The sequence below is a fragment of the Streptomyces sp. NPDC050619 genome (assembly GCF_040654815.1).
GTDB lineage: Bacteria > Actinomycetota > Actinomycetes > Streptomycetales > Streptomycetaceae > Streptomyces.
On record NZ_JBFAIR010000002.1, the window covers coordinates 172700 to 230370 of the forward strand.

General features: G+C 69.2%; 43 protein-coding genes (1 of these 43 cut by a window edge). 26 read left to right on the plus strand and 17 right to left on the minus strand.

Annotation, left to right across the window (positions count from 1 at the left end; genetic code table 11):
• The 7 genes in view from AB0I77_RS03890 to AB0I77_RS03920 are tightly spaced (at most 59 nt apart) and all read left to right on the plus strand, a layout consistent with a single transcriptional unit that may run on beyond the window.
• Positions 1–260 carry the end of an ABC transporter permease subunit gene (locus AB0I77_RS03890; RefSeq protein ID WP_363280719.1) on the plus strand. It extends 736 nt beyond the left edge of the window, so only the last 260 of its 996 coding nucleotides appear in the window; the start codon falls outside the window, past its left edge; its stop codon occupies positions 258–260.
• Positions 254–1135, plus strand: a complete 882-nt coding sequence (locus AB0I77_RS03895) for a carbohydrate ABC transporter permease (protein WP_363280720.1) — start codon at positions 254–256, stop codon at positions 1133–1135. The genes AB0I77_RS03890 and AB0I77_RS03895 overlap by 7 nt, the downstream gene beginning before the upstream one ends.
• 36 nt (positions 1136–1171) lie before the next feature.
• On the plus strand, positions 1172–2842 hold the full coding sequence (locus AB0I77_RS03900) for an extracellular solute-binding protein (RefSeq protein WP_363280721.1): 1671 nt from the start codon (positions 1172–1174) through the stop codon (positions 2840–2842).
• A complete protein-coding gene (locus AB0I77_RS03905) occupies positions 2839–4347 on the plus strand; it encodes a xylan 1,4-beta-xylosidase (protein ID WP_363280722.1) in 1509 nt (502 codons plus the stop codon). Before AB0I77_RS03900 ends, AB0I77_RS03905 begins: the two co-directional genes overlap by 4 nt.
• A 52-nt stretch (positions 4348–4399) precedes the next feature.
• Complete coding sequence (locus AB0I77_RS03910) at positions 4400–5083, plus strand: hypothetical protein (protein ID WP_363280723.1); 684 nt, start codon at positions 4400–4402, stop codon at positions 5081–5083.
• Positions 5080–7137 (plus strand): beta-galactosidase, encoded by a 2058-nt coding sequence (locus tag AB0I77_RS03915; RefSeq protein WP_363280724.1) that lies wholly within the window; start codon positions 5080–5082, stop codon positions 7135–7137. Before AB0I77_RS03910 ends, AB0I77_RS03915 begins: the two co-directional genes overlap by 4 nt.
• A gap of 59 nt (positions 7138–7196) precedes the next feature.
• Positions 7197–7838: an intradiol ring-cleavage dioxygenase gene (locus tag AB0I77_RS03920; protein ID WP_363280725.1), complete on the plus strand. Its 642-nt coding sequence runs from the start codon at positions 7197–7199 to the stop codon at positions 7836–7838.
• Between the two features lie 43 nt (positions 7839–7881).
• On the opposite strand, the gene AB0I77_RS03925 is transcribed toward AB0I77_RS03920, so the two are convergent.
• Together AB0I77_RS03925 and AB0I77_RS03930 are read right to left on the minus strand one after the other, a co-directional pair.
• A complete protein-coding gene (locus AB0I77_RS03925) occupies positions 7882–9873 on the minus strand; it encodes an alpha-glucuronidase (protein ID WP_363280726.1) in 1992 nt (663 codons plus the stop codon).
• Between the two features lie 20 nt (positions 9874–9893).
• Positions 9894–13706, minus strand: coding sequence for a GH92 family glycosyl hydrolase (locus AB0I77_RS03930; RefSeq protein WP_363280727.1), 3813 nt, complete (start codon positions 13704–13706; stop codon positions 9894–9896).
• A gap of 431 nt (positions 13707–14137) precedes the next feature.
• Here AB0I77_RS03930 and ngcE point away from each other — a divergent pair, with 431 nt between their 5' ends.
• From ngcE to AB0I77_RS03975, 9 genes are all read left to right on the plus strand, one after another.
• Positions 14138–15592, plus strand: a complete 1455-nt coding sequence (ngcE, locus tag AB0I77_RS03935) for an N-acetylglucosamine/diacetylchitobiose ABC transporter substrate-binding protein (protein ID WP_363280728.1) — start codon at positions 14138–14140, stop codon at positions 15590–15592.
• A gap of 16 nt (positions 15593–15608) precedes the next feature.
• On the plus strand, positions 15609–16535 hold the full coding sequence (locus AB0I77_RS03940) for a sugar ABC transporter permease (protein ID WP_363280729.1): 927 nt from the start codon (positions 15609–15611) through the stop codon (positions 16533–16535).
• Positions 16536–16539: 4 nt separating this feature from the next.
• Positions 16540–17463, plus strand: a complete 924-nt coding sequence (locus tag AB0I77_RS03945) for a carbohydrate ABC transporter permease (protein WP_363280730.1) — start codon at positions 16540–16542, stop codon at positions 17461–17463.
• Positions 17464–17646: 183 nt separating this feature from the next.
• Positions 17647–18846, plus strand: coding sequence for an ROK family transcriptional regulator (locus AB0I77_RS03950; protein WP_363280731.1), 1200 nt, complete (start codon positions 17647–17649; stop codon positions 18844–18846).
• 121 nt (positions 18847–18967) lie between these two features.
• Positions 18968–20059: a substrate-binding domain-containing protein gene (locus AB0I77_RS03955; RefSeq protein WP_363280732.1), complete on the plus strand. Its 1092-nt coding sequence runs from the start codon at positions 18968–18970 to the stop codon at positions 20057–20059.
• Positions 20060–20276: 217 nt separating this feature from the next.
• On the plus strand, positions 20277–21068 hold the full coding sequence (locus tag AB0I77_RS03960) for an ATP-binding cassette domain-containing protein (protein ID WP_363281135.1): 792 nt from the start codon (positions 20277–20279) through the stop codon (positions 21066–21068).
• Positions 21065–22384 (plus strand): sugar ABC transporter permease, encoded by a 1320-nt coding sequence (locus AB0I77_RS03965; RefSeq protein WP_363280733.1) that lies wholly within the window; start codon positions 21065–21067, stop codon positions 22382–22384. Before AB0I77_RS03960 ends, AB0I77_RS03965 begins: the two co-directional genes overlap by 4 nt.
• Positions 22385–22650: 266 nt before the next feature.
• Positions 22651–24579 (plus strand): 1-deoxy-D-xylulose-5-phosphate synthase, encoded by a 1929-nt coding sequence (gene dxs, locus AB0I77_RS03970; protein ID WP_363280734.1) that lies wholly within the window; start codon positions 22651–22653, stop codon positions 24577–24579.
• 138 nt (positions 24580–24717) lie between these two features.
• Positions 24718–26241 carry an amino acid permease gene (locus tag AB0I77_RS03975; protein ID WP_363280735.1) on the plus strand — a complete coding sequence of 508 codons (1524 nt, stop codon included), beginning with the start codon at positions 24718–24720 and terminating at the stop codon, positions 26239–26241.
• 72 nt (positions 26242–26313) lie between these two features.
• Here AB0I77_RS03975 and AB0I77_RS03980 read toward each other — a convergent pair whose 3' ends face one another.
• Positions 26314–27318, minus strand: coding sequence for an Lrp/AsnC family transcriptional regulator (locus AB0I77_RS03980; RefSeq protein ID WP_363280736.1), 1005 nt, complete (start codon positions 27316–27318; stop codon positions 26314–26316).
• Between the two features lie 138 nt (positions 27319–27456).
• Between AB0I77_RS03980 and AB0I77_RS03985 the strand changes: the two genes are divergently transcribed.
• Together AB0I77_RS03985 and AB0I77_RS03990 are read left to right on the plus strand one after the other, a co-directional pair.
• Entirely contained in the window at positions 27457–28755 is a 1299-nt protein-coding gene (locus tag AB0I77_RS03985) for an Nramp family divalent metal transporter (RefSeq protein ID WP_363280737.1), read from the plus strand.
• A 16-nt stretch (positions 28756–28771) separates the two neighbouring features.
• Entirely contained in the window at positions 28772–30238 is a 1467-nt protein-coding gene (locus AB0I77_RS03990; RefSeq protein ID WP_363280738.1) for an amidase, read from the plus strand.
• On the opposite strand, the gene AB0I77_RS03995 is transcribed toward AB0I77_RS03990, so the two are convergent.
• Positions 30222–30599 carry an NTP pyrophosphohydrolase gene (locus AB0I77_RS03995; RefSeq protein ID WP_363280739.1) on the minus strand — a complete coding sequence of 126 codons (378 nt, stop codon included), beginning with the start codon at positions 30597–30599 and terminating at the stop codon, positions 30222–30224. The genes AB0I77_RS03990 and AB0I77_RS03995 overlap by 17 nt on opposite strands.
• A gap of 67 nt (positions 30600–30666) precedes the next feature.
• Positions 30667–31626: an NAD(P)-dependent oxidoreductase gene (locus AB0I77_RS04000; RefSeq protein ID WP_363281136.1), complete on the minus strand. Its 960-nt coding sequence runs from the start codon at positions 31624–31626 to the stop codon at positions 30667–30669.
• A 102-nt stretch (positions 31627–31728) separates the two neighbouring features.
• Between AB0I77_RS04000 and AB0I77_RS04005 the strand changes: the two genes are divergently transcribed.
• The 3 genes from AB0I77_RS04005 to AB0I77_RS04015 all read left to right on the plus strand — a co-directional run bounded on the left by AB0I77_RS04005 (position 31729) and on the right by AB0I77_RS04015 (position 35922).
• Positions 31729–32745, plus strand: coding sequence for a hypothetical protein (locus AB0I77_RS04005; RefSeq protein ID WP_363280740.1), 1017 nt, complete (start codon positions 31729–31731; stop codon positions 32743–32745).
• A 205-nt stretch (positions 32746–32950) separates the two neighbouring features.
• Positions 32951–34222, plus strand: a complete 1272-nt coding sequence (locus AB0I77_RS04010; protein ID WP_363280741.1) for a nucleotide sugar dehydrogenase — start codon at positions 32951–32953, stop codon at positions 34220–34222.
• Positions 34219–35922, plus strand: a complete 1704-nt coding sequence (locus AB0I77_RS04015; RefSeq protein ID WP_363280742.1) for a glycosyltransferase — start codon at positions 34219–34221, stop codon at positions 35920–35922. Before AB0I77_RS04010 ends, AB0I77_RS04015 begins: the two co-directional genes overlap by 4 nt.
• 61 nt (positions 35923–35983) lie before the next feature.
• Here the strand turns inward: AB0I77_RS04015 and AB0I77_RS04020 are convergent, their stop codons facing one another.
• The 6 genes from AB0I77_RS04020 to AB0I77_RS04045 form a co-directional block, all read right to left on the minus strand.
• On the minus strand, positions 35984–37447 hold the full coding sequence (locus AB0I77_RS04020; protein WP_363280743.1) for a polysaccharide deacetylase family protein: 1464 nt from the start codon (positions 37445–37447) through the stop codon (positions 35984–35986).
• Positions 37444–38877: a cellulose binding domain-containing protein gene (locus tag AB0I77_RS04025; RefSeq protein ID WP_363280744.1), complete on the minus strand. Its 1434-nt coding sequence runs from the start codon at positions 38875–38877 to the stop codon at positions 37444–37446. The genes AB0I77_RS04020 and AB0I77_RS04025 overlap by 4 nt, the downstream gene beginning before the upstream one ends.
• 165 nt (positions 38878–39042) lie before the next feature.
• On the minus strand, positions 39043–41172 hold the full coding sequence (locus AB0I77_RS04030; RefSeq protein ID WP_363280745.1) for a 3-hydroxyacyl-CoA dehydrogenase NAD-binding domain-containing protein: 2130 nt from the start codon (positions 41170–41172) through the stop codon (positions 39043–39045).
• Positions 41169–42389, minus strand: a complete 1221-nt coding sequence (locus tag AB0I77_RS04035) for an acetyl-CoA C-acyltransferase (RefSeq protein ID WP_363280746.1) — start codon at positions 42387–42389, stop codon at positions 41169–41171. Before AB0I77_RS04035 ends, AB0I77_RS04030 begins: the two co-directional genes overlap by 4 nt.
• A 134-nt stretch (positions 42390–42523) precedes the next feature.
• Positions 42524–43561: a LacI family DNA-binding transcriptional regulator gene (locus AB0I77_RS04040; RefSeq protein ID WP_363280747.1), complete on the minus strand. Its 1038-nt coding sequence runs from the start codon at positions 43559–43561 to the stop codon at positions 42524–42526.
• Positions 43558–45930, minus strand: a complete 2373-nt coding sequence (locus tag AB0I77_RS04045; protein ID WP_363280748.1) for a glycoside hydrolase family 2 protein — start codon at positions 45928–45930, stop codon at positions 43558–43560. The genes AB0I77_RS04040 and AB0I77_RS04045 overlap by 4 nt, the downstream gene beginning before the upstream one ends.
• 171 nt (positions 45931–46101) lie before the next feature.
• Here AB0I77_RS04045 and AB0I77_RS04050 point away from each other — a divergent pair, with 171 nt between their 5' ends.
• The 3 genes from AB0I77_RS04050 to AB0I77_RS04060 are packed head-to-tail and all read left to right on the plus strand — an operon-like array spanning position 46102 to position 49213.
• Complete coding sequence (locus AB0I77_RS04050) at positions 46102–47415, plus strand: ABC transporter substrate-binding protein (RefSeq protein WP_363280749.1); 1314 nt, start codon at positions 46102–46104, stop codon at positions 47413–47415.
• Entirely contained in the window at positions 47415–48368 is a 954-nt protein-coding gene (locus AB0I77_RS04055) for a sugar ABC transporter permease (protein WP_363280750.1), read from the plus strand. Before AB0I77_RS04050 ends, AB0I77_RS04055 begins: the two co-directional genes overlap by 1 nt.
• On the plus strand, positions 48365–49213 hold the full coding sequence (locus AB0I77_RS04060; RefSeq protein WP_363280751.1) for a carbohydrate ABC transporter permease: 849 nt from the start codon (positions 48365–48367) through the stop codon (positions 49211–49213). Before AB0I77_RS04055 ends, AB0I77_RS04060 begins: the two co-directional genes overlap by 4 nt.
• A gap of 88 nt (positions 49214–49301) precedes the next feature.
• Here the strand turns inward: AB0I77_RS04060 and AB0I77_RS04065 are convergent, their stop codons facing one another.
• From AB0I77_RS04065 to AB0I77_RS04075, 3 genes are all read right to left on the minus strand, one after another.
• Positions 49302–50663, minus strand: a complete 1362-nt coding sequence (locus AB0I77_RS04065; RefSeq protein ID WP_363280752.1) for an HRDC domain-containing protein — start codon at positions 50661–50663, stop codon at positions 49302–49304.
• 179 nt (positions 50664–50842) lie between these two features.
• Entirely contained in the window at positions 50843–51505 is a 663-nt protein-coding gene (locus AB0I77_RS04070; protein WP_053751649.1) for a response regulator transcription factor, read from the minus strand.
• 306 nt (positions 51506–51811) lie between these two features.
• Positions 51812–52489: a DUF3000 domain-containing protein gene (locus AB0I77_RS04075; RefSeq protein WP_363280753.1), complete on the minus strand. Its 678-nt coding sequence runs from the start codon at positions 52487–52489 to the stop codon at positions 51812–51814.
• A gap of 182 nt (positions 52490–52671) precedes the next feature.
• On the opposite strand from AB0I77_RS04075, the gene hemE reads away from it, so the two are divergent.
• Positions 52672–53739 (plus strand): uroporphyrinogen decarboxylase, encoded by a 1068-nt coding sequence (gene hemE, locus AB0I77_RS04080; protein WP_363280754.1) that lies wholly within the window; start codon positions 52672–52674, stop codon positions 53737–53739.
• 10 nt (positions 53740–53749) lie between these two features.
• Here the strand turns inward: hemE and AB0I77_RS04085 are convergent, their stop codons facing one another.
• Entirely contained in the window at positions 53750–54574 is an 825-nt protein-coding gene (locus AB0I77_RS04085) for a rhomboid family intramembrane serine protease (protein WP_363280755.1), read from the minus strand.
• A 125-nt stretch (positions 54575–54699) separates the two neighbouring features.
• On the opposite strand from AB0I77_RS04085, the gene AB0I77_RS04090 reads away from it, so the two are divergent.
• Complete coding sequence (locus AB0I77_RS04090; RefSeq protein ID WP_363280756.1) at positions 54700–55050, plus strand: hypothetical protein; 351 nt, start codon at positions 54700–54702, stop codon at positions 55048–55050.
• A 5-nt stretch (positions 55051–55055) separates the two neighbouring features.
• Here the strand turns inward: AB0I77_RS04090 and AB0I77_RS04095 are convergent, their stop codons facing one another.
• Both AB0I77_RS04095 and AB0I77_RS04100 read right to left on the minus strand, forming a co-directional pair.
• Complete coding sequence (locus AB0I77_RS04095) at positions 55056–56453, minus strand: FAD-dependent oxidoreductase (protein ID WP_363280757.1); 1398 nt, start codon at positions 56451–56453, stop codon at positions 55056–55058.
• Between the two features lie 62 nt (positions 56454–56515).
• The gene (locus tag AB0I77_RS04100) at positions 56516–57523 is read right to left on the minus strand and encodes a DUF4349 domain-containing protein (RefSeq protein ID WP_363280758.1); all 1008 of its coding nucleotides are present in this window, start codon (positions 57521–57523) and stop codon (positions 56516–56518) included.
• Positions 57524–57671: the final 148 nt, after the last annotated feature.

A 57671-nucleotide genomic window follows, 5' to 3' on the forward strand; every position in this document is an offset into this window, starting at 1 on the left:
GGCCCACCATGATCACGCTGCTGATCCTCAACATCGGCACGTTCCTGGCGGTCGGCTTCGAGAAGGTCCTGCTGCTGTACAACCCGCTGACGTACCAGACCGGCGACGTCATCTCGACGTACCTCTACCGGGCCGGTGTCGAGTCCAACAGCTTCAGCTACGCCGCCGCCATCGGTCTGTTCGAGGCGGTCATCGGCCTGATCCTGATCGTGACCGCCAACCAGCTCTCGCGCCGCACAGTGGGGACGAGCCTGTGGTGAGCGTCAACCGGCCCACGCGTGGTTACCGCGTCTTCCAGGGCGTCAACGGGGTGATCCTCACCCTGGTCGTGGTGGTGACCCTCTACCCGTTCGTCAACATCATCGCGCGGTCCTTCAGCGGGGAGCGCCAGATCCGCGCCGGTGAAGTGACGCTGTGGCCCGAGGGGTTCAACCTCACCACCTACAAAATCGTCTTCCAGGACGCGATGTTCTGGCGCAACTACGGCAACACCGTGTTCTACACGGTCGTATCCACCGTCGTCGCCATGGTTCTGACGACCTGTTACGCCTACGTCCTGTCGAAGAGGCACCTCAAGGGGCGCACCGCGCTCGTCGGCGTCGCCGTGTTCACCATGTTCTTCACCGGCGGGCTGATCCCCAACTACGTCCTGATCACCACCCTCGGCCTGAAGAACTCCGTGTGGGCCCTGGCCCTCCCGAACGCGATCAGCGTCTTCAACCTGCTGGTGATGAAGGCCTTCTTCGAGAGCCTGCCGACCGAGCTGGAGGAGGCCGCGCAGATCGACGGACTGTCCACGTACGGCACCCTCTTCCGGATCGTGCTGCCCCTGTCCAAGGCGGTCGTGGCGACGATGGTGCTGTTCTACTCGGTGGCCTTCTGGAACTCCTGGTTCGGGGCCTTCCTGTACATGGACAAGACCGATCTGATGCCGGTCACCATCTATCTGCGCAACCTCATCGCGGGTGCCACCACCGGCGGCAACGCCGGCGCGGGCACCGAGCAGCTCAGCCAGGCCGCGGCGAACATCCAGGCGGTCACCATCGTGCTGACCTCGCTGCCGATCCTGTGCGTGTACCCGTTCGTCCAGCGCTACTTCGTCTCGGGCGTGATGCTCGGCGCGGTCAAGGGCTGACGGCCTTCCATTCGCTTACGGAACAAAGGAGTCTCCGTGAAGAACGCAAGACGGACGAACGCGGGCCAGCTGTCGAGACGTCAGATCCTCTCCGCCGCAGGCTTCATAGGCCTCGCCACCCTCACCGGCTGCGGCAGCGGCGACGACGGCGGGGACAGCAAGGACCTGTCGAAGAAGCAGAACGGCGCGATGAAGGAGTACCGCGCCGGACAGCAGTTCAAGGCGGCCAAGGCGCTGTCCTTCTCGGTGCTGCACAACAACAACCCGGTCTATCCGACGAAGGACGGCTGGCTGTTCTGGAAGGAGCTGGCCAAGCGCACCGGAGTCACCCTGAAGCCGGTCGACGTCCCTCTCGTGGACTACGAGAAGAAGCGCAGCGTCCTGATCGGCTCCGGCGACGCCCCGTTCCTGATCCCCAAGACGTACCACCCCGCCGAGGTCGCGTTCGTGTCGTCCGGCGCGATCCTAGCGGTCAGCGACTACGTGCACCTCATGCCCAACTTCCAGGCCAAGGTGAAGAAGTGGCGTCTGGAGCCCGAGCTCGACTCCATCCGGCAGTCCGACGGCAAGTACTACCTGCTGCCCGGCCTGCACGAGAAGGTCAGGTCCGGCTACTCGCTGTCGCTGCGCACAGATGTCCTCGACCGGCTCGGCCTGAGTCTGCCCACCAGCTGGGACGAGGTGTACGACGTCTTCAAGGCGATCAAGGAGGAGTACCCCGACCGCTACCCCTTGTCCGACCGCTGGAGCATCAACACCCCCTATCCGGCAGCCGCGTTGTTCAGCTACCTCGGCCAGGCGTACGGGGTCAGGGCCGGCTGGACGTACGACAACATCAGCTTCGACTCGAAGGCGGACGAGTTCGTCTTCACCGGAGCGACGGACGGCTTCCGGCAGATGATCGACTACGTGCGGAAACTGGTCGCCGAGAAGCTGGTGGACCCCGAGAGCTTCACCCAGACCGACGAAACCGCGTTGCAGAAGCTGCTGGGCGAGAAGTCCTTCGCGATCAGCGCCAACCCGCAGGAGCTGGTGCAGAACTACCGCTACAACCTGGAGAAGCAGGTCGACGGCGCGAAGATCGAGATGGTGCCGGTGCCGCTGGGGCCTGCGGGCCCGGTGGTGCTGGGCGGCGCCCGGCTGGAGAACGGCGTCATGATCTCCAGCAAGGCCCTCAAGAGCGACACCTTCGTCGCGATGATGCAGTTCGTGGACTGGCTGTGGTACTCGGACGAGGGCCAGAAGTTCTGCAAGTGGGGCGTCAAGGGCGTCACTTACACCGAGTCCGGCGGGCGGTACAAGCTGGAGCCCGGCATCAGCCTCATGGGCTCCGACTCGGACGCTCCCAAGGACCTCCAGAAGGACTTCGGCTTCTTCAACGGCGTCTTCACCTACGGCGGCAGCTGGGCCCTGGTCTCCTCCTCGTTCAGCCCGGACGAGAAGAAGTTCCAGGACGCCATGGCCCAGCGCAAGGAGCTGCCCGTCGCCCCGGCCCACCCGCTCCAGTCCTTCGAGCAGGAGCAGGCGACGCTGTGGGACACGCCGCTGCGGGACCACGTCACGCAGAACACGCTCAAGTTCGCCCTCGGCAAGCGCCCGTTGTCCGAATGGGACGACTATGTCACCGAGTTGAAGGCCAAGAACATGGACCAGCTCGTCGACATGCACAACAAGGCGTACGACCGCTTCAAGAAGGAGAACGGGTGATCCGTGTCCCCGCCGAGCCGAGCGGCCGGCTCCCCGAGGCCTGGCGTCACTGCGTCGGCACCGGCCGCATCGACCTCGCCCTGCGCCGCGACTACCAGGACTCCCTCGCCCTGCTCCAGCGCGAGATCGGGTTCCGGCACATCCGCGGGCACGGGCTGCTCAGCGACGGCATGGGCGTCCACCGGCCCTACGACTGGGAGGGCACCCGCCGCGTCCGGCACTCCTTCACGTACGTCGACCAGGTCGTCGACGCCTATCTGGAGCTCGGCATCCGCCCCTTCCTCGAACTGGGCTTCATGCCGGGCGAGTTGGCGTCGGGGGAGCAGACGGTGTTCTGGTGGCGCGGCAATGTCACCCCGCCCGCCTCGCACCAGGAGTGGGCCGAACTGGTCCGCGCCACCCTCGCCCACCTCATCGACCGCTACGGCCTCGACGAGGTGCGGACCTGGCCGATCGAGGTGTGGAACGAACCCAACCTGGCCGACTTCTGGCAGGACGCGGACGAGCAGGCCTACCACCAGCTCTACGAGGTGACCGCGCACGCCGTGAAGGAGGTCGACGCCTCGCTCCAGGTCGGCGGCCCGGCCATCTCACCCGCCTCGGACGACTGGCTGGAGCGGTTCGCCGAGTTCGCAGAACGCCACGACGTCCCCGTCGACTTCGTGTCGAAGCACGCCTACACCTCCGGGCCCGCCCAGCACGTGCCGTTCGGCGTGCACCAGACCCTGGAGCCGGCGCGGAGCCTCCTGAACCAGTTCGCCGCGACCCGCGAGCGGCTCAAGGGCACCCGGCTCGCCGAACTCCCCGTCCACATCACCGAGTTCAACTCCTCCTACCGACCCGACAACCCGGTCCACGACACCGCCTTCCACGCCGCGTACCTGGCACCGGTCCTCGCGTCCGGCGGCGACCACGTCGACTCCTTCTCGTACTGGACCTTCAGCGACATGTTCGAGGAGACCGGCATACCGACCGCGCTCTTCCACGGGGGCTTCGGCCTGCTCACCCACCGCCAGGTGAAGAAGCCGACCTATCACCTCTACGCCTTCATGGCGCGGATGGGGGAGGAACTGCTCGCGCGCGGCGACGACCACCTGGTGACCCGGCACGCGGACGGCCGGGTGACCGTACTGGCCTGGGCGCCGGTCGACGCGAGCGGCGAGACGCCGGGGCCCGAACGGCATGCCGTGCGCCTGTCGGTCCCCACGAGGCCCGGGGAGGCGTTCGTACGACGCTCCACCGTGGACGAGGAGCACGGCAACGCCCGTACCGCCTGGCAGCGGATGGGCAGCCCGCGCTCGCCCCGGCCGCACCAACTCGACGTACTGCACGAGGCCGCCGAGCCCGCCCGCCGCCACCTGCGGCTGCCCGTCGAGGACGGCCGAGCGGTCCTGGACCTCACCCTGAGCCGCCATGAGATCACCCTCGTCGAAGTCAGCCCTGTCGAGGAGCAGACCCCGCCGTGGTCGGACGAGCGACGGCTGCTCGGAAGGGAGCCGCAATGAGCGCTGTCGCGTCGGGTTCGGCGGGGCTGGTGCTGTTCGGAGGGGAGCCGCTGTGAGCGCGCCTCAGGCCGCCGCGTTCGGAGTCGGCCCCCTTTCCCGGGCGGCCGCCCTGATCCACACCCTGGTCACCGTCGAGGCGCTGCTGCTGGCCGCCGCCGCACCAGGCCTGGCCGGGCTGTTGCTGTTGGGCCCGGACGCCTCCAACCTCCCCCTGGCCGCTGTATGCCTGCTGCCCCTCGGCCCGGCGCTCTCCGCCGCCGTCTACGCCCTCCACCACCGCGACCGCGACCTCGCCGACCTCCATCCGGCCCGCACCTACTGGCGCGGCTGGCGGCTCAACGCCGTACCGGCGCTGCGGCTGTGGGCGCCGCTGCTGGGCTGGCTCACCGTGATCGCCTTCACGCTGACCCACTTCTCCGCCACCGGTCTGCCCGGCTGGTGGGCGGTGCTGCTCGCGGTCATCGGGCTCGCCTCCCTGCTCTGGGGCGCGCACGCGCTCGTGCTCACCTCCCTGTTCGCCTTCCGCGCCCGTGACACCGCCCGCCTCGCCGCGTACTTCCTGCTCCGGCACGGCCGTGCCACCCTCGGCGCCGCCTCACTGCTCGTGCTGAGCGCCGCGATGACCGCCCTGCTGACCGAGGCCCTGCCCGCGCTGCTGGCCGCCCCCCTGCTGATGTCCCTGCTGCACAGCAGCCGCCCGGTGATCGCCGAGACCCAGGAGGACTTCACCGCATGACGGCTCCCCGCACCCCGAAGATCCCGTACGGCGGCGACTACAACCCCGAGCAGTGGCCGCAATCCATCTGGGACGAGGACCACCGCCTGTTCACCCGGGCCGGCATCGACACCCTCACCGTCGGCGTCTTCTCCTGGTCCCTCACCCAACCCGCCCCGGACGCCTACGACTTCGCCGTTCTCGACCGCATCCTCGACCGCGCCGCCGCCGAAGGCCGCCGGGTCTGCCTGGCCACCGGCACCGCCGCCCTCCCGCCCTGGCTCGCGAAAAAGCACCCCGAGGTCAACCGCACCGACTTCGAGGGCCGCCGCCACCGCTACGGCCAGCGCCACAACTTCTGCCCCACCTCACCGGCGTACCGCGAGCACGCCACCGCGATGGCCGCGCGGATCGCCGAACGGTACGCGGACCACTCGGCGTTGCTCGCCTGGCACATCAACAACGAGTACGGCGGCGTCTGTTACTGCGAGCTGTGCGCCGAGGCCTTCCGGGTCTGGCTGCGGGACAAGTACGCCATCCTCGACGCCCTCAACGACGCCTGGTGCACGACCTTCTGGTCCCACCGCTATACCGACTGGGCCGAGATCGAGCCCCCGAACGCCCTCACCGAGCACTGGCGCGGCCCCGACCACACCGCCTTCCAGGGCACCACCCTCGACTACTTCCGCTTCACCACCGACGCCCTGCTCGGCTGCTTCCTCGCCGAGAAGGAGGCGATCCGCGCCCACGACCCGGACACGCCCGTCACCACCAACTTCATGGGCATGTTCCGCCCCCTCGACTACCACCGCTGGGCGCCCCACCTCGACTTCGCCTCCTGGGACAGCTACCCGCCCCTGGACGCCCCGCCCACCTGGCCCGCCCTCGCCCACGACCTGATGCGCGGCCTCAAGGACGGCGCCCCCTTCTGGCTCATGGAGCAGACCCCGTCCACCACCGCCTGCCGCGACGTCAACCCGCTCCGGCGCCCCGGCGAACTCCGCCTCGCCACCTTCCAGGCCATCGCCCACGGCGCCGACGCCGCCCTGTACTTCCAGATGCGCGCCTCGCGCGGCGCCTGCGAGAAGTACCACGGGGCTGTTATCGGCCACGCGGGCCGCGACGACACCCGTGTCTTCCGCGAAGTCGCCGAGCTGGGCCGGGAGTTGGAGCTTCTGGGCGCCGGCGTCCTCGGCGCCCGCACCCCCGCCCGCACCGCCCTGCTCTTCGACTGGGACAGCTGGTGGGCCCTGGAGATCTCCGACGGCCCCTCCCGCCTCCTGCGCTACCAGGAGGTCGTCCACGCCTACTACCGGGCCGCCCGAGAGGCGGGCGCCGACGTCGACGTGATCCCGCAGACCGCCGACCTCACCCCCTACGACGTGGTCCTCGCTCCCGTCCTGCACATGGTCAAGGGCGACCTCGCCGCCCGCCTCGAAGCGGTGGCCGCCCGTGGCGGCACGGTCCTGTCCACCTTCCTCTCCGGCCGCGTCGACGAACACGACCGCGCCTTCCTCACCGACGTCCCCGGCCCGCTCGCCCCGCTCATGGGCATCCGCGTCGACGAATGGGACGCGCGCTCGCGGGACGTCGTACAGCCGGTGGAACTGGGGGAGTTCACGGCCGAGGCCCGCCTGGTCTTCGAGATCGTGCTGCCGCGCGGAGCCGAGCCGGTCGCGACCTACGGCGCCGACTTCTACGCGGGCACCCCGGCCGTGACACGCAACGAGTACGGCGGGGGAGAGGCCTGGTACGTGGCGACCGCCCTCGACCAGCCCGGCGTCGCCCACGTCGTCCGCCGGATCCTCGCCCGCCACGACCTGCTCGGCCCCTACGCCGACCACTGGGGCCTGGAGACCGCGACCCGCGTCGCCCCCGACGGAACCGCCCACCTCTTCCTCCTGAACCACACCACCGACCCGGCCCACCTGACCGCCCACACCACCGCCACCGACCTGCTCACCGGCAAGCGGGTCGAACAGGGCGAACCGCTGACCCTCGACCCGCTGGGCACAGCGATCCTGCGCATTCAGACGGGTCCGGGCAGTGACACGCAGATGACAGTCGATCGGTAGGGGACCGACAGCCCGGATGCCTGGTGGCCTACAGGGACCGGCTCATACCGTCTGTTGTCATGAACGAACACCACGAGGAAGTAGTCCACGAGCAGGACCGGGGCCTCTCCTACGACCTTCCCCTTCTCGCCCGTCGCCGGATGGTACGGCTGCTGGCGGGGGTGAGCCTCGTGCCCCTGGTGGGCTGCACTTCCGAGGAGGAGACCACGGCGTCCTCGTCCCCGTCGCTCTCCCCGTCGTCCGCGTCGTCGCCCATTCAGTGCGAGACGATCCCCGAGGAGACCGAAGGCCCCTTCCCCGGCGACGGTTCCAACGGCGTCAACGTCCTGAGGGAGAGCGGTGTCGTCCGCAGCGACATCACGAAGAGCTTCGGCGACTCCGCGCGGGGTACCGCCGAGGTCAAGAGCATCTTCCCCGGCTGCTACCCGAACCGCTGGCCACACGTCCACTTCGAGGTGTACGGCAGCCTGGCCGACGCCACGGCGGCCAGGTCCATCACGAACACCTCGCAGCTCGCGCTGCCGAAGGATGTGAGCGACAGGGTGTACGCGACCGACGGCTACAGCGGGAGCGTGGGGAATCTCAGCGAGCTCTCCCTGGAGTCGGACAGCGTCTTCAGCGACGGCTACGACCAGCAGCTCGCGACGGTCACCGGCAGCGCCGAGCAGGGGTACACCGCGACGCTGACGGTTCCGGTGTGACCCGTCACCGATGAACGGCTCGGGGTTCATTGTTGGACGAGGCTCAGTGGATCCGGCGCCCATGTGCGTCGGGCACACCCGACTTGCGCAAGAAGTAGCTGTTGATCTGATCCCGCCACTCTCGGGCACTGCGGAGCTGCTCCTCGTACCGCTCCGCGACCCGTGCGTGGCGTGCCGGATCGACGAGGCCGGCGAGCGAGGCCCACACCTCCCGGGCCTCCGCGACATCCTCCACGCCCTCGAAGTGCGTGTCGTAGATGTGCTGGATCACCGTCTTCCCGCTGTGCAGCATGTGCCCGTACGACATGTGGTGGAAGAACAGCAACAGCTCGTCGGGGCAGGTGTCCGGTGACTCGTACATCTCGGCCCAGGGTTTGGCGTACTGCGCCGCGTACCCGGTACCGGTGGCGCGGCTGCGATCGACCCCGACCCCGTCCCGGTCGGCGAAGTGGTAGGTGCCCCAAGGGCTGTACTCGTAGCCGTCCACGCTCGGCCCGTAGTGGTGCCCCGGCTGCACCATGAAGCCGACGCCGAGTGGTGCCGTGTACTTCTCGTACGTCCGCCAGGAGCCGGTCAGCACCGCGCGTACCCCGGCGACCAGCCGCTCGGGCGCGGACGGGAAGGTGAGCCCGATCCACTCGTCCAGCACCCCGTCGGGGTCGGCGTCCGGCCGCCAGGCCAGCCGCCCGAAGGTGTAGAGGTTCGCCTGGGCCAGCGGATGCCCCGTCCAGAACGGGTCGTCGCCCACGTTGGACACCGCCACGAGCCCGCCACCCGCCAAATCGCCGACCGACGGGCCGCCGTCCCGCTCCGGCCGGAAGCGCAGCACCTCGCTCCACATCGGGCCCAGCCAGCAGACGTGCCGTTGCTGACCCGTGTACTCCTGCGTGGCCTGCACCTCCACCGCGAGCCGGGTGCGCGCCATCGCGCCGATCAGCGGTGAGACCGGCTCGCGCACCTGGAAGTCCAGCGGCCCGTGCTTCACCTGGAGCACCGCGTTCGCGGCGAACTCCCCGTCCAGCGGCACGAAATGGTCGTACGCGGCACGTGCCCGGTCCGTCGTCCGGTCCCGCCAGTCCTGGCGGTGGTCGTAGACGAAGGCCCGCCAGTGGACCGTGCCGCCGTGCGGGGCGAGCGCGGCGGCGAGCATGTTCGCGCCGTCCGCGTGGCTGCGCCCGTACGCGAACGGCCCTGGCTGGCCCTCCGAGTCGGCCTTCACCACGTACCCGCCGAAGTCGTCGATCGCCTCGTACACCCGCGCCGTTGCCTCGGCCCACCACGCGCGCACCGAGGCGTCCAGCGGATCGGCCGTGGCCAGCCCGCCGAGCACCATCGGCGCGGCGAAGGTGACCGACAGCTGGGTGCGGATGCCGTACGGCCGCAACGCGTCCGCGACCTCGGCGACTTCACCGATCCGGTCGGTCAGGAGGCGGGCCTCGGTCTCGTGCACGTTGACGTTGTTCACCGCCACGGCGTTGATCCCGCAGGCGGCCAGCAGCCTGCCGTACGCACGCACCCGCTCCAACTCCCCGCGCGCCCGGCCGTCTTCCCAGAACAGCGACCCGCCGGCGTACCCGCGCTCCACCTGACCCATGACCGGGTGCACGGCCACGTTGTCCCAGTGGTCCAGCATCCGCAGTGCCACCGCCGGACGGTGCTCCTCCCGTGACCGCCGCTCGCCACGGAAGGCGTCCTCTCCGAGCCGTACGACGTGGAAGAGGCCGTACAGCAGCCCGGACTGGCCGGACGCGGTGACCGTCGTCCGGCCGCCCGCGCGCTCGTACATGAATGCCTCGGAGCCGTCGGAGCCGGTCAGCTCCAGCACGAGGTCGTTCCCGGTGGCACCCGGCTCGCAGTCGCGCACGACGCGACCCCCGAACCGGGCGCAGGCCTGAGCCACTTCCCCGTGCACCGTCTCCACCAGCGGACCCGAACCACGGATCAGCGTCCGCCGGCTGCCGAGCGCCCGGAAGGCGTCCGGCGGCAGCCAGGCGGGGTCGACGCCCTCGGGCAGGACGGGCACGGGCAGCGGCATGAGAACCCCAACATCCTTGGTCAGGCGAGCAGTTCGACCTCCGACACGACCGCCTCGCCGTCGAACACCAGGCGGTACTTCACGTACGTACCCGGCGACCCCACCGAGAACGCGCGGGTCTGCCGGTCCCAGGCGAAGGCTTCCCCGGAGCGCTCGTCCAGGGTCCGCCACGAGGTTCCGTCGGCCGAGCCCTGGAGTGTCCAGCCGGTGGGCGCCTTCGTACGATCCGCGGAGGACGTCAGGGTGTACTGGACCGCCTTCGTGCCCCCGGTCACCGGTAGCTCGACCGTGGATACGGTGGCCTCCGTCGCCGACGTGTTGTCGAACAGGGCGCCCGCACCCTTCAGCACGTCCGCCCGTGGCGTCGGCACCCTGTCGTCCTGGGTTATCGACACGGGAGCCGCGTGCTTGCCCGTGCCCCACGACGAGGGCCTCGGCCCCATGTCGAACTCCAGGACGCCACCGCGAGCGAGCAGCGAGTGGGGGAGTGAAGTCGACGTCCACGTACGCCCGTTGAGCTTCAGGCCCTGCACATACACGTTCTTCGCGCTGTTCTTCGGCGCCTTCACCACCAGGTCCCGGCCGTTCTCCAGATGGACCGTCGCCTCGGTGAACAGCGGGGAGCCGACGGCGTATTCGCCGCTGCCCATCACCAGCGGGTAGAAGCCCAGCGCGGAGAAGAGGTACCAGGCCGACTGCTCGCCGTTGTCCTCGTCGCCGTGGTAGCCCTGGCCGATCTCGCTGCCGGTGTACAGCCGCGAGAGCACCTCACGGACGTTCCGCTGGGTCTTCCACGGCTGCCCGGCCGCGTCGTACATGTAGTTGACGTGGTGGGCCACCTGGTTGGAATGCCCGTACATGCCCATCCGGACGTCCCGCGCCTCCGTCATCTCGTGGATGACACCGCCGTAGGAGCCGACGAAGTCCGGCGAGGCCGTCTCCGGGGTGGCGAAGTACGTGTCGAGCTTCTGTGCGAGACCGCTCCGGCCGCCGTACAGGTTGGCCAGGCCCCGGCTGTCCTGCGGGGCGGTGAAGGCGTAGCCCCAGCCGTTGGTCTCGGTGTAGTCGTAGCCCCACACGCGCGGGTCGTACGTCGACGAGTCGACACGCCAGTTCCCGGCGGCGTCCCGGCCCTGGAAGAAACCGGCCTCGGAGTCGAAGAGGTTCACATAGTCCTGGGCCCGGTCGAGGAAGTACTCCGACTCCTCCTTGTAGCGCTTCTCGCCGGTTTTCTTGTACAGCGCCCGGCCCATCCGCGCGATGCCGTAGTCGTTGAGGTAGCCCTCCAACGCCCACGAGAGGCCCTCGTGCGTGTCGGTGCTCGTGTAGCCGAGGAAGGGCGAGGTCGCCATCCCCTTGCGGCCGACGCCCGACGAGGGCGGCACGGCCGTGGCGTTCTTCAGGGCCGCGTCGTACGCCGACCTCGCGTCGAAGTCGACGCCCTTGACGTACGCGTCCGCGAACGCGACGTCCGAGGAGGTGCCGGTCATCAGGTCCGCGTACCCGGGTGAGGACCAGCGCGAGGTCCAGCCGCCGTCCTTGTACTGCTGCACGAAACCGTCGACCATCTCGCCTGCCTGACTCGGCGTCAGGAGGGAGTACGCCGGCCAGGTCGTCCGATAGGTGTCCCAGAAGCCGTTGTTGACGTACACCTTGCCGTCCACGATCTTCGCGCCGGTGTGCGTCGGGGTGTCGGGGCCGGGCATCGGTGAGAACGGAGACGCGTACTGGTACTTCGAACCGACCTTCTCGAAGCCGGAGTTGGGATACAGGTACAGCCGGTACAGGCTGGAGTACAGCGTCGTCAGCTGGTCCGGCGTCGCGCCCTCGACCTCGACCTTGCCGAGGATCCGGTCCCACTGTGCCTGGGCGCGCGACTTGACCGTGTCGAAGGAGGTGCCGTCGGGGATCTCCTGGCGCAGGTTGTCCTTCGCCTGGTCGAGGCTGATCAACGACGTGGCGAGCCGCAGGGTGACCGTCCGGTCGTCGCCGGCGTCGAAGCGCAGACGGCCCTTGACCCCGCTGGAGTCGCCCTCGGTCACGGGCTTGTCGAACACGCCGTACACGAACAGCCGGGTGGCACCCGTCGACAGCCCGGATTTCACGTCCGAGTAGCCGGTGATGATCCCGTTCTCCTTGTCGAGCGTCAGCCCGGCCTGGTCGGTCACGTTGTCGAACAGCACGCTCGCTTCGTCGCCGGGATAAGTGAAGCGGAGCGCCGCCGCGTGGTCCGTCGGTGCCATCTCCGCCTTCAGGCCGTTCTCGAACCGCACCCCGTAGTAGTACGGCCGCGCGGTCTCGTTCTCGTGCCGGAAGGCCAGCTCCCGGGCCTCGCGGCCGGTGTCCGGGGTGCCGGAGGCGGCGGACGGCATCACCTGGAAGGTCTGCCGGTCGCCCATCCAGGGGCTGGGCTCGTGGCTCGCGCTGAAGGCCTGGATGGTGGGCAGGTTGTCCGCGTTGTTCGCGCGGGCGTAGTCGTACAGCCAGCTCAGCGAGCCCGCGTTGGTCACGGGCGTCCAGAAGTTGAAGCCGTGCGGGACCGCCGTCGCCGGGAAGTTGTTGCCGCGGGAGAAACCGCCGCTGGAGTGGGTGCCGCGGGTGGTGAGCGCGTAGTCGGACAGACGGGCCTTCGGCTTCTCGGGCGCGGCCCGCTCGATGGTCACGTCGTCCAGCCAGCCGCGGAACTTCGCCGGCCCCCTGGGGGAGTCGTAGGCGACCAGGATCCGGTCGACCGTCTTCCCGGCCGCTACCGACCCGATCCGGGAGGTGACGTTGTTCCACTGGTTCACATAGAGCACCTTGGCGGCGCCCTGGCCCCGCGGCGAGAGCGCGAAGCCGTGCTGGTCGGTGGCCCCGAGGCCGCTCAGGTGGCTGCCGTCGGTGAAGGCCAGGTCGACGGAGACGTTCGTGGCGTCGTAGTCCAGGTCGCCGTCCGCCATCGACGGGAAGATCCGGTACGCCAGCCGGGTGTCCCGGCCGACCGCCACGTCCACGTCGAAGATCTTGTTGTACGAGTACGCCCGCCCGTCGGCCGTATGCCGGCCGGCGTAACGCAGGGCACGCTTTCCGGTGAATCCCGCACCCGCCTTCGCGGTGGGCGAACCGCTCGGGCCGCGGTCGACCAGCGAGAGCATGTCCTGCGGGACCGGGCCTTCCTCGCCGCCCGTGGAGAACTGCACGTCGGCGAGCTGGAGGATGCCGTCGGCGCCGTTGTTCGCGGTGATGTCGAGCCGGAAGTGCCGGTACTCGGCGGCGGCCGGCTCCGGGATGTCGTACGTCTTCGTCTGTAAGCGCTCGGAGAAGGACTCGCCGGAGCGGGTGTCGAGGGTCTTCCAGTCCTTGCCGTCCGCGGAGCCCTTCAGGGCCCAGTCCTTCGGGTCGCGCCCGGCGACGTCGTTCGCGGAGGTCAACGCGTACCTGACCGCCTTCACGGGCTTGTCCAGGTCGAACTCGGCCCAGCCGGTCGACGCGAAGGTGAGCCACTTGGTGCTCGGTTCGCCGTCGACGAGGTTCTCCTTCACCTCGCCGCCGCCGGTGTTCTCGCCACTCGCGCGGACGTCCGTGACCTGGTCGGTCACATTGCCCGGGATGCCGCTGCTGTAGCCGCCGTCGACGCCCGAGGCGCGCTTGCCGCCGTCCGGTGCGGTGTCGACGGTGTTGAGCCAGTCGGGTGCCGGGTCGCCCGCCTCGAAGGAAGAGGCGAACCCCCGGTCCACGGCCGGGGCCTCCGGAAGGGCGACCGCGGTCCCCGGCGCGCCCACCGCCAAAGCGAAGGCGGCCGTCCCGACCACGACCGCCGAACCCCGTCTGTGCCGAACTCTGTGCTGCCGCATACGCGAGCACCCTCCCTGCACGCCGGACAACGTTGTCAACTTCTCTGCGCAAGGTCAATAGGGGCCCAAGTGGGCAGTGATGTCAAGGGTGTTGACTGCGGCATTCGGGGCCTATGTCGCGAATTTATCCGGCAAGTGGCACACAGGTCGCTCATATTTCCGCCAGGTCTCAACTCGGAAAAGACCGTTGGCCAACCCTGCTTTCGATCTTGCTCCGCTGGCAGGAAGTGGACTATACCTGTCGACACTTCACACGATCAGTCCTTCGCGATCCACTTCGTGATCCAGACTGATCCACGACTGATCTGCCACCGATCTGCGACTGATCCACAACTGATCCGCACTTCCTGCACGACCCTGCTTGACCTGACCGCGGTGCCGGGAAGGATCCGGTTCACCGCCTGAGTCCTGGAGAAGGCGAGGACTTGAGCATGGGATCCACTTCCGCCGAGAACAGCAGTACGGGCGGCGTCGGCCGCCGCGATCTGATCAAGCGGTCCGCCGCGCTGGGCCTGATCTCCGTACCGACCATGAGCTTCCTGTCCGCGTGCGCCAGCAGTGGCGGAGACGACAGCGGAGAAAAGGCCAAAGCGGGCGAGAAGACCGCGAAGAACCCACTTGGCGTCAATGACACCGCCGGGATGGAATTCGTCCTGTTCGACGGCGGCTTCGGCAAGGAGTACGCCGAGGACGCCGTGAAGCTCTACGAGAAGGACTTCCCCAAGGTCAAGGTGAAGTTCTCGGCCACCCAGAAGATCCAGTCCACGCTCCAGCCCCGCTTCAACCAGGGCACCCCGCCGGACCTCATCGACAACTCCGGCGCCGAGCAGATGGACATGGGCGTCCTGGCCGGCAAGAAGCAGCTCACCGACCTCACCCCGCTCCTCGACGCCCCGTCCTACGACGACCCGAACAAGAAGGTCCGCGACACGCTGCGCCCCGGCATCGTGGAGATGGGCCAGCTCGAGGGCGACCCGGTCTGGATCATGTACTACGCCTACACGGTGTACGGCGTCTGGTACTCGCAGAAGGCCCTGGACTCGCTCGACGCCACGTACCCCGAGACGTGGGACGAGATGCTCGCCGTCTGCGAGAAGGCCAAGAAGAAGGGCATGGCGGGCTGGACGTACGCGGGCAAGTACCCGTACTACCTCCCCTTCTCGCTGTACCCGATGATCGGCAAGGTCGGCGGCGTCGAGGTGCTCGACGCGATCGACAACCTGGAGCCGAACGCCTGGAAGAACCCGGCGGTCAAGGCTTGTTTCGAGGCCTACTACGAGCTCTACAAGAAGGGTTACGTCCTCAAGGGCACCCCTGGTCTGGACCACATCCAGTCGCAGACCGCCTGGGCCAAGGGCAAGGCGCTGTTCATCCCGAACGGCTCCTGGGTGGAGAACGAGTCGGCGAACGTCATCCCGAAGGACTTCGACCTCGCCGTCTCCGCGCCCACCGGCATCGACTCCTCCGACAAGCTGCCCTTCGGCACGATCTGGGCCTCGGGCGGCGAGCCCTTCATCGTCCCGGCCAAGGCGAAGAACGGCACGGGCGGCATGGAGCAGCTGCGCATCATGCTCAGCGAGGCGTCCTCGAAGAACTTCACGAGCAAGGTGAAGTCGCTGACCGCGTACAACGGCGGCACCGAGGGCATCACCCTCACCCCCGGTCTCAAGTCCGGCGTCGCGGCCCTGGAGAAGGCCGGGAGCAACGTGGTGAATCCGCGCATGCAGGACTGGTACGTGCAGCTCCAGAAGGAGCAGATCGGTGTGTCCGGCCTCGGCGAGATGATGGCCGGTCGCCTCACCCCGGCCGAGGCGATCAAGAAGATCCAGGCTTTCGCCGACGCGACCGCCAAGGACACGTCCATCAAGCACTACAAGCACCAGTAAACGGACCGGAGTAGCGATGCAGCACGGCAAGTACCGGTTCATCGTGGGGTTTCTGGCACTGCCCCTGGGACTGTACGCGCTCTTCGTGGTATGGCCGTTCATCCAGTCCATCTACTACTCGTTCACGGACTGGACCGGTCTGAGCCCCGAATTCAAGATGGTCGGCCTGGACAATTACCGGAGGATGCTGGACGACGAGATCTTCTGGAAGTCCTTGCAGCACAGCTTGATTTTCGCGCTCGTGCTGCCGCTCGTGACGATCAGTCTGGCGTTGTTCTTCGCCTTCATGATCAATGTGGGCGGACGGAGGAGGAAGGGCGGCCCGGTCATTTCAGGTGTCCGGGGCTCTTCCTTCTACAAGATCGTCTATTTCTTCCCGCAGGTGCTGTCCATCGCCATCGTCGCGCTGTTGTTCGCTTTCGCTTACAACCCGGACAGTGGCGCGATCAACTCGCTCCTGCGTGCGGTCGGGCTGGACAACCTCCAGCCACTGTGGCTCGGCGACCCGGACCTCGCCCTGTGGGCCGTGATGGCGGTGCTGGTGTGGTCCACGGTCGGCTTCTTCGTGGTCCTCTTCTCCGCCGGCATGGCGTCCATCCCGGTGGACATGTACGAGGCCGCGCTCCTCGACGGCGCGGGGCGCGCCACGACCTTCTTCCGGATCACCCTGCCGCTGCTGTGGGACACCGTGCAGTCCGGCTGGGTCTACATGGGCATCCTCGCCCTCGGCGCCGAGTCGTTCGCGGTCGTACAGATCATGACGACCGGACCCGGCGGCCCCGACTACTCGACCACCGTCCTGGTCCTGTACGTGTACCAGAAGGCCTTCCGCGACGGGCAGGCCGCCTATGCCACCACCATCGGCGTCGCCCTGCTCGTCGTCACGCTGGCCTTCGCCGCCCTCGTGATGCGGCTGGGCCGGCGCGAGCGGCTGGAGTACTGAGCAGATGAAGACGACCGACACCCACGCCCCCGTACCGGCCGAGCCCGGTGCTCCCGTCGCCAAGACCGACGGCCCGGCCGGCCCCGCCCCGAAGGAGAAGAAGGAAGGCGCCGTCCTCAACGCCTTCTCGCACGGGATCCTGATCCTCTGGGCGATCATGGTCGTGATGCCGCTGGTGTGGGCGGTGATGACGTCCTTCAAGGACGACAGCTCCATCTTCGGCTCGCCCTGGTCGCTGCCGGACAAGCTGCACTTCGACAACTGGTCGCGGGCCTGGACCGAGGCCAACATGAGCGACTACTTCCTGAACACCCTTCTGGTGGTGGGGGGTTCGCTCATCGGCACGCTGGTGCTCGGCTCGATGGCCGCGTACGTGCTGGCCCGCTTCGACTTCCCGGGCAACCGGTTCATCTACTACCTGTTCATCGGCGGCATGAGCTTCCCGATCATGCTCGCGCTGGTCCCGCTGTTCTACGTCGTGAACAACATGGGCCTGCTGAACACGATCCACGGGCTGATCCTGGTCTACATCGCCTACTCGCTCCCGTTCACGGTGTTCTTCCTGACCGCGTTCTTCCGCACGCTGCCGACCTCGGTGGCGGAGGCGGCGTTCGTGGACGGGGCCTCGCACTCGCGGACGTTCTTCCAGATCATGCTGCCGATGGCCAAGCCCGGCCTGATCAGCGTGGGGATCTTCAACTTCCTCGGGCAGTGGAACCAGTACATGCTGCCGACCGTGCTCAACACCGACCCGGACAAGCGCGTCCTCACCCAGGGCCTGGTGCAGCTCGCGGTCAGCCAGGGGTACAAGGGCGACTGGTCGGGCCTGTTCGCGGGCCTGGTGATGGCGATGCTGCCGGTGCTCGCGGCGTACATCATCTTCCAGCGGCAGGTGGTGCAGGGACTGACCGCGGGGGCGCTGAAGTAGCGGCCCGGACACCGCGCGTATACGCCGCTCCCGGCTCCCCGGGAGCGGCGTCCGTGTTTGTGTACATGAACGCAGATGGGGTTCAACCTCTTGACGGGAGGCGGCCCGAACGGCTCAGCTTAGAGTTCACTAGTTGGACATAGACGGGGCCTCGTTGAAGCGGTCCCCGCGCAGGAGGTCGTCGTGGAGACTCCGGGATCGCAGTCGTCACTGCACCGAGCCAACCTGGAGCGGGTCGTACGAGCCGTGCGGCTGGCCGGGTCGCTCACGCAGGCGGAGATCGCCAGGACGACGGGCCTGTCCGCGGCCACCGTCTCCAATATCGTGCGCGAGCTCAAGGACGGTGGAACCGTCGAGGTCACGCCGACTTCGGCGGGCGGGCGCCGGGCCCGCAGCGTCTCCCTGAGCGGGGATGCCGGCATCGTCATAGGAGTGGACTTCGGGCACACGCATTTGCGCGTCGCAGTCGGGAATCTGGCCCACCAGGTGCTGGCCGAGGAGTCCGAGCCGCTGGATGTGGACGCCTCCTCGACACAGGGCTTCGACCGGGCGGAACAGCTGGTCAATCGGCTGATCGCGGCAACCGGGATCGACCGTTCCAAGGTCGCGGGTGTCGGGGTCGGCGTCCCCGGTCCCATCGATGTCGAGTCCGGCACCCTGGGCTCGACCGCCATCCTGCCCGGCTGGACCGGCACCAGGCCCGCCGAGGAGCTGCGGGGGCGGCTCGGTGTGCCCGTGCACGTGGACAACGACGCCAACCTCGGCGCCCTCGGCGAGCTGGTCTGGGGCAGTGGCCGGGGGGTGCGCGACCTGGCGTACATCAAGGTCGCCAGCGGTGTCGGCGCCGGCCTGGTGATCAACGGAAGGATTTACCGTGGCCCCGGGGGCACTGCGGGAGAAATCGGACATATTACACTCGATGAGTCCGGCCCCGTCTGCCGCTGCGGAAACCGGGGCTGCCTGGAGACCTTCACGGCCGCGCGCTATGTGCTCCCGCTGCTCCAGTCCAGTCACGGCACCGACCTGACGATGGAAGGCGTCGTGCGAATGGCGCGGGACGGAGACCCTGGCTGCCGTCGGGTGATCGCCGACGTCGGCCGCCATATCGGCAGTGGAGTCGCCAACCTCTGCAATCTGCTGAACCCGAGCCGAGTGGTCCTGGGCGGTGATCTCGCCGAGGCCGGTGAACTGGTGCTCGGGCCGATCAGGGAGTCGGTCGGCCGCTATGCGATCCCCAGTGCGGCGCGTCAACTGTCTGTTCTTCCGGGGGCCCTTGGTGGCCGTGCGGAGGTGCTTGGAGCACTCGCTCTCGCACTCAGTGAAATGGGTGATTCAACCCTTTTGGACGGCACGCTGCATGCGGCGACACCTGCCTTCACTTAGAGAACGGATGGCACCGTTGCCAACCCGTTAAGGATTTACTTCTTGACGTCGCACGTATGGCCGAGTTGACTTCCAGCCACCTCGGTCGCAATGTCGCGGCCTCGTCAGGGAGGTTTCTGAAGTGAATACGCGTGTGCGTCGTGCCGCCGTTGCCGTTGTTATCTCGGCTCTCGCCGTCTCGGCGGCGGCTTGTGGCAAGGCCGGTGACGACGACTCGGACAGCGGCGGCTCGGATGCCAAGACCATCGGCCTGCTCCTGCCCGACAGTGTCACCACTCGGTACGCCAAGTTCGACAAGCCGTACTTCGATACCAAGGTCAAGGCCCTGTGTGCCGAGTGCAAGCTGGAGTACGCCAACGCGGCCGGCAGCGCGGCGACGCAGGCCCAGCAGGTCAGCAGCATGATCACCAAGGGTGTCAACGTCATCGCGATCAGCGCCGTGGACTCCGCCGCCATCAAGTCCTCGATCCAGGCCGCTGTCGACAAGGGCATCAAGGTCATCGCCTACGACCGCCTCGCCCAGGGCCCCGTCTCCGCGTACGTGTCCTTCGACAACGAGAAGGTCGGCCAGCTTCAGGGCCAGTCCCTGCTCGACTCGATGGGCGACAAGGCCACTCCGAAGGCCAAGGTCGTCATGATCAACGGTCTGGCCTCGGACCCGAACGCCGCCCTGTTCAAGAAGGGTGCCCACAGCGTCCTCGACGGCAAGGTCGACATCGCCTACGAGCAGGCCGGCGACTGGATCGACACGGTCGCCGCGCAGAAGATGTCCGCCGCCATCACGCAGATCGGCGCGAAGAACATCGCGGGCGTCTACTCCGCCAATGACGCCATGGCCGGCGGCATCGCCACCGTCCTCAAGGGCGCCGGCATCAGCAGCGTCCCGCTGACCGGTCAGGACGCGGAGCTCACCAGCATCCAGCGGATCCTCGCCGGCACGCAGTCCAGCACCATCTACAAGGCGTACAAGCCGGAGGCCGAAGCGGCCGCCCAGCTGTCCGTCAACCTGATCGAGGACAAGGACATCAAGTCCCTGGCCACCACGACGCAGACCAGCGGTTCCGGCAACAAGGTGCCCTCGCAGCTGCTGACCCCGGTCACGCTCACCAAGGACAACATCAAGGACACGGTGATCAAGGACAAGCTCTACACCGTGGCCGACATCTGCACCGCGCCCTACGCCGCCGCGTGCAAGTCCGCCGGCCTGGAGTAGTCGCCGCCCCCGGTGGCAGGCCGCAGAGCCTGTCCGGTGCCCGCCCCACCACCAAACCCCGCTGTGGGGCGGGCACCGGACAGACGACCTGACGCACGCATCCGTTGCCGACGGGCATCGGCGGCGCGCATGTTCCTCTTGTAAACCGGTGCTTCGAGCACAACTCTCCGCGCCTTACCCCAAGCGCGGCATCCCCGCCGGTCAGGCGGCGAAGGAGATGGTTCACGTGTCCGCTACGCCCGTGTTGGCGTTGCGCGGAATCTCCAAGCGATTCGGTGCGGTGCAGGCCCTCACCGAAGTCGAGCTGGAGGTTCACGCCGGAGAAGTGGTCGCCCTGGTCGGCGACAACGGCGCAGGAAAGTCCACCCTGGTCAAGACGATCGCGGGTGTGCACCCCATCGATGAGGGCGTCATCGAGTGGGAGGGCAGGCCGGTCAGCATCGACAGGCCGCACGACGCCCAGGGACTCGGCGTCGCGACCGTCTACCAGGACCTCGCGCTGTGCGACAACCTCGATGTCGTCGGCAACCTCTACCTCGGCCGGGAACTGCTGCGCCGCGGCGTCATCGACGAGGTGACGATGGAGAAGAACGCCCGCGAGCTGCTGGCCACCCTCTCCATCCGCATCCCGAGCGTGCGCATCCCGATCGCGAGCCTCTCCGGTGGCCAGCGCCAGGTCGTCGCCATCGCGCGCGCCCTGATCGGTGAGCCCAAGGTCGTCATCCTCGACGAGCCCACCGCCGCCCTCGGCGTCGAGCAGACCGCGCAGGTCCTCGACCTGGTCGAGCGGCTGCGCGAGCGCGACCTCGGCGTCATCCTCATCAGCCACAACATGGCCGATGTGAAGGCGGTCGCGGACACCGTCGCCGTGCTGCGCCTGGGCAGGAACAACGGATCCTTCCCGGTGAAGGACACCACCCACGAAGAGATCATCGCCGCGATCACCGGTGCCACGGACAACGCCGTGACCCGTCGTGCGGGGCGTAGCACCACGGAGGCGGCAAAGTGAGTGACACGTCCAAGACCGTGAAGCCGGATCCGGAGCCGGTGTCCCAGGACACCGTCGCCCCGGCCGACGACCCCACCGCCGCGGCCGTCACCATCGTCGACCCGCGGCTGCTGATCCGCGAAGAGGGCCTGAAGGGCTACTGGACCGAGTTCAAGCGGAAGTTGAAGGGCGGCGAGCTCGGCTCCCTGCCGGTCGTCGTCGGCCTGATCGTCATCTGGACCATCTTCCAGGTGCAGAACGACCGGTTCCTCAGCGCCGAGAACCTGTCCAACATCAGCTTCTACCTGTCGGCCACCGGCATGCTCGCCATCGGCCTGGTGTTCGTGCTGCTGCTCGGCGAGATCGATCTGTCCGTCGCCTCCGTCAGCGGCCTCGCGTCCACCTTGTTCGCCGTGTTCGTGGTCAACCACGACATGAACGCCTGGCTCGGCCTGGTGCTGACCGTGCTGGTCGGCATCGGTATCGGCACGCTGCACGGCTGGTTCTTCGCCAGGATCGGCGTACCGGCCTTCGTCGTGACGCTGGCCGGCTTCCTCGGCTGGAACGGCCTGATGCTGTGGCTGCTCGGCTCGTCCGGCACCATCAACATCCCGGACACCGGCCCGGTGCACCTCCTCGGGCAGCGTTCCTTCTTCATGGACCAGGCCATCATCGGCGCCTACCTGCTGGCCGCCCTCGGTGTCGCCTCGCTGCTCGCCGGCTCGCTCATCGAGCAGCGCCGCCGCAAGACCGCCGGGGTGCCGTTCCGCACCACCGGCGAGATCGCGCTGCGCGTCGGCGCGCTCGCCGTGGCCGCGTTCGTCGCCGCGTACGTCCTGAACTCCGCCGCCGGTGTGTCCAACGCGCTGGTGATCTTCCTCGCCTGCCTGGTCATCGTGGACTTCGTGCTGCGGCGGACGCCGTTCGGCCGCAAGGTGTTCGCGGTCGGCGGCGGGGTCGAGGCGGCGCGGCGTGCGGGTATCAACGTGACGCTGGTGCGGATCATCGTGTTCGCCATCGCGGGTGGGTTCGCGGCGATCGGCGGGATGTTCTTCGCGGGGCAGACGCAGAGTGCGTCGTTGACGTCCGGTGGTGGTAACACGCTGATGCTGGCGATTGCTGCGGCCGTTATTGGCGGTACGAGTCTGTTCGGTGGGCGGGGGTCTGTGTGGTCGGCGTTGTTGGGCATGTTGGTGATTCAGTCGATTCAGACGGGTCTGGATCTGTTGAACATGAACACGTCGATTCAGTACATGATCACTGGGGCTGTGCTGTTGGGTGCGGTCGTTATTGACTCTGTTTCGCGTCGGAGTCAGAAGGCTGCGGGGCGGGCTTAGCGCTGTTTCGCCGTAGGGGTGCGGGTTCGCGTGCGAGTGCTGGTCCGTTGTGGCTGGTCGCGCAGTTCCCCGCGCCCCTGAAGGGGCACTCCAGTTGCCCGGCATCGAAATGATGCCGGGCAACAGTCATGTCGTAGGAACGGTGCAAGTTGGGTACAGGCGACGCGTGAGATACGACGCATCGCCCGGGCGCTGGTCGCGGAGGCGGAACATTAGACTCGACAAGCCCGCGACAGCTCGATCAGCTCTACTGCAAGGAGGCACGGGTGCCGCTGCTGACCCGCATCAGGGGACCGCGTGATCTGGACCGGCTCAGCCTGGAGCAGCTGGACCAGCTGGCAGAGGAGATCCGGACCTTCCTCGTCGACGCCGTGTCCAAGACCGGCGGCCACCTCGGCCCCAACCTCGGTGTGGTCGAGCTCACCATCGCCCTGCACCGCGTCTTCGAATCGCCCAGGGACAAGGTGCTGTGGGACACCGGCCACCAGTCCTACGTGCACAAGCTGCTCACCGGCCGTCAGGACTTCTCCCGGCTGAAGATGAAGGGCGGCCTGTCCGGCTACCCCTCGCAGGCCGAGTCCGAGCACGACGTCATCGAGAACAGCCACGCGTCCACGGTGCTGGGTTGGGCCGACGGCATCGCGAAGGCCAACCAGATCCTCGAACGCGACGACCACGTGGTCGCCGTCATCGGTGACGGCGCCCTGACCGGCGGGATGGCCTGGGAGGCGCTCAACAACATCGCCGACGCCAAGGACCGTCCGCTGGTCATCGTCGTCAACGACAACGAGCGGTCGTACGCCCCGACCATCGGCGGTCTCGCCAACCATCTGGCGACGCTGCGGACCACCGACGGCTACGAGCGTTTCCTCGCCCGGACGAAGGAAGTGCTGGAGCGGACGCCGGTCGTCGGCAGGCCGCTGTACGAGACCCTGCACGGGGCCAAGAAGGGGCTCAAGGACTTCATCGCGCCGCAGGGCATGTTCGAGGACCTGGGGCTCAAGTACGTCGGGCCGATCGACGGGCACGACATCGAGGCCCTGGAGTCGGCGCTGATCCGCGCCAAGCGCTTCGGCGGGCCGGTCATCGTGCACTGCCTCACCGAGAAGGGCCGCGGCTACCAGCCCGCCCTCCAGGACGAGGCGGACCGCTTCCACGGCATCGGCCCCATCCACCCCGACACGGGCCTGCCGGTCAAGGCCTCGGGCGCCGACTGGACCTCCGTCTTCGGCGAGGAGATGGTCAAACTCGGCAAGGAACGCGAGGACATCGTCGCGATCACCGCCGCGATGCTCCAGCCGGTCGGGCTGAAGAAGTTCGCGGACGCCTTCCCGGACCGCATCTACGACGTCGGCATCGCCGAGCAGCACGGCGCGGTCTCCGCGGCGGGCCTCGCCACGGGCGGTGTGCATCCTGTCTTCGCGGTGTACGCAACATTCCTCAATCGTGCCTTCGACCAGGTCCTGATGGACGTCGCCCTCCACAAGTGCGGTGTGACCTTCGTACTGGACCGGGCCGGCATCACCGGCACCGACGGCGCCTCCCACAACGGCATGTGGGACATGTCGATCCTTCAGGTCGTTCCCGGGCTGCGGCTGGCCGCCCCGCGCGATGCCGACCAGGTCCGCGCCCAGCTGCGCGAGGCCGTGGAGGTCGACGACGCGCCGACCGTGGTCCGCTTCTCGAAGGGCGCGGTCGGCCCCGCCGTGGCCGCCGTGGGCCGCGTCGGCGGCATGGACGTACTGCGCGAGCCGGGCACTGACACCCCGGACGTGCTGCTGGTGTCGGTGGGCGCCCTGGCTCCCATGTGCCTGGAGATCGCGACGCTCCTCGACAAGCAGGGCATCACCACCACCGTCGTCGACCCGCGGTGGGTCAAGCCCGTCGACGAGAGCATGGCCCCGCTCGCCGAGCGGCACCGCGTGGTCGTCACCGTCGAGGACAACTCCCGTGTCGGCGGCGTCGGATCGGCGATCGCACAGGCCCTGCGGGACGCGGGCGTCGACGTACCGCTGCGCGACTTCGGCATCCCGCCGCGCTTCCTCGACCACGCCTCCCGCGCCGAGGTCATGACCGAGATCGGCCTCACCGCCCCCGACATCGCCCGCCAGGTCACCGGACTGGTCTCCAAGCTGGACGGCAAGTACGGCAGCACGGCGGCCGAGGTCGACTCGGTGGAGTCCGCGCGCGACTGACGACACCCGAATGGGCCGGTCCTGCCACTCTTCACGGTGGCAGGATCGGCCCATTCGCGTGAATCCGCCCGCGCCGGGGCATACGCACTACGCCCCCTCTCGATCATGTCGAGGACGCCGAGCGTGGGAGGTACCCCCGTGAGCAGCACCCTCTTCCGGACGAAGAAGGTCGAGCAGTCCATCCTCGATACCGAGGAACCCGAGCACGCGCTGAAGAAATCCCTGTCCGCTCTGGACCTGACCGTCTTCGGCGTCGGTGTCATCATCGGCACCGGCATCTTCGTCCTCACCGGCACGGTGGCCAAGAACAACGCGGGCCCCTCCGTGGCCCTGGCCTTCGTCGTGTCCGGAGTCGTCTGCGCGCTCGCCGCGCTCTGCTACGCCGAGTTCGCCTCGACCGTCCCGGTGGCGGGCTCCGCGTACACCTTCTCGTACGCCTCACTCGGTGAACTGCCCGCCTGGATCATCGGCTGGGACCTGGTGCTGGAGTTCGCGCTCGGTACGGCGGTGGTCGCCGTCGGCTGGTCCGGCTACATCGCCTCGCTGATGGACAACGCGGGGTGGCATCTGCCGGAGGCGCTCAGCGGGAGAGAGGGAGCCGACGGCTTCGGCTTCGACATCCTCGCCGCCGCCCTCGTCCTGGTGCTCACCGGGATCCTCGTCCTCGGCATGAAGCTCTCCGCGCGGATCACCTCGCTCGTGGTCGCCATCAAGGTGACCGTCGTCCTGGTCGTGATCATCGCCGGGGCCTTCTTCGTCAAGGGCGACAACTACGACCCGTTCATCCCGGACTCCAAGCCGGTGCCGGCCGGTGACGATCTCCAATCCCCCCTGATCCAGCTGATGTTCGGCTGGGCTCCCGGCAACTTCGGTGTGATGGGCATCTTCACCGCCGCCTCCGTCGTCTTCTTCGCCTTCATCGGCTTCGACGTCGTGGCCACGGCCGCCGAGGAGACCAGGAACCCGCAGCGGGACATGCCCCGCGGCATCCTGGGGTCGCTGTTCATCTGCACCGCGCTGTACGTGGCGGTGTCGATCGTCGTCACCGGCATGCAGCACTACACCCAGCTCTCGGTGGACGCCCCGCTCGCCGACGCCTTCAAGGCCACCGGACACCCCTGGTACGCGGGCTTCATCAGCTTCGGCGCGGCCGTCGGCCTGACGACCGTCTGCATGATCCTGCTGCTCGGCCAGACCCGGGTCTTCTTCGCGATGAGCCGCGACGGACTGCTGCCGCGCTTCTTCTCCCGCGTCCACCCGCGGTTCAAGACCCCGCACCGCCCGACCATCCTGCTCGGCGGGATCATCGCGATCGTCGCCGGCTTCACCAGCCTGAGCGAACTCGCCGAGCTGGTGAACATCGGCACGCTGTTCGCCTTCATCGTCGTCGCCTTCGGCGTACTCATCCTCCGCAAGAGCCGCCCCGACCTGCACCGGGCCTTCCGCACCCCCTGGGTGCCCTTCGTCCCGATCCTGTCGGTGGCCGCCTCGCTCTGGCTGATGCTGAACCTGCCCACCGAGACCTGGCTCCGCTTCGCCATCTGGATGGCGATCGGCTTCTTCGTGTACTTCCTCTACGGCCGCTCCCACAGCCGTCTCGGACTGCAGGAGGAGACCACGGTCGGCCAGGTGCTGAAGCCGCCGAGCGGGAACGAAGAGTAACCGGCCGGGCTTCGAGCGGCATCGAGCTGAAGCATCTGATGCCGCTCAGTCCCGGCAGTCCGTACGCCCCCGTCAGTCCCGCGCCCCGCGCGCGAGCATGCCGCCGCGTTTCAGCGAGCTGAGGACGAGCGAGGTGTCCACGGACGCCACGTCCCGCAGCCAGTGGGCCCGGGTGACGAAGTCGTACAGGGCCGACTCGCTGGGCAGCGCCGCCAGCACCAGGATCTGGTGCTCTCCGGTGACGAAACTGGCGTACCGGACATGGACGTTGTCCGCCAGCGCCGCTGCCACCGCCTCGGCCCCCGCCGGAGCGGTGCGCACCCGGAGCAGCGCCTCCACCGGCAGCCCGAGCAGCGCCGGCTCGATCACCGCGCGGATGCGCACCCTGCCCTCCCGCCGCAGCGCGCCCAGGCGCCGCCGCGCGGTGGCCTCCGAGACGCCCGCGACGCGGCCGAGTTCCTCATAGGTGCACCGTCCGTCCTCGGCGAGCGCGTTCAGGAGCAGCCGGTCCGAACGGGAGAGTTCCTGTGCCACGTCGGCGGACGGCATCACGTCACCATCGGCCGGCGACGGTGCGGGCGCCTCGGACGGGCCCGCCAGCGTGGCGATCTCGTCGTCGGTGAGCAGACCGGAATGCCACTCGCGGATCGTGCGGATGTGCCGCAGCACCGGCAGCGTGAACGTCTCCAACATGCCCGGAAGTCCCGGCAGTTCGTCCATCACCAGGCTCGCCAGCCGGTCCCGGGGGCAGAGCAGTTCCGCCACACAGTCCGGGGAGCCGGTCAGCACATGAGTGAAGACACAGTCGGACCGGCGGGCCAGCGCGCTCGCGACCATCCGCGCCTGTCCCGGGGCGCAGCGCACACCGACCACCGTGCTGCGGCCGTGCAGGGCCATGGCGCCGATCCGCACCAGACCGGAGTCCAGCAGCCGGGTTCCCCGGCGGACGACGGTGCGTTCGGCCTCGCCGAGCGCCACCGCGATGCGGTGCCAGGAGGCCCGGCCGTCGATCTGTAGCGCGCTGATGATGCGACGATCCAGCGAATCCGCCACGGGACCGGTCTGCCGTGCGTTCATCGCACCAAGTGTATGGCCGATTCCGTCACTTGGGCCGAGATTCTTGTTCCCTTCCGTCAGCGTGCCCGAACCTGCACGACATGAGCCGCACGAACCGATGACTCCCCGCTCTCATCACGACGTACGGAGATGGTCGACATGACCACGACGCAAGGAACTCCCCCTCGGCAACAGGCGGCCGAGCCCGCCCGGGCCCCCGCCACCCGGCGCGGGCGAGCGGCCCTGCTGGGCCCCGGCCTGGTCCTGGCGGCCGCGAGCGTGGGCGCCGGCGACATGGTGACCTCCCTCGCGGGCGCCTCCGGGTACGGGATGGCGCTGCTGTGGGCGATCCTCATCGGCGTCGTCCTGAAATTCGTCCTCACCGAGTCGGTGGGACGGCTCTACATGGCGACCGGCCAGACCGTGATCGCCAGCCTGCGGTCGGTCGGACGCTGGCTGCCCCCGGCGTTCTTCCTCTTCGTCCTGGTCATCGGACTGCTGTACGGGGCCGCCCTGAGCTCGGTGGCCTCGCTGGCCCTGTCCACGCTGTTCCCCGCGCTCCCCGCGCGACCGCTGGGCATCGCGATCGCGCTGGCGTCCGCCGCGCTCGTGTACGTCGGCCGGTACGCGCTCTTCGAGCGGGTGATGAGCGTCTTCATCCTCGTCAAGTTCCTCGGCATGGTCGTCCTGGCGGTGGCCATGCTCGCCACCATGGACGATCTGCCGGGCCTCGTCTCCTCGCTGCGGCCGCGGCTGCCGGAGGGAGACGTGGTGACGGTGCTGGCCCTCATCGGCGGTGTGGGCGGCACGGCCGGGATCGCCTCGTACAGCTACTGGGTACGGGAGAAGAGCTGGCAGCACCGCAGCTGGCTGCCCGTCATGCGGGCGGACTCGGCGGTCAGTTACGCCGTCACCTTCCTCTTCGTGCTCTGCACGACCATCGTGGGGACGGGCCTGCTGTACGGCACCGGCAACACCATCAGCGGCAACGACGGCCTGGCCGCACTCGCCGACCCGCTCGGCGCGGACCTCGGATCGGCGGCCCGCGTCCTGTTCCTGTTGACCTTCTTCTTCGTCACGCTCAGCGCCCTCGTCGGCGGGTTCAACGCCCTGTGCTATCTGCTGGCGGACTCCCTGCGGACCATGCGCGGCATTCCGGAGACCGAGGCCGAGCCGCACATGGCGCAGAACAGCAGGCCCTTCCGCGCCTTCGTGGTCTACTGCGCGGCCGCGTCGGTCGCCGTCACGTTCATGGGGAAGCCGGTCGCCCTGGTGCTGACGTACGCCGCCTTCGGGTCCCTGATCCTGCCCCTGCTGTCCGGGGCGCTGCTGGTGCTGCTCAACCGCCGGGGCATCGAGCCCCTCTACCGCAACAAGGTCATGGCGAATGTGCTGCTGTCCGGCGCCTTCCTCCTCTTCGGGGTGCTGGCCGTCGTACAGGTCAAGGAAACGTTCTGAGAGGCGGAAGCCCGCAGTGAACCCCGTGAATGAACTCTGCTTCCGCAGTGCCACCGATCTCGCCGCCGCGATCCGGCGCCGCGAGGTGTCCGCCCGGGAGGTCGTCACCGCCCACCTGGAACAGATCGAACGCGTCAATCCGGCGGTGAACGCCATCGTCAGCCTGGTCGCCGAGCAGGCGCTGGAAGAGGCGGCCAAGGCCGACGCGCGGCTGATGTCGGGCGCGGAGGTCGGCCCGCTGCACGGTCTGCCCGTCGCGCACAAGGACCTGCACGACACCGCGGGCATCCGGACGACGTACGGTTCGCCGATCTTCGCCGACCGGGTGCCCGACCGGGACCACCTGGTCGTCGAGCGTCTGAAGAACGCCGGGGCCATCACCCTCGGCAAGACCAACGTCCCCGAACTCGGGATGGGTTCGCACACCGTGAACAAGGTGTTCGGGCCCACCCGCAACCCGTACGACCTCTCCCGCAGCGCGGGCGGCAGCAGCGGCGGTGCGGGGGCCGCGCTCGCCTGCGGAATGCTGCCGATCGCCGACGGCAGTGACACCGGCGGGTCGCTGCGCAATCCCGCCTCCTTCAACAACGTCGTAGGGCTGCGCCCGTCCCCCGGGCGGGTGCCGTCCTGGCCCGACAAGGCGCCGTGGGGACAGCTGTCGGTGAAGGGCCCGATGGCCAGGACCGTGACGGACGTGGCACTGGGCCTGTCCGTGCTCGCGGGCCCCGACCCGCGCAGCCCGCTCTCTCTTCAGACGCCGGGCTCCGCCTTCGCGGGCCCCCTGGACGGCGATGTGCGCGGCCTGCGCGTGGCCTGGTCGGCCGACCTCGGCGGGAGCGTGCCCGTCGACGCCGAGGTACGGGACGCGCTGCGTCCGGCCGTCGAGATGTTCGCCTCCCTCGGCTGCGCGGTCGAGGAGGCCTGCCCGGACCTGTCCGGGGCCGACGAGGTCTTCCTCGTCCAGCGCGCCGCGCAGATGGAACTCGCCTACGGCCCCCTGCTCGACGAGCACCGCCACCGGATGGCCCCGGACGTGATCTGGAACATCGAGGAGGGGCGGAAGCTCACCGGCCCGGACCTCGGGCGGGCGCAACTGCTCCAGACCGCCCTCTACCACCGCGTCCGGGAGTTCTTCGAGACGTACGACCTGCTGCTGCTGCCGGTCAGCCAGGTCGCCCCGTTCGACATCCGGCTCCCGTACCCGGCCTCGGTGGACGGCACGGCGATGGAGACCTACCTCGACTGGATGCGCTCGGCCTACCTGATCACCGTCACCGGTTGCCCCGCGCTGTCGGTGCCGGCCGGTTTCACCCCGGAGGGCCTGCCCGTCGGGCTTCAGGTGGTCGGCCCGCACCGGCAGGACGGGGCGGTGCTGCGCGCCGGGTACGCCATCGAGCAGGCGATGCGGACCGGCGAGCGCAGGCCGCCTGTAGTCCTCAAGAACGAGGGCTCCGTTGCGGAGTCCGCTACGACGACGGCCTGACGGTTCGCGGGCCCGCCACGTCCGCCCCCAACTCCCCGACCCGCCGCCGCAGTTCGCGATCCGCCGTCACGACCAGGACCGCACGGTCACCCGCCTCGCTCACCAGGTCGACCATGTGGTCGTCGCCGCTGCCGGGCGCGGCCTCCACGCGTACGCCCGGCACCGACTCCACTCCGCGAGCCGTCCCCTCGACCACCAGGACGATCTCGACGGGGTCGGAACGCCCCGGCACCCCGTCCGCCGCCAGCCGGTCCCGCAACCGTTCCGCGGCCCCCCGCCGGTCGCGCCACCATCCGTCGGGCACCGACCCGACGACGTTCGCGGCGTCCACGATCACGAGCAGAGGGGCGTTCTCGTCCATGCGGACAGGGTCCCACGGAGCCAGATCCTCCGGCTCGGAGCCGGACAGCTCCGTCAGTCCTTCGCCCTCAGTCCTCCGGCTTCCCCTCGAAGCTGGCGAAGTAGGCCGCGGCCATGTCCTCCTCGGCGTGGCCCTGCGCGGCGGCCCGCTCCAGTCGCTCGGCGCTCGCGGCGGCCATGTCGAGGCGGACGCCGTGCCGTTCACCCGCCTGGACGATGAGCCGGGCGTCCTTCGCGGCGGTGGCCACGGCGAACTGCGCCGGCGACAGCTGGTCGCCCAGGACGAGCCCGGACTTGGCCCGCAGGTACCCCATGTCGAGCGGGCCCCCGGCGATGGCGTCGAAGAAGCTCTGCGGGTCCACGCCGAGTGCCTGGGACAGCGCCAGCACCTCGCCGGCCGCGGAGTTGGTCGCGAGGACCCAGCTGTTGGCCACCAGCTTCAGCCGCGTCGCGCTGCCGGCCGCGCCGTCCTCGCCGGTCCACACGGTGCGGGCGCCGACCGCCTCGAAGACCGGGGTCACCGCCTGGCGGCTCGCGCTCGGACCGGCGGCCAGGACGAGCAGCTGTCCGGCCTCGGCGGGCTGGCGGGTGCCCAGCACGGGAGCGTCGAAGAAGACCAGGCCATGCTCGCGGGCGAAGCCGGCCAGCTCGCCGATCGCCTCGATGCCCACGGTGGTCGACTGCGCCCAGGCGACGCCGGGACGCAGCGCGGACGCGGCCTCGCGCATGACGTCGAGGGCGGCGGGACCGTCGTACAGCATGGTCAGGACGACATCCGCGCCCTGGACGGCCTCGGCGGGGGTGTCGGCGATGTGCGCGCCGTCGGCGGCGAGGGGTTCGGCCTTGTCGCGGGTGCGGTTCCAGGCGCGGACGGTGTGTCCGGCGCGGGCGAGGTTGCGGGCCATCGCGGCCCCCATGATCCCGGTGCCCAGGACGCTCACGGTGCGGGTGTCGGTCATGACGTTCGGTTTCCTGTTCTCGTGCGGTACCTCGTGCGGTACCTGGTGCTGGGGACCAGCCTGCCCAATCGACGCCGGTCGGCACTGCCCGGTACCCGGTGACCCGAAGCCGTACCTCCGTGACCAGGGCCCGGAACGCGCCGAGCGGTCCTCTCCGATTACAGTGAACCGGTGAACGGCGACTGGCTCATACGCGGCCGCGACGGCCGGCTCAGTGTGTACCTGCCCGAGGGTGACGCCGTCCTGTGCCGGGCGGAGCGCGCTCCCGGAGGCCCGTGGGACACTCCCCGCCGCGTGGGCGGCGACCAGAAGCTGCACTCCGTGCTCGCGGTCGGCCAGGGCAGCGACTCCTACGCCCATCTGGTCTCCTGGCGGCCCACCACGGGCAGCGAGTTCGGCCTGGTGCACTCCACGCACTTCCGGCCCCGGCTCGCGGCCCTCGACTGGAGCCCGATCGGACACCCCGACAAGAAGGGCGCCCGCACCGGCACGCCCGCCGTCGCGGTCGACGCCCAGGGGCGCGCCCATGTCTTCGTACGGAACAAGGGCGGCGGCGTCAGCATGCTCGGCCAGAAGGAGAAGGGCGGCTGGGGACCCTGGCGCGACCTCAAAGGGCGTGACGTCCAAGAGGAGTTGGCGGCCGTGACGGGCGAGTCCGGCCGCGTCGAGCTGTACGCGGCCGTGTCCGGCGGCATCCTGCACTGGCGGCAGGAGGAGCCGGGCGCCCAGCCCGTCCTGGAGGAGGCGATCGAGGCCCCGGTCCGCGCCGGCACCCTGCGTGCCCTGGCCACGTCCCCGGACAGCACCACCCTCTTCTACGCGGACACCTCCGGCGACCTGTGCGCCTGGCGGCCGGGAGCCAAGCCGGTCACCCTGCTCGCCTCCGCCGGCCCCGGCCCGGTCTCCGCCGTACGCTGTGAACTCGACGGCCACGACTGCACGCTGCTCGCCCAGCGCTCGGCGAGCGGCCGGGTCGCCTTCGCCGCGTACCCCACCGAGCAGGAGTCCGCGGGCGCCTGGTGGACCGAGTCGGGCCCCCAACTCCCCGTGGACGCCGAGGTGTCCCTGGCCGTCGACGAGGAGGACCGGGTCGTCGCGGCCACGCTCTCCCCGTCCCACGGCCAGTTGCTCCTCACCCGCCGCAAGGACGAGCCCGGCCTCGCGCTGGAGGCATGGCGGCAGGTCTGACGCCAGTACGCGGCAGACACCTGAGACGCACGAAACGCACAGAAGGTTGTGACGGTGTGCGCGTGACAAGGGGCACTTCAAGAAGCTGTGGTGAAGAAGTGAAAATGCTTGCTAGCCTCCCTTCGTTTGTTCGAATTTGTCGGGGGACCGACATAGCACCGGCATCCGGCTGAGAGGCCGGCAAAACGGGGTTGGGAATGTTGTGGTGAGCAGATCCTCCACGGTGGATCTTGTGGTGGTCGGACTCGGTTACGTGGGGCTGCCGCTGGCCCGTTCCGCATCCGCCGCGGGGCTGAAGGTAGTCGGCCTCGATCGCAGTCGCCGGGTGGTCGACGAGCTGAACACAGGGCGCTCGCACATCGACGACATCACCGACGCCGAAGTCGGCGCCATGCTCGAGCAGGGTTTCGAGGCGGTCGACCGGGCCGAGATCATCGCGGACGCCGCCGCGGTCGTCGTCTGTGTCCCGACCCCGCTCACCGACCACGGCGCCCCCGACCTCGGCGCGGTGCACGCCGCCGTGGACGACATCGCGGCCAACCTGCGCCCCGGCACGCTCGTGGTGCTGGAGTCGACTACGTACCCCGGCACCACTGACGAGGTAGTCCGCCCGCGCCTGGAGGCCGGCGGCCTGCGCGTCGGCACGGACTTCCACCTCGCCTTCTCCCCGGAGCGCATCGACCCGGGCAACGCCTCCTTCGGCCTGGAGAACACGCCCAAGGTGGTCGGCGGCATCACCGCGGACTGCACCAAGGCCGCCCGCGCCCTCTACGAGCGTTTCGTGAACCGCGTCGTGGAGGCCAAGGGCACCCGCGAGGCCGAGATGGCCAAGCTCCTGGAGAACACCTACCGGCACGTCAACATCGCGCTCGTCAACGAGATGTCGATGTTCTGCCGCGAGATCGGCGTCGACCTGTGGGACGCGATCCGCTGCGCCTCCACCAAGCCCTTCGGCTTCGCGCCCTTCTACCCGGGCCCGGGCGTCGGCGGTCACTGCATCCCGATCGACCCCAACTACCTGTCGTACAAGGTGCGTTCGCTCGGCATCCCGTTCCGTTTCGTGGAACTGGCGCAGGAGATCAACCAGCGCATGCCCGTGCACGTGGTCAACCGCGCGGCCGACCTGCTCAACGACCAGGGCAAGGCGGTCCGCGGCTCCCGCGTGCTGCTGCTCGGTGTGACGTACAAGCCGGACATCTCCGACCAGCGCGAGAGCCCGGCGCTGGTCGTGGCGGAGAACCTGCTCGCGCGTGGCGCCGAACTCGTCTACTTCGACCCGCGCGTCGACGACTGGCAGGTCGGCGGCGCGAGCGTGGAGCGGGCCGAGGACTACCTCGCCGCCGCCGAGGCCGCCGACCTCAGCATCCTGCTCCAGCCGCACCGCGAGATCGACCTGGGTCTGCTCGCCGACCGCGCCCGGGCGCTCTTCGACACCCGGGGCAAGTCGGCCGACCACCCGCGGGTGGTCAAGCTGTGACGTCCGAAGACACCTTCATACCGGGCGCCGTCGACTCCGACGGTCATCGGGGGCACCGCAAACGCAGGCATCTGAAGGTCTCGTACTTCGTCTTCCTCGGCCTCGCCGCGCTGATCGCCACCCGGCTCGACGCGGGCTCGCTGCACCTGTACTCGATCGGCGCCATGAGCCTGCTGGCCCTGAAGATGTTCGGCGCCCTCTTCTACCGTCCGGCCAAGGCCGGTCGGGAGGAGCTGGAGTACCTGGAGGACGCCTGGGTCACCGCGGTCATCCCGATCTACAACGAGGACCCGGTGATGTTCGAGCAGGGCATGCGCAGCCTCCTCGCGCAGAGCCGCCTGCCCAACGAGATCCACATCATCGACGACGCCAGCGCCAACGACTCCGGCATCAGGACGGCGAAGAAGATACGCCGCGAGTTCGAGGCCCGGGGCGTGAAGTACACGGTCAGCGTGCAGCCCGTGAACAAGGGCAAGCGCGAGGCCCTCGCGCTGGGGTTCCAGGCGGCGCCGTACTCGGACATCTTCCTGTGCGTGGACTCGGACACGGTCCTGTCCCGGGACACCGTCCGCGAACTGCTGCTCCCGCTGGCCGACGAGAAGATCATGGCCTCCACCGGCATGGTGCTCGCGCTCAACCACGACAGCAACATCTTCACGCGCCTCCAGGACCTGCGCTACGGCAACTCCTTCCTCTTCGAACGGGCCGCCTATTCGCGCCTGAAGTCGGTCCTGTGCTGCTGCGGCGCGCTCTCCGCCTACCGCGGCACGCTGGTGCGCAAGTACCTCGACGACTTCCTCAACCAGCAGTTCCTGGGCAAGCCGGCCGTCTTCGGCGACGACCGCCGGATGACCAACTACTGCCTCATGGAAGGCCAGGTCGTCTTCCAGGAGACCGCCGTCGGCTACACGGCCGTCCCCGAGAAGCTGCCGCACTTCCTGCGCCAGCAGGTCCGTTGGAACAAGTCCTTCTTCCGCGAGTCCCTGTGGGCCTTCCGGAACCAGAAGAAGTACCGGCCCGCCTTCTGGCTGACCTGTATGGAACTGGCGCTGTGGCTGGTCTTCGGCTCGGCGATGTTCTACTCGATGGTCATCCTGCCGATCATCCACCCGGACCGGTTCGTCAACCACATCGAGGACTACCTGACCTTCATGGTCCTGATGGGGTACCTCCGCAATGTGCGCTACCTCGACTTCCCGCGCCGGGGCATGGGCTTCATCAAGCGCTTCGGCATGTTCCTGCTCGCGCCGATCTACGGCGTGATCCAGCTGACCCTGCTGACCCCGCTCAGGTTCTACGCCCTCTTCACCCTGCACAAGGGCAGTTGGGGCACCCGCCAGGGCGGCGTCGAGGTGTCCGTGGCCGGCGACCACGAGTCCGACGTGACGGAGATCTTCGAGGAAGAGGACCCGTACTCGGACAAGAAGGTCACCGAGACGCTCCAGCTGATGCGTCTGGAGGGCGTGGCCCTGCGCACCCGGCCCCGCCCGTCCGGCCCCATCCCCACCCAGCCGCAGCCGCTGCCCGGCTACGACGAACAGCACGCGCACGTCCCCCAGCAGCCCGTGACCTGGGGGACCCCCGGCCCGTACCAGCAGCAGGGCTACGACGCTCAGTACCCCCAGCACCAGGGCGGCGGATACCCGGACCCGTCCTGGCAGCAGCAGGGCAACGGCCAGGGGCACGGACAGGGCTGGTAGCCGCGGACAGAGGAAAGAGGGGCGGCCGCAGGGCCGCCCCTCTTTCTGCTTGCGCAGGGCCTCACGTGTAGGTGGCCATCGCCTCCTCGACCGTGAGCACCGGGATGCCCCGGTCGTCGATCGCCTTCATCAGCGCGCTGAGGCCGGCCTTGCCGATCTCCGTGCTGGTCGCCGGAGCGCCCGCGACGACCTTGTGGAGGCACAGGATGAGCCAGTCACCGCTGTTCGCGCAGCGGTCGAGCCGGCCGCCCGCGCCGGTCACCTTCGACAGTGCCGTACCGCCGATGCCCGTACCGTCGTTGATGCCGGTCAGCGCCTTGAGGCGGTAGGGCATCGCCGGAGCGAAGGACTCGATCGTCTCGGAGACGATCGACCGGGCCGTGGTGAAGTGCCGGCTCGCGATCAGGTCCACCGGAACGCCGTCCGACGTCTTCTGGAACGCGCCGTGCGGGTAGGCGAAATGCTCGCTGGAGAAGCCGTTGCCCACCAGCCATTCGCGCAGCTTGCGGAAGTCGTCGTCCGCCTGCTGCGCGGTGAGCTTGGGGTAGCTGGCGGTGTGGGTGGCGTTCGCGTACGAGTGCCCGGCCATCTCCCAGCCGGAGAAGTCCTGCATCGAGCGCATCTGGCCGACCGTCAGGAAGCTCCCCGTACCGATGGCGTCGGCGATGTTGTAGACCGTGCCCGAGTAGCCGAACTGGTCCATCACCGGCCGGGCCAGGTCGTGGATCGACTTGTGGGAGTCGTCGAAGGTGAGGGAGACGACGCCCTTCGGGAAGACCGAGGCGGTGTCCGGTATCAGCTCGACGGCCTGGAGGCGGTAGGTCACCGGGCCGCCCGCGTTGTCGTACACGGCGAACGACATGTCGGTGAAGCCGGTCTTGGTGGACGGCGTGCCGGAGGCGGAGAGCGCGTACGTGCCGGCCGCGGCGGTGACGTCGGCCCACTGAAGATGGACCGTCACCCACTCCCCGGACTGGACGTAGTTGGCCGCCGTCTTGGAGTGGGCGTGGAACGTCCAGGCGAAGTGGTTCGCCAGGGAGCCGCTGCCGACGTAGAAGACGAGCTTGGACAGGTTGGTCACGTCCTCGACCCGTAAAACCAGCCTGATCATCTTGTTGGTCAGGTTCAGCGCCGGCATGCCGGTCTTGCGGACGTACGACTGCTTTCCGGTGCCGTTGGTGGTGACCCGGACCGACTGCGTCCCGCGGGCGAAGACGGACGTGTCGTTCGCCTCGGCCGACGCCGTGCCCACGCCCGCCGCAGTCCAGCCGTGAGAGGCCTGGAACTGCTGGGACCAGGTGGCCCGGCGGTACTTGGGGCGGCGCCCCGACGGGGCGTAGGCCGGGGGTGTGGTGAGGCCGCCGATGGCCGCCTCGGCCGCCGGGGCGGCCGCGGGCTGGGCCGCCACGGTGCCCAGCCAGGCACCGCCGCCGCCTGCCAGCGCCACTCCTCCCGTGCCACCCATCAGCAGCGCGGCGCGCCGGCTCAGCGGGCCGCTGCGGCCACGGTGTTGCTCCTTGCTCAACGAGACTCCCGAACAGTGTCGAAGTAGTTCATGCCGTTTTCGCTGTATTCCTTGACCGCGGTGTTGACGTCCTTGACGGACAAGACCTCGTTGGCGTTGTAGTACAGCCAGTCCACCTGCATGTCCCAGGAGCGGTCACCCTTGAACGGCAGGTCCACGAACCAGTGGTTGAAGTTGATCGACATGCCCGAGCGCGGGGCGTACTTGCCGCTGCTGGAGAAGAGCTTCTTGCCGTCCATGCGGTAGGTGACCACGTCGTCCTCGACGGTGATGATCATGGTGTGCCAGCCGGCGAGGCTCTTGTTCGTCGTGGTGTAGACGCGGTCGTTGGACTCGTGGTCGTACCAGCTCACGGTGTCGAGCTTGGGCCCGAGCCGGCCCCAACCGCCGTTCGGCATGTACTCGTTGTCGAGCTCGCTGTACGTCCTGCCGCTGCCGCCGATGGTGTAGAAGGTCTGGTTGACGTGGTCGCCGTTCTCGCCCTCGGTCGGCTCGTCGCTGAAGTGGATCCGGGCCGCGTAGGTGCCGTCGTGGAACTCGCGGCTCGCGGTGCCCAGGCTGGCCTGCTTCGTGCCGGACCTGGTGCCGTCGGTGCTGGCGCGCAGGTTGAGTACCTGGCCGTCGCCCAGGGCGTCCTTCTCGGCGGGGAACGTGACCCCGCCGGCCGACCAGGTGTCCTCGATGCCCGGGCCGCCCTTGCTGCTGCGGACCAGCCAGCCGTGCTTGAAGAGCGCGGGGTCCTTCTCGCCGACGTAGTGGAAGTTGTCGAACATGACCCCGGCCGGGGCGGCCGGCACCGGGGCGGGCGCCGCGGAGGCCTTGGCCGACGCCCCCTGCTCGCCGCCGCCGTCCGGCTCGTCGCCCCAGACCAGAACGCCCCGCTTGTAGGCGGTGACCTTCTTCGACTCCTTGTAGGTGGTCTTCTCGGCGTCGAAGGAGCGGTCGTCGGACTGCGTCAGCTCCTTGTGGTCGTCGCGGTAGAGCTGGACGTCGATGCCCTTGCTGTTCGCACCGGGCTCGAGGGTGCCCGCGTCCGCGGTGAACCGCAGCTCCAGATAGTGGTCCGCGTCCTCGGTGGGGTCGGCCGGCTTCGTCACGGTCCCGGCGATGTTCGAACAGCCGACGGTGGCCTGGACGCAGTTGTAGGCGTACGAGGAGTCCCCGTCCGCGGTGAAGTAGTACCGGAGCGTCACATCGGCGAGCGGCAGCGGCTTCTTCGACTCGTTGAGCACTTCCAGCGACGGCTTGGCCGCCGGGGCGGTGGCCGGAGTGTCGGTGCGGTACCGGACGACGAGCTCCGGCGGGTCCGGGTTCGCCGACTTCCACAGGGGATACAGCGCCGTGGCACCGGCGGCGACCACGCACACCAGGAGGAGCAGCCTGATCTTGGGCCAGATCCGTCTGGATGGGCGGCGGCGGGTGGGCGCCACGGGTAACTCCTTCGCACGACACCGAGCGGCTGGTAGGTCACAGCCGTCAGGGAAAGGTAAACAAGTGGTCGGATTGTGTGAGGATCCTATCTGTCAAGGCATGTGAAAGGGGGGTGGGGCGCATGGATCGTTACCATGCGCCCCACCCCCCTCAGGGGTACGGCGTTACGCCGGGACGCTCGCCACGCCCGGGGTCAGGAACGGCTTCCCGGTCACCCGCTCGGAGACGCCCTCGCGGTCCAGGTATGGCGTGATGCCGCCCAGGTGGAAGGGCCAGCCGGCACCGGTGATCAGGCACAGGTCGATGTCCTGGGCCTCGGCGACGACACCCTCGTCGAGCATGAGCCCGATCTCCTGCGCTACCGCGTCGAGCACCCGCGCCCGCACCTGCTCCTCGGTGAGGACGCTGTCGCCCTGCTTCAGCAGCGCGGCGACCTCCGGGTCCAGCTCCGGCTTCCCGCTGTCGTACACGTAGAAGCCGCGCTTGCCCGCCTCGACGACCGCCTTGAGGTTGGGGGAGACCGTGAAGCGGTCCGGGAACGCCTTGTTGAGCGTCTCGGCGACGTGCAGGCCGATCGCCGGGCCGACCAGCTCCAGGAGCACCAGCGGGGACATCGGCAGGCCCAGCGGCTCGACGGCCTTCTCGGCGACGTCGACCGGGGTGCCCTCGTCGATGACGTTCTGGATCTCGCCCATGAAGCGGGTCAGGATGCGGTTCACGACGAACGCCGGGGCGTCCTTCACCAGCACCGCCGTCTTCTTCAGCTTCTTGGCGACGCCGAACGCCGTGGCCAGCGAGGCGTCGTCGGTCTGCTCGCCGCGGACGATCTCCAGGAGCGGCAGGATCGCAACGGGGTTGAAGAAGTGGAAGCCCACGACCCGCTCGGGGTTCTTCAGCTTCGACGCCATCTCGCTCACCGACAGCGAGGAGGTGTTGGTGGCGAGGATCGCGTGCGCCGGGGCGACCGCCTCGACCTCCGCGAACACCTGCTGCTTGACGCCGATCTCCTCGAAGACCGCCTCGATGATGAAGTCGGCGTCCGCGAAGCCCTCGGCCTTGTCCAGCACACCGGTGACCAGGGCCTTGAGGCGGTTGGCCTTGTCCTGGTTGATCCGGCCCTTGCCGAGCAGCTTGTCGATCTCCGCGTGGACGTAGCCCACGCCCTTGTCGACGCGCTCCTGGTCGATGTCGGTCAGCACGACGGGCACTTCCAGGCGGCGCAGGAACAGCAGCGCGAGCTGCGAGGCCATCAGGCCCGCGCCCACGACGCCCACCTTGGTGACCGGACGCGCCAGGTTCTTGTCCGGAGCGCCGGCCGGGCGCTTGGCGCGCTTCTGCACCAGGTTGAACGCGTAGATGCCGGCGCGCAGTTCACCGCCCATGATCAGGTCGGCGAGGGCCTTGTCCTCGGCGTCGTAGCCCTGCTGGAGGTCGCCGTTCTTGGCGGCGGCGATGATGTCGAGGGCGCGGTAGGCGGCCGGGGCCGCGCCGTGCACCTTGCTGTCCGCGATGAACCGGCCGCGCTCGACGGCCTGGTCCCAGGCCTCGGTGCGGTCGATCACCGGGCGCTCGACCTCGATCTCACCCTTGAGGACGTTCGCCGTCCAGATCAGCGACTGCTCCAGGAAGTCGGCGCCCTCGAAGAGCGCGTCGGCGATCCCCAGGTCGAAGACCTGCTGCCCCTTGAGCTGCTTGTTCTGGTTGAGCGAGTTCTCGATGACCACCGAGACGGCCTTGTCGGCGCCGATCAGGTTCGGCAGCAGCGTGCAGCCGCCCCAGCCCGGGACCAGACCCAGGAACACCTCGGGCAGGGAGAAGGCCGCGATCGACTTCGACACCGTGCGGTACTGGCAGTGCAGGCCGACCTCGACGCCGCCGCCCATGGCCGCGCCGTTGTAGTACGCGAAGGTCGGGACCGTGAGGGCCGACAGGCGCTTGAAGACCTCGTGACCGCCCTTGCCGATGGCGAGCGCGTCGTCGTGGTTCTTCAGCAGCTCTACGCCCTTGAGGTCCGCGCCTACCGCGAAGATGAACGGCTTGCCGGTGACGCCGACCCCGACGATCTCGCCGGCCGCGGCCTCCTTCTCGACCTGCTCGACGGCGGCGAGGAGGTTCGCCAGCGAGGCCGGGCCGAAAGTGGTCGGCTTGGTGTGGTCGAGGCCGTTGTCGAGGGTGATCAGCGCGAACCGGCCCGCCCCGAACGGCAGGTCCAGGTGGCGTACGTGCGCCTGCGTGACGACCTCGTCCGGGAACAGCTCGGCCGCGCCCTTCAAGAGCTCAGCGGTGGTGCTCACTTGTCGCCTCCGTCGAAGTGCGGGTTCTCCCAGATGACCGTCGCGCCCATGCCGAAGCCGACGCACATCGTGGTCAGGCCGTAGCGGACCTGCGGCTGCTCCTCGAACTGGCGGGCCAGCTGCGTCATCAGACGGACACCGGAGGAGGCCAGCGGGTGACCGTAGGCGATGGCGCCGCCGTACTGGTTGACGCGCGCGTCGTCGTCCGCGATGCCGTAGTGGTCCAGGAAGGCCAGGACCTGGACGGCGAAGGCCTCGTTGATCTCGAAGAGGTTGATGTCCTCGATGGACAGGCCGGCCTTGGCGAGGGCCTTCTCCGTCGCCGGGATCGGGCCGTAGCCCATGACCTCCGGCTCGACGCCCGCGAAGGCGTAGGAGACCAGGCGCATCTTCACCGGGAGGTCGTGCTCGCGGGCGAAGTCCTCGGACGCGATGATCGAGGCGGTGGCGCCGTCGTTCAGACCGGCCGCGTTACCGGCGGTGACCCGCCCGTGCACACGGAACGGGGTCTTCAGGCCGGCCAGGTTCTCCAGGGTGGTCCCCGGGCGCATCGGCTCGTCGGCGGTGACCAGGCCCCAGCCCGTCTCACCGGCCTCAGGGCTGGTGCGGCGCACCGAGATCGGCACCAGGTCGGCCTGGATGTTGCCGTTGGCGTACGCCTTGGCGGCCTTCTCCTGCGAGCGCACCGCGTACTCGTCGGCGCGCAGCTTGGTGATGTGCGGGTAGCGGTCGTGCAGGTTCTCGGCGGTCATGCCCATGAACAGGGCGGACTCGTCGACCAGCTTCTCGCTGACGAACCGCGGGTTAGGGTCCACGGCCTCGCCCATGGGGTGGCGGCCCATGTGCTCGACACCACCGGCGATGACGGCGTCGTAGGCGCCGAAGGCGATGGAGCCCGCGGTGGTGGTGACGGCCGTGAGCGCGCCGGCGCACATGCGGTCGATCGAGTAACCGGGCACGGACTGCGGCAGCCCGGCCAGGATGCCGGCCGTACGGCCGATGGTCAGGCCCTGGTCGCCGATCTGCGTGGTCGCGGCGATGGCGACCTCGTCGATCTTCTTCGGGTCGAGACCGGGGTTGCGGCGCAGCAGCTCCCGGATCGCCTTCACGACGAGGTCGTCGGCACGGGTCTCGTGGTAGATGCCCTTCGGGCCCGCCTTGCCGAACGGGGTGCGGACGCCGTCGACGAAGACGACATCCCTGACGGTACGAGGCACGTTGGCTCTCCTCCAGGGTGCGGGGTGGCACTACTGCTGCGATGCGCTGAGCGCGCGCTCAGAATCCCATGCTACTTGTGGGTAACGTGGCTGCCCAGTCCCCCTGGTCCAAGCGGTGGTCCAAGCGGTGAAGGTCACACCCTCGGCGGAGCCGTCGAGCCTCGTGGAGTGAGGACGGGAGTCGGCACCGGATGCGAGCCCGGACCCTCTCCCGTGATCACCCCGAACAGCGTCCGTGCCGCCTCCGCGCCGAAGCCGTGCACGTTGTGGCTCATCGCGGAGAGCGTCGGATGGGTCAGCCGGCACAGCTGGGAGTCGTCCCAGGCCAGCAGGGACACGTCGTGCGGCACGCTCAGCCCCATCTCGGCCACCACCGACAGGCCCGCCACCGCCATGATGTCGTTGTCGTACACGATCGCGGTCGGGCGGTCGGGCGCGGCGGCGGCCAGCAGGGACCGGGTGGCCCGGGCGCCCGCCTCCCCGGAGTAGTCCGTGGCGACCTGCCACGCCCCGGCCAGCGCCAGGCCGCGCGCCGCCTCGTCGAAGGCGGCCGTGCGGGCCACGGTGTGCCCCAGCGCCGCCGGGCCGCCGACCCGCGCGATCCTCCGGTGCCCGAGCGCCGCCAGATACCGCACAGCCTCCGTCACGGCGGTGGCGTCGTCGGTCCACACGGAGGTGAGGCTCCCGGTCAGCGAGGGATGCCCGACGGCCACCATCGGCATCCCGAGCCGCTCGACGGCGGACACGCGCGGATCGTCGACCCGGAAGTCCACGAGGATCGACCCGCCGATCTGCCGCCCCCGCCACCACGACTCCTGGAGCCCGACCTCCTCCTCCAGATTCCGCACCAGCCGCAGCAGCAGCGAACAGGACTGTTCGATCAGGACGCTCTCCACGCCCGAGATGAAGTCCATGTAGAACGGTTCGAGCCCCAGCAGCCGGGCCGGCCGGCAGATCGCCAGCCCCACCACGTCCACCCGCGAGCCGGCCAGCGTCCGCGCGGTCGGGCTCGGCGCCCAGCCCAGCTCGCGCGCGGCGCGGAAGATCCGGTCCCGGGTCGTCTCCGACAGCCCCGGCTTGTGGTTGAAGGCCAGGGACACCGCTCCCTTGGACACACCGGCGCGCGCGGCGACGTCCTTGATGGTGACGCGAGGACCTGAGAGTCCTGTCATCGAGGGGGCTCCACGCAGTACAGGGCTGATCGCGCCTGCTCGGCATCCGGCGTCCGCCAGCCCCGCACCCCGATGGTGACCCGCTCGCCCGGCAGCAGCGTGACCAGCCCCCGGTCGGCCCGAGCCGCCGGATCCAGCCGGTCGGCCTGCAACAGCAGATCCCGTACGAGGGTGTGGGCCGTCACCTCGATGCCGCCCGGCGTGAGCGAGACGTCGAACTCCGGCCGGGGATACGAGACTTCACGATCGGGAGCCGGGAAGTGCAGGGCGCGCAGCCCTCCCGCGTCCGCGACCAGGAACTCCTTGGGACCGCCGGGCTCCAGCTCCCTCGGGACATCGATGTCCGCGACGGACCGCCGCCCGGCGGTGAATTCCACGTGCGCCGAACCGATCACGCCACCCTCGACAGACATCCGGCACAGCGCCAGCAAGCCTGTCCACTCCTCGGCCGACTGGTTCACGGCGGCCAACACCAGTCCCCGCTCCCGCACTTGAAGCGTGAGCAGCCGGTCCGCGTACAGCCGCCTCAGCTCGTGATACAGCGGCTTCTCCCGCCCGTCCCCGTCGATCGCCGCCCAAGAGGTCACCGGCCAGCAGTCGTTGAGCTGCCATACGACCGTCCCCGCGCACACCGGCCAGTGCGAGCGCCAGTGCTCGATCCCGGCGGCGATGGCGCGGGCCTGGTTGACCTGGGTCAGGTAGTGCCAGCGGTCGAAGTCCCCTTCAGGCACGGCGAAATGGCGAGCGAGCCCCCGCTCCAGCTTGCCGTTGCCGTCGTCGGCCTTCTGGTGGTGCAGCATGCCGGGGGAGTCGGACGCGAGCTCCTCGCCGGGCAGCGCCCGCCGCAGCGTGGCGTACGCGGGCGGCGCCTGCCACCCGAACTCGGCGACGAAACGCGGCACTTCGCGCCGATACTCGGCGTAGTCGGTCCGGTTCCACACCTCCCACGAGTGGTGCGTGCCGTGCGCCGGATCGTTCGGATGCCGGTCCCACGACCCGGACCACGGGCTGCCCGCCGCATACGGCCGCGTGGGATCCAACTCGGCCACCACCCGCGGCAGTACGCCCAGGTAGTACCCCTCGCCCCAGGAGTCCCCGGCCAGCGGCTCCTCCCAGCCCCAGTCCCTGAACCCCCACAGGTTCTCGTTGTTGCCGTTCCACAGCACGAGCGAGGGATGCGGCATCAGCCGTACGACGTTCTCGCGCGCCTCCGCCTCCACCTCGCCGCGCAGCGGCTGCTCCTCCGGATAGGCGGCGCACGCGAAGGGGAAGTCCTGCCAGACCAGCAGCCCGAGTTCGTCGCAGGCGTCGTAGAAGTCCTCGCTCTCGTAGATCCCGCCGCCCCACACGCGCACGAGGTCCACACCGGCGTCGGCCGCCTGCCGCAGCCGCTCCCGGTAGCGGCCCGGGCCGATCCGGGACGGGAACACGTCGTCCGGGATCCAGTTCACACCCCGCGCGAAGAGCCGCTCGCCGCCCACGACGAAGGTGAACCCGGTGCCGTGCGCGTCGGTCCGGCGGTCCAGTTCGACGGTCCGGAAGCCGATGCGCCGCCGCCACACGTCCAGCGCGCGATCACCGTTCAGAAGCGTCAACTCGACGTCGTACAGCGGCTGTTCGCCATATCCCCGCGGCCACCACAACCGCACGTCCGGCACCTGAAGCCGTACGGTCCCGCTCGTCCCGTCGATCTCGGCGCGGGCCCGCACCCCGCCGACCGTCGCCTCCACGGTGAGCGGCGCCTCGTCCCTGCCCCGCTCGACCTCGACGGCCAACTCAACCCGTCCCAGGCCGTCTTCGACTCTCACCAGGGGGCGCACCCGGTCGATCCGGGCCGTCGACCAGCGCTCCAGCCGCACCGGCCGCCAGATCCCGGCCGTCACCAGGGTCGGCCCCCAGTCCCAGCCGAAGGAGCAGGCCATCTTGCGGATGTACTGGTAGGGCTCGGCATAGGCGGCGGGCCGCTCCCCGAGCTTCTCGCGCACGGCCTCGGCCTCGGCGTAGGCGGAGGCGAACCGCACGGTCAGCGGCCCACTCATCCCCGTCACGTCGAAGCGGTACGAGCGGTGCATGTTCCGTACCCGGCCCAGGAGCCGACCGCCCACCAGGATCTCCGCGGCCGTGTCGAGCCCGTCGAAGACGAGGTCCGTCCGCTCGTGGCCGGCCGCCACGTCCGGCAGGTCGGTCTCGTACGTCCACTCCCGCCGCCCCACCCACGCGACCTCGGACTCGTTCCGTCCGAGGAAGGGGTCCGCGATCACTCCCGCCGTCAGCAGATCGGTGTGCACGCAGCCCGGCACCTCGGCCGGGAGCGCGCCCCCCTCATGCCTCAGGACCCATCCCTCGGTGAGCGGTGTGGCCTCCAGCATCCGCACTCCCTAAACCGGTCAACCCCAGTATTCGGCGCCATTCGTCCATCGTTGGCGGGATTGGGACTTTACCGGTTGAGGAAAGCGCTGTCAGAGTGCCGAATCAGCCAACCCGCTCGTGTTCGACCATCCCGCAAGTGCTCGTCCGTCCCGAGAACGGAGCTGATGCACATGAACCGCCGTACAGTCCTCGCCATCGCCGTGGGAGCCGCCCTGCTGATCCCGGGCTGCACCGGCACCGGAGGCACCTCGAAGGGCGCGGATGCCAAGGCAGCCGACGACCCCTCGAAAGTGAGCGGAGACATCACGGTCCTCACCGTGCGGACCGACCTGGTGCAAGACGGCACGATGAAGAAGTACGCCGCCGAGTTCAACAAGACGTACCCGAAGGTCAAGGTCGAGTTCCAGGCACTCACCAACTACGAGGCCGAGATCAAGATCCGGATGAACACGGAGGACTACGGTGATGTCCTCCTGATCCCGGCGGTCATCAAGAAGGACGACTACCCGAAGTTCTTCGCCTCGCTGGGCACCGAGGCCGAACGCGGCAAGAAGTACCGCTTCACCGACTACACCACCGTCGACGGCAAGGTCTACGGCCAGAGCCCGGTCGGTGTGATGCCCGGCTTCGTCTACAACAAGCGGGTCTGGGAGCAGGCCGGCGTCACCGAATGGCCCACCACCCCGGCCGAGTTCCTCGCCGGTCTGAAGGCCATCAAGGCGAAGACGGACGCGATCCCGTACTACACCAACTTCGCGGCCCAGTGGACGCTGACCTCGTGGACGTCCGTCAACGGCTCGGTCCACTGCGACCCGCAGGCGACCACCAAGCTCGCCGAGGGCGACCCGTGGGCGGAAGGCGCCGACCTGCGCGTCGGGGACACCCTGCTGCACGACATCGTCAAGCAGGGCCTCGCCGAGAAGGACCCGACGACCACCAACTGGGAGCTGTCCAAGCCCCGGACGGCGAAGGGCGAGATCGCCACGCAGTGGCTCGGCACCTGGGCGATCGTCCAGTTCCAGGACGCCGCGAAGAAGGCCGGGGTGAACCCCGACGACATCGGCTTCATGCCCTTCCCCGCGCAGGCGGACGGGAAGTTCTGCGGGACCGTCGCCCCCGACTACAACCAGGCCGTCAACGTCCACTCCGAGCACAAGGAGGCGGCCCGCGCCTGGATCGACTGGTTCACCGACAAGTCCGGCTACGACAAGGACAATCTGGCCATCTCCCCGCTCAAGGACGCGCCCATGCCCGAGGTGCTGAAGCCGTACGAGGACGCGGGCGTGAAGCTCATCGAGGTGGACGACGCCGCGGGCGCGAAGGTCAAGCTGATCGACAACGACTCCGAGGTCGGCATCTACAAGCCCGACTACCGCCAGGACCTCGTCGACCTCGCGCGCGGCGCGAAGAAGGGCAGCCTCGACGATTTCCTCGCCGACCTCGGCAAGAAGTGGACCGAGACGCAAGCGAACGTGGGCTCCTGATGGCGGACACCACCACCGAGAAGGCGGACTTCAGGGCCGTGGCACCGGCCCTGAAGTCCGCCGCCCCCCGGCCGGCCCCGCGCCGGGCGCGCACCTGGCGGATCGTCACCCCGTGGCTGTTCCTGCTCGCCCCGCTCGCCCTCCTGATCACGTTCACCTACGCGCCGATCGCCAACATGGTCGCGTACAGCTTCACCGACTGGGACGGCGTGAGCCCTGAGCTGCACTACACGGGCGCCGAGAACTACGCGGAGATCTTCACCAGGGAAGACCTCTTCCAGGTCTTCTTCGTCAGCGGCTACTACCTGGCCGCATCCGTCGTCCAGATCGTCGCCGCGCTGTACTTCGCGACGATCCTGAGCTTCAACGTCCGCTTCCGGAGCTTCTTCAAGGGCGTGCTCTTCTTCCCGTCCCTGATCAACAGCGTCGCGATCGGCTTCGTCTTCCTGTACTTCTTCCAGGACGGCGGCACCCTCGACACGGTGCTGGGCGCGTTCGGCTACCACACGGACCACGCCTGGCTCGGCACGCCGAACTCGGCGAACACCTCCCTCGCCGGCGTCTCGATCTGGCGCTACCTGGGGATGAACTTCGTCCTGTTCCTGGGCGCGATCCAGTCCATCCCGGGGGAGCTGTACGAGGCGGCCGAGCTGGACGGCGCCAACCGCTGGCACCAGTTCCGCTACATCATCGCGCCGGGCATCAAACCGATGCTGACCCTGACCGTGATCCTCTCGATCTCCGGCTCCCTGTCGGCCTTCGAGATCCCGTACATCATGACCGGCGGGGCGACCGGCACCGAGACCTTCGTGATCCAGACCGTGAAGCTGGCCTTCCAGTTCAACAAGACGGGCCTCGCCTCCGCGGCCGCCGTAGTCCTGCTGCTGATCATCCTGCTGGTGACCTGGGTGCAGCGGCGCCTCGTCCCCGACGACAGGGTGGACCTGGTATGACACCGACACCGACACCGACCCGCCGGGCCGTTGCCCGCACCCTCGTGTACCTGTCGCTGATCCTCGCCTCGGTGGTCGTCCTGCTCCCGCTCGGCGTCGTCTTCCTGACGTCGCTGAAGACCGAGGACGAGACGGCGGACGGCGGCGGGGCGCTCACGCTCCCGCGCGACCTGCTCAACTTCGACAACTACGTGACGGCGTTCCAGGACGGCGAGATGCTCTCGGCGTTCGGCAACACGGCCTTCATCCTGGTCGCCTCGGTCGGCGGGACGGTCCTCATCGGCTCGATGACGGCGTACGCGATCGACCGCTTCACCTTCCGCTTCCGGAAACTGGTGGTCGCCCTCTTCCTGGTCGCCGCCCTCGTCCCCGGCGTGACCACCCAGGTGGCCACCTTCCAGATTGTCCACAGCTTCGGCATGTTCGACACCCGCTGGGCCCCGATCGTCCTCTACATGGGCACGGACATCGTCTCGATCTACATCTTCCTCCAGTTCGTACGGTCCATCCCGCTCTCCCTGGACGAGGCGGCCCGCCTCGACGGCGCCAACGCCTTCACCATCTACCGCAAGATCATCTTCCCGCTCCTGAAACCGGCGATCGCGACGGTCGTGATCGTGAAGGGGATCGCCGTCTACAACGACTTCTACATCCCCTTCCTCTACATGCCCTCACAAGATCTTGGCGTGATCTCGACGTCCCTGTTCCGCTTCAAGGGCCCCTACGCCGCCCACTGGGAAACGATCTCGGCAGGAGCGGTCCTGGTGATCCTGCCGACGCTGATCGTCTTCCTGTGCTTGCAGAGGTACGTCTACAACGGCTTCATGAAAGGCGCGACCAGATGAGTTGCTTTTAGTCTTTAAGGGCGCGGGGAACTGCGCGACAAGCCACAACGGACCCGCAGCCGCCGTACGACGGAAAGGTCTACGGCGGCTAGGCACCTTTCTCAGCCAGCGCAGAAACAAGCACCGGCGTCACCTGCTCCACCTGCCACGCCCGCGCCCCATACCCAGCAAGCGCAGCAGCAACGGACTCCCGGTCAGCAGAAACCGGCGGCTCCCAACACACCCTCCGCACCGTGTCCGGCGCGATCAGATTCTCCTGAGGCATGTTCACCTGCTCGGCCAGCGCCGACACCGCGGCCCGCGCCGCGGACAACCGCGCCGCGGCCACCGGATCCTTGTCGGCCCAGGCCCGCGGCGGCGGAGGCCCCGTCACCGGCTGCCCCGGCTGCGGCAGCTGCGCGTCGGTCAGGGCCTTCGCCCGCTCCACCGCCGCCTGCCACTGCTCCAGCTGGCGCCGCCCCATCCGATGCCCGAACCCGTTCAGCGCGGCGAGCGCGTGCGCGTTGACCGGAAGGGAGAGCGCGGCCTCCACGATGGCCGCGTCGGACAGCACCTTGCCCGGCGAGACGTCCCGCCGCTGGGCGATCCGGTCCCGCGTCTGCCACAGTTCCCGCACCACCGCGAGCTGCCGGCGCCGCCGCACCTTGTGCATCCCGGAGGTCCGCCGCCAGGGATCCTTGCGGGGCTCCGGCGGCGGCGCCGAGGCGATCGCGTCGAACTCCTGCTGTGCCCACGCCAGCTTGCCCTGCCGGTCCAGCTCCTTCTCCAGCGCGTCCCGCAGGTCGACGAGGAGCTCCACGTCCAGCGCCGCGTAGCGCAGCCAGGGCTCGGGCAGCGGCCGGGTCGACCAGTCGACGGCCGAATGCCCCTTCTCCAGTACGAAGCCCAGTACGCCCTCGACCATCGCGCCGAGGCCCACCCGGGGGAACCCGGCGAGCCGTCCGGCCAGCTCGGTGTCGAACAGGCGCGTGGGGATCATGCCTATTTCGCGCAGACAGGGCAGGTCCTGGGTGGCGGCGTGCAGGACCCACTCCACGCCGGACAGGGCCTCACCGAGCCCCGAGAGATCGGGGCAGGCCACGGGGTCGATCAGCGCGGTGCCGGCGCCCTCGCGGCGCAGCTGCACCAGGTAGGCGCGCTGGCCGTAGCGGTAGCCGGACGCCCGCTCGGCGTCGACGGCGACGGGGCCGGAGCCCGCGGCGAACGCGGCGATCATCCGGGCCAGCGAGTCCTCGTCGGCGATGACGGGCGGGATTCCCTCGCGGGGCTCCAGCAATGGGATCGGCTCAGGGCTTGAGTCAGGGCTTGTGTCAGGGCCTGATTCAGGGTTCGAATCAGGGCTCGCTTCAGGGTCGGGCGCCCCCGTAACAGAAGATCCGCCGTCGTCCGGAGGGGCGCCTCCGGTGGTTCGCAGTGAGCTGTCTGCTGCGGTGTCTTGGGCGTCGGTCACATGTCAAGGGTATCTGTGTATGGACAGCGCCCGCCGACGGAACGTTCCGTCGGCGGGCGCCTTGGGGTCGTAAACCAGTCAGGTCGGTGAATCTTCCGGTTCACGACGGTCGGGGTACGTGAACGGGGATCAACGGCCGACCCTGTTCACGTACCTGAATGTGACGGGGAAATCGGGGCTCAGTGGATGATGCCTGTGCGCAGGGCCACCGCGACCATGCCGGCGCGGTCACCGGTGCCGAGCTTGCGGGCGATGCGGGCGAGATGGCTCTTGACGGTCAGTGCGGACAGGCCCATCGAGACGCCGATCGCCTTGTTCGACTGGCCCTCCGCGACCAGTCGCAGCACCTCGACCTCGCGGCCGGACAGTTCGCGGTAGCCGCCCGGGTGACTCGGGGCACCCGGGGGGCGGCGGTGCATGCGGGCGGCGGCGGCGCCGATGGGGGCGGCACCAGGCCGGGTGGGGAGCCCGACGTTGGTGCGGGTACCGGTGACGACGTAGCCCTTGACCCCGCCCGCGAGGGCGTTGCGCACGGCTCCGATGTCGTCGGCGGCGGAGAGGGCGAGGCCGTTGGGCCAGCCCGCGGCGCGGGTTTCGGACAGGAGGGTGAGGCCGGAGCCGTCGGGCAGGTGGACGTCGGCGACACAGATGTCGCGGGGGTTGCCGATGCGGGGACGAGCCTCCGCGACGGACGAGGCCTCGATGACGTCGCGTACACCGAGCGCCCACAGATGGCGGGTGACGGTGGAGCGGACGCGCGGGTCGGCCACGACCACCATGGCGGTCGGCTTGTTCGGGCGGTAGGCGACCAGGCTTGCGGGCTGCTCAAGGAGAACGGACACCAGGCCTCCTGGATGGGGAAACGGGGCCGGCTTGTGGGGATGAAGCCGGGACGAACCGTGCTTTCAAGGTCACAGTCGTCTTCGGCACTAAACCCGTCCGCCTTTAGAGAAAGATCACGATCTAGTGAGTAACAATCCGTGCAATTCGGACGCACGATCGATCATTCGAAGATCGAACGGTTTCACTCTGCGTCGATACGCGGCCGAAGACGGCCGAAAGTGGCCGTATCGACAAAGGGACAGCGAAGGGGTGGTGAAAGGGCAGCGAAGGAACGGCAGAGGGAAGCGGCTCGGCGGGAAGCGGGCTCAGCGTGCCTGCGGGTCCCGGCGCTGCGGCAGCGTCACCACCGACGCGTCGCCCGGACCGGCCGGCGGCAGGCCCGCGATCTGGGCGAGCAGATCGCACCAGGAGGCCAGGTGCGCCGCCGTGTCCGGCACCCCGCCCAGGCCCTCCCGGGGCGTCCACGAGGCGCGGATCTCGATCTGTGAGGCGGGCGCGCGCTCCGACAGGCCACCGAAGTAGTGCGAACTCGCGCGCGTGACGGTGCCGCTCGGCTCGCCGCACGCCAGGCCGCGCGCGGTGAGCGCACCGGTGAGCCAGGACCAGCAGACCTCGGGCAGCAGCGGATCGGCGGCCATCTCCGGCTCCAGCTCCGCGCGCACCAGCGTCACCAGCCGGAAGGCGCCCCGCCAGGCGTCGTGCCCCGCCGGGTCGTGCAGCAGCACCAGCCGCCCGTCGGCCAGATCCTGGTCGCCGTCGACGACCGCGGCCTCCAGCGCGTACGCGAAGGGCGCGAGCCGCTGCGGTGCCGGCGTCGACTCCACCTCGATCTGCGGGCGCAGCCGCGCACCTCTCAATGCCTCCACAGCCGTCCGGAACGGCAGGGGAGCCGTCCCGCTCGCATGCCCCCCGCCCTCCTCCGTGTCCTTCGCCTCGTCCATCCCGCCAGCGCCGTCCGACAGTCGTCCCTGAGCCGCAGCCATGCGGGGAAGATTAAGGGGAACGGGGCGTTCGTGCGGGGAGGGACACCCGCGCGCGGGCCCACTGTCCGGATCACGCCGTCATCCCGCCGCCATCACGCCCTCATCGCGCCGCACGAACGCCCTGTCGGGCGGGGGCGCCCTGGCGTGCGGCGCTGTCGGTGGGGCGTGCGAGACTTTCCGTCGTGAGTGCGAACGGAAGCCCCACGGGCAAGCAGCCGACAGCCACGTACGAGTCAGCCTTCCTGAAGGCGTGCAGGCGCGAACCCGTGCCGCACACGCCGGTGTGGTTCATGCGGCAGGCCGGGCGCTCGCTGCCGGAGTACCACAAGGTGCGCCAGGGCATCCCGATGCTCGACTCCTGCATGCGGCCCGACCTGGTCACCGAGATCACCCTCCAGCCGGTGCGGCGGCACGACGTGGACGCGGCGATCTACTTCAGCGACATCGTCGTCCCGCTCAAGGCCATCGGCGTCGACCTCCACATCAAGCCAGGCGTCGGCCCGGTCGTCGAGAAGCCGATCCGCACCCGCGCCGACCTGGCCCAGCTCCGCGACCTCACCCCCGAGGACGTCTGGTACGTCACCGAGGCGATCGGCCTGCTGACCGCCGAGCTCGGCGCCACCCCCCTCATCGGCTTCGCCGGCGCACCGTTCACCCTCGCGAGCTACCTCGTCGAGGGCGGCCCGTCGCGCACGTACGAGAACGCCAAGGCGATGATGTACGGCGACCCCGAGCTGTGGGCCGACCTGCTCGACCGCCTCGCCGCCATCACGGGCGCGTTCCTGAGGGTGCAGATCGAGGCGGGCGTCTCGGCCGTCCAGCTCTTCGACTCCTGGGCCGGCGCGCTCGCCCCCGCCGACTACGTGCGCTCGGTGATGCCCGCCTCGGCCAAGGTCTTCCAGGCGGTCGCGGAGTACGGCGTGCCGCGCATCCACTTCGGCGTCGGCACCGGCGAACTGCTCAAGCTGATGGGCGAGGCGGGCGCGGACGTCGTCGGCGTCGACTGGCGCGTCCCGCTGGACGAGGCCGTCCGCCGGATCGGCCCCGGCAAGGCGCTCCAGGGCAACCTCGACCCCACCGTCCTGTTCGCCGGCACGGAGGTCGTCGAGACCAAGACCCGCGAGGTCCTGGACGCGGCGGCGGGCCTGGAGGGTCATGTCTTCAACCTCGGTCACGGCGTCATGCCGGCGACCGACCCGGACGCGCTGACCCGCCTCGTGGAGTACGTCCACACCCAGACCGCGCGCTGAGAGCCCGGGCTCACCACGTGTGCCGGGGCCTCGCCCGCCTGCCGAACAGCAGGCCGCGCGGCTCCGGAGGCGGTGGGGTGCCGGGGCGCAGCGGCCAGGCGAGCAGCATGCCGGCGAGGAAGCCCACGATGTGCGCCGCGTACGCCACGGTGCCGGCGGCGGAGACACCCTCGCCGGACGAGTACACCGCCTGGAGCACGAACCAGAAGCCCAGTACCAGCCAGGCCGGCAGCCTGAGCGGCAGGAAGATCAGGAACGGCACCAGGACCCAGACCCTGGCCTTCGGATACAGCACCAGATAGGCGCCCAGCACACCGGCGATCGCCCCGGACGCGCCGATCAGGGGGTCGGCCGAGTCGTCGTTGAGAACCGCGAAGCCGTACGACGCCGCGTAGCCGCAGACGACGTAGAAGAGCGCGAACCGCACATGGCCCATGCGGTCCTCGATGTTGTTGCCGAAGATCAGCAGGAAGAGCATGTTGCCCAGCAGGTGCAGCCAGCCGCCGTGCAGGAACATCGCCGTGAAGACGGACAGCACGGGGGACTTGTCGTAGTCCGGCGGGGCGACCAGACAGCCCACGCCTCGCGCGTCCACCCCGACCTCGCCCGTGGGCACCAGCCGCGGCATCTGATGGTGCATCAATTCCCGTGGTATCGCCGCGTATTGGTCCAGGAACGCGCGGAGGTGGCACAGCTGGGCGAGGTGGCTGTCACCCGTCACGGAACCGGCGATGCCGGGCGTGGACAGGAAGACGAGGACGTTCGCGGCGATGAGCGCGTACGTCACCCAGGGGGTGCGGCGCGCCGGGTTCACGTCATGGACGGGGATGACCACAAGGAAGTAGTGCCCCCGATGCGGGCGGCGAATCGGTGAACGCCGCTGTCCGCGCGTGCGTATGTCTCCTCAACCGCCCGCGGCACGGGGAAGGCGGGCCGTGGGGACGACGTGAGGAACAGGCGATGAACGACCGAGTTACTCCTCCGATGCAGGCCCTGCCCGACGGGGAAGCCGAGATCTCGCTGGTGGTGCGACTGCCCTGGGAGGACGTGGCACGGCTGGGCCAGGAGGCCGGGCGGCTGGCCTCGCAGATGCAGCGGCCGGTGACGCTGGACGAGGCGGTGAGCAGTCGCCTGAGGTCCACGCGGGGGGCTGCGCATGCGAGGCCGGCGGGGGAGCAGCCGGCGGCGGCGCCGGCTCCTGCGCCTGTGACGTCCAGCGCGTCCGTGTCGTCGTTGCCGCCGCGGCCTCCGGCGGATCAGGCGCGGCAGGCGATCGAGCGGATCAACGGGACGGCCAGTTCTACTGGGTGAGCCTTTCAGGTCGGCTGTACCACCGCTTTCGCCGCCTTGCGGGCCGCCACCAGTACCGGGTCCCAGACGGGGGAGAACGGTGGCGCGTACCCAAGGTCCAGGGCCGTCATCTGGTCCACCGTCATTCCGGCCGTGAGGGCCACCGCGGCGATGTCGACTCGCTTGGCCGCGCCCTCCCGGCCCACGATCTGCACGCCGAGCAGCCGTCCTGTGCGGCGCTCGGCGAGCATTTTCACCGTCATGGGGGAGGAGTTCGGGTAGTAGCCCGCGCGGCTGGTGGACTCGATGGTGACTGTTTCGAACTGGAGGCCGACCCGGCGGGCGTCCTTCTCGCGCAGGCCCGTGCGGGCGATCTCCAGGTCGCAGACCTTGCTCACCGCCGTGCCGACCACGCCCGGGAAGGTGGCGTAGCCGCCGCCGGCATTGGTCCCGATGACCTGGCCGTGCTTGTTGGCGTGCGTGCCCAGGGCGATGTGCCGCTCCTGCCCCGAGACCAGGTCGAGAACCTCGACGCAGTCACCGCCGGCCCAGATGTTCTCGTGGCCGCGCACCCGCATCGCCAGGTCGGTCAGCAGCCCGCCGTGCTTGCCGTGGGGGAGCCCCGCCGCCTTGGCCGGCCCGGTCTCGGGGCGTACGCCGATGCCGAGCACGACCACGTCCGCCGGGTACTCGGCGTCCCGCGTGGCCACCGCCCGCACCCGCCCGTCCTCGCCGGTCAGCAGCTTGGTGACCTCGGCGTCGTTGACCATGGTGATGCCCAGGCCCTCCATGGCCCCGTGCACCAGGCGGCCCATGTCCGGGTCGAGCGTGGACATCGGCTCCTTGCCGCGGTTGACGACCGTCACCTGGTAGTCCCGATTGATGAGGGCTTCGGCCATCTCGACGCCGATGTAACCCGCCCCCACGACCACCGCGCGCCGGCCACGCGTGCGTGCCAGCGTGTCGAGCAGCGCCTGACCGTCGTCGAGCGTCTGCACGCCGTGCACACCGAGGGCGCCGGCGCCCGGCATGTCGGGCAGGATCGGCCGGGCGCCGGTCGCGATCACGAGTTTGTCGTACGACGTCCAGGACTCGGCCCCGGAATCGACGTCACGCGCGCGTACCCGCCCGCCGGCCACGTCGATCTCCGTCACCTCGGTGCGCATGCGCAGCTCGATGGCGCGGGCCCGGTGTTCCTCGGGCGTGCGGGCGATCAGCTCGTCCCGGTCGGTGACGTCGCCGCCCACCCAGTACGGGATGCCGCACGCCGAGAAGGAGGTGAAGTGGCCGCGCTCGAACGCCACGATCTCCAGCTCGTCGGGGCCCTTCAGACGACGTGCCTGCGACGCCGCGGACATTCCCGCGGCGTCGCCCCCGATCACGACCAGACGCTCTGCCCCACGGCTCGCTGCGCTCATGCTCATGCGAACACGCTACGGGGGCAGGGCATTTCAGTCCCGCTCACACGGGTCCTGTTCAGGCCGGTTCAGTTCTCCTCGCCGCCCTCCTGCGGGCGGGTGGGCTCCGGTGCCTGCCGCGCCGTCGGCAGCGGGCCGAGCGCGGTCATCACGGACGCGGTGGCCGGCCGGCGCGGCAGCCGGGGCCGTACGAGCCGCAGCCATGCGAGCACGATCAGCGCCGTGACCGCCGCGAAGGGCAGCACCGCGGCGAGCGCCACCAGGATCCAGCGCAGCATCGTCACGAACGCGTCCCAGCCGCCCGTCAGCGCGTCGGCGATCCCCGGGTCGTCGTCCTCCTTCGCGGCCTTCTTCACCGGCGTCTCGGACAGGGAGAGGGTGATCGTGGCCAGGCTGGTGCGGTCCTTGAGGGACGCCTGCCGGGCGAGCAGCGCCTCCAGATCGGCCTCCCGGGTGCTCAACTGGCCCTCCAGCGTCACCACGTCACTGAGCTTGGTGGCCCGGTCCATCAGCTCGCGCACCCGCGCCACGCTGGCCTGCTGCGACTTGATGCGGCTGTCCACGTCGACGACCTGGTCGGTGACGTCCTGCGCCTTCGAGGTGCGGTCGAGGAGCTTGCCCGCGCCCTGGAGGTCGGCGAGGACCTCGTCGTACCGGTCGACGGGTACGCGCAGCACGACCCGGGTGCGCTCGTTGCCCTCCTCGTCCCGGGTGGTGGACTCGTTGCCGACGTAGCCGCCCGCGTTCTCGGTGGTGGTGCGGGCCTCGTCGAGGGACTTCGGTACGTCCTTGACCTGCACCGTCAGGGAAGCGGTGCGGATGATGTCGCCGGTGGTGAGCTTGGGCGGGGCGGTGGCCTTGGTGCCGTCGGCGCCGTTCGCGCTGTCCGCGGCGGCGCCCTGGGCGGCCTCATCGGCGTCGGACCGGGCTACGGCCTTGCCGCCCGCGTCGCTGCCGGAGCTGTCGTCGGCACCGGTGCAGCCCGTCAGCGCGAGGGCCGCGGCGAGCAGAATCCCGGCCAGGGCATGAACGGGCCGTACGGAACGTCGTGAAGGTCGTGAACGTCGTGTGCGCATGTGGGCATACCCCCGGTGGTTGTGACGACTGACGCTCCTTCGACGGCGGACCGGGGCAGAACGTTGGGGTGTTCCGGTCCCGATGCGGTCACGGTCAGGACTCGTGAAGAGCGCCGGGGTGCCGCGGGAGTGTCAGTGGGGTCTGAGA

Coding starts and splice junctions, on each gene's coding strand:
- AB0I77_RS03995 (WP_363280739.1), bottom strand. CDS start 30,599: ATGGACGAGAACGCCCCTCTGCTCGTGATCGTGGACGCCGCGAACGTC.
- AB0I77_RS03930 (WP_363280727.1), bottom strand. CDS start 13,706: ATGCGGCAGCACAGAGTTCGGCACAGACGGGGTTCGGCGGTCGTGGTC.
- AB0I77_RS03925 (WP_363280726.1), bottom strand. CDS start 9,873: ATGCCGCTGCCCGTGCCCGTCCTGCCCGAGGGCGTCGACCCCGCCTGG.
- AB0I77_RS04095 (WP_363280757.1), bottom strand. CDS start 56,453: ATGAGCATGAGCGCAGCGAGCCGTGGGGCAGAGCGTCTGGTCGTGATC.
- AB0I77_RS04060 (WP_363280751.1), top strand. CDS start 48,365: ATGACACCGACACCGACACCGACCCGCCGGGCCGTTGCCCGCACCCTC.
- AB0I77_RS04075 (WP_363280753.1), bottom strand. CDS start 52,489: ATGGCTGCGGCTCAGGGACGACTGTCGGACGGCGCTGGCGGGATGGAC.
- AB0I77_RS04055 (WP_363280750.1), top strand. CDS start 47,415: ATGGCGGACACCACCACCGAGAAGGCGGACTTCAGGGCCGTGGCACCG.
- AB0I77_RS03985 (WP_363280737.1), top strand. CDS start 27,457: ATGACCACGACGCAAGGAACTCCCCCTCGGCAACAGGCGGCCGAGCCC.
- AB0I77_RS03915 (WP_363280724.1), top strand. CDS start 5,080: ATGACGGCTCCCCGCACCCCGAAGATCCCGTACGGCGGCGACTACAAC.
- AB0I77_RS03940 (WP_363280729.1), top strand. CDS start 15,609: ATGCAGCACGGCAAGTACCGGTTCATCGTGGGGTTTCTGGCACTGCCC.
- AB0I77_RS03945 (WP_363280730.1), top strand. CDS start 16,540: ATGAAGACGACCGACACCCACGCCCCCGTACCGGCCGAGCCCGGTGCT.
- AB0I77_RS04090 (WP_363280756.1), top strand. CDS start 54,700: ATGAACGACCGAGTTACTCCTCCGATGCAGGCCCTGCCCGACGGGGAA.
- AB0I77_RS04100 (WP_363280758.1), bottom strand. CDS start 57,523: ATGCGCACACGACGTTCACGACCTTCACGACGTTCCGTACGGCCCGTT.
- AB0I77_RS04045 (WP_363280748.1), bottom strand. CDS start 45,930: ATGCTGGAGGCCACACCGCTCACCGAGGGATGGGTCCTGAGGCATGAG.
- AB0I77_RS03980 (WP_363280736.1), bottom strand. CDS start 27,318: ATGAACGCACGGCAGACCGGTCCCGTGGCGGATTCGCTGGATCGTCGC.
- AB0I77_RS04050 (WP_363280749.1), top strand. CDS start 46,102: ATGAACCGCCGTACAGTCCTCGCCATCGCCGTGGGAGCCGCCCTGCTG.
- ngcE (WP_363280728.1), top strand. CDS start 14,138: ATGGGATCCACTTCCGCCGAGAACAGCAGTACGGGCGGCGTCGGCCGC.
- AB0I77_RS04040 (WP_363280747.1), bottom strand. CDS start 43,561: ATGACAGGACTCTCAGGTCCTCGCGTCACCATCAAGGACGTCGCCGCG.
- AB0I77_RS03920 (WP_363280725.1), top strand. CDS start 7,197: ATGAACGAACACCACGAGGAAGTAGTCCACGAGCAGGACCGGGGCCTC.
- AB0I77_RS03960 (WP_363281135.1), top strand. CDS start 20,277: ATGGTTCACGTGTCCGCTACGCCCGTGTTGGCGTTGCGCGGAATCTCC.